Source organism: Lentzea sp. NBRC 102530, assembly GCF_030269365.1.
Lineage (GTDB): Bacteria > Actinomycetota > Actinomycetes > Mycobacteriales > Pseudonocardiaceae > Lentzea.
Genome location: NZ_BSTF01000010.1, coordinates 56,002 through 113,672, shown reverse-complemented (window position 1 = coordinate 113,672; position 57,671 = coordinate 56,002). Strand labels below are relative to the sequence as shown.

General features: G+C 71.1%; 42 protein-coding genes, 2 tRNA genes and 1 pseudogene (2 of these 45 only partly in view). 21 read left to right on the top strand and 24 right to left on the bottom strand.

The genetic code is table 11. From position 1 onward, the window contains the following. Window positions 1-1,515, bottom strand: partial view of an ATP-binding cassette domain-containing protein gene (locus QSK25_RS26035; protein ID WP_285642024.1) — the 5' portion only. 744 nt of this gene lie to the left of the window's left edge; 1,515 of the gene's 2,259 nt are visible here — the first part of the coding sequence; its start codon is at window positions 1,513-1,515; the stop codon falls past the left edge of the window. A gap of 77 nt (window positions 1,516-1,592) precedes the next feature. Between QSK25_RS26035 and QSK25_RS26030 the strand changes: the two genes are divergently transcribed. The 4 genes from QSK25_RS26030 to QSK25_RS26015 all read left to right on the top strand — a co-directional run bounded on the left by QSK25_RS26030 (window position 1,593) and on the right by QSK25_RS26015 (window position 5,484). Continuing rightward, complete coding sequence (locus tag QSK25_RS26030) at window positions 1,593-2,366, top strand: TetR/AcrR family transcriptional regulator (RefSeq protein WP_285642023.1); 774 nt, start codon at window positions 1,593-1,595, stop codon at window positions 2,364-2,366. A gap of 46 nt (window positions 2,367-2,412) precedes the next feature. Next, window positions 2,413-2,775, top strand: a complete 363-nt coding sequence (locus QSK25_RS26025; protein WP_285642021.1) for a hypothetical protein — start codon at window positions 2,413-2,415, stop codon at window positions 2,773-2,775. Window positions 2,776-2,820: 45 nt separating this feature from the next. Beyond that, the gene (locus QSK25_RS26020) at window positions 2,821-3,861 is read left to right on the top strand and encodes an alpha/beta hydrolase (RefSeq protein ID WP_285642019.1); all 1,041 of its coding nucleotides are present in this window, start codon (window positions 2,821-2,823) and stop codon (window positions 3,859-3,861) included. A gap of 75 nt (window positions 3,862-3,936) precedes the next feature. Further along, window positions 3,937-5,484, top strand: coding sequence for an outer membrane protein assembly factor BamB family protein (locus tag QSK25_RS26015; RefSeq protein ID WP_285642017.1), 1,548 nt, complete (start codon window positions 3,937-3,939; stop codon window positions 5,482-5,484). Here the strand turns inward: QSK25_RS26015 and QSK25_RS26010 are convergent. Beyond that, window positions 5,464-8,070 (bottom strand): AfsR/SARP family transcriptional regulator, encoded by a 2,607-nt coding sequence (locus tag QSK25_RS26010; protein WP_285642015.1) that lies wholly within the window; start codon window positions 8,068-8,070, stop codon window positions 5,464-5,466. The genes QSK25_RS26015 and QSK25_RS26010 overlap by 21 nt on opposite strands. A gap of 83 nt (window positions 8,071-8,153) precedes the next feature. Continuing rightward, the gene (locus QSK25_RS26005) at window positions 8,154-9,230 is read right to left on the bottom strand and encodes an epoxide hydrolase family protein (protein WP_285642013.1); all 1,077 of its coding nucleotides are present in this window, start codon (window positions 9,228-9,230) and stop codon (window positions 8,154-8,156) included. A gap of 44 nt (window positions 9,231-9,274) precedes the next feature. Here QSK25_RS26005 and QSK25_RS26000 point away from each other — a divergent pair, with 44 nt between their 5' ends. Next, window positions 9,275-10,213 (top strand): helix-turn-helix transcriptional regulator, encoded by a 939-nt coding sequence (locus tag QSK25_RS26000; protein ID WP_285642011.1) that lies wholly within the window; start codon window positions 9,275-9,277, stop codon window positions 10,211-10,213. Between the two features lie 70 nt (window positions 10,214-10,283). Next, window positions 10,284-10,928: a PP2C family protein-serine/threonine phosphatase gene (locus QSK25_RS25995; protein WP_285642008.1), complete on the top strand. Its 645-nt coding sequence runs from the start codon at window positions 10,284-10,286 to the stop codon at window positions 10,926-10,928. Window positions 10,929-10,938: 10 nt separating this feature from the next. Here the strand turns inward: QSK25_RS25995 and ku are convergent. Continuing rightward, window positions 10,939-11,724, bottom strand: a pseudogene (ku, locus tag QSK25_RS25990) (non-homologous end joining protein Ku); the annotation flags it as partial. A gap of 163 nt (window positions 11,725-11,887) precedes the next feature. Here ku and QSK25_RS25985 point away from each other — a divergent pair. Next, window positions 11,888-12,379 carry a metallophosphoesterase family protein gene (locus tag QSK25_RS25985; protein WP_285642005.1) on the top strand — a complete coding sequence of 164 codons (492 nt, stop codon included), beginning with the start codon at window positions 11,888-11,890 and terminating at the stop codon, window positions 12,377-12,379. Here the strand turns inward: QSK25_RS25985 and QSK25_RS25980 are convergent. From QSK25_RS25980 to QSK25_RS25970, 3 genes are all read right to left on the bottom strand, one after another. Continuing rightward, window positions 12,372-15,245: a discoidin domain-containing protein gene (locus QSK25_RS25980; protein ID WP_285642002.1), complete on the bottom strand. Its 2,874-nt coding sequence runs from the start codon at window positions 15,243-15,245 to the stop codon at window positions 12,372-12,374. The two genes, QSK25_RS25985 and QSK25_RS25980, sit on opposite strands and share 8 nt — an antisense overlap. Then, window positions 15,239-17,788, bottom strand: coding sequence for an NPCBM/NEW2 domain-containing protein (locus QSK25_RS25975; protein ID WP_285642001.1), 2,550 nt, complete (start codon window positions 17,786-17,788; stop codon window positions 15,239-15,241). Before QSK25_RS25975 ends, QSK25_RS25980 begins: the two co-directional genes overlap by 7 nt. A 99-nt stretch (window positions 17,789-17,887) precedes the next feature. Continuing rightward, on the bottom strand, window positions 17,888-18,502 hold the full coding sequence (locus tag QSK25_RS25970; protein WP_285642000.1) for a hypothetical protein: 615 nt from the start codon (window positions 18,500-18,502) through the stop codon (window positions 17,888-17,890). A gap of 19 nt (window positions 18,503-18,521) precedes the next feature. Between QSK25_RS25970 and QSK25_RS25965 the strand changes: the two genes are divergently transcribed. Next, complete coding sequence (locus QSK25_RS25965; RefSeq protein WP_285641999.1) at window positions 18,522-18,680, top strand: hypothetical protein; 159 nt, start codon at window positions 18,522-18,524, stop codon at window positions 18,678-18,680. Between the two features lie 23 nt (window positions 18,681-18,703). Here QSK25_RS25965 and QSK25_RS25960 read toward each other — a convergent pair whose 3' ends face one another. Next, a complete protein-coding gene (locus QSK25_RS25960; protein ID WP_285641998.1) occupies window positions 18,704-19,123 on the bottom strand; it encodes a MarR family winged helix-turn-helix transcriptional regulator in 420 nt (139 codons plus the stop codon). Between the two features lie 58 nt (window positions 19,124-19,181). Here QSK25_RS25960 and QSK25_RS25955 point away from each other — a divergent pair, with 58 nt between their 5' ends. Further along, entirely contained in the window at window positions 19,182-20,009 is an 828-nt protein-coding gene (locus QSK25_RS25955) for an SDR family NAD(P)-dependent oxidoreductase (protein ID WP_285641996.1), read from the top strand. A gap of 16 nt (window positions 20,010-20,025) precedes the next feature. Here QSK25_RS25955 and QSK25_RS25950 read toward each other — a convergent pair whose 3' ends face one another. The 4 genes from QSK25_RS25950 to QSK25_RS25935 form a co-directional block, all read right to left on the bottom strand. Continuing rightward, complete coding sequence (locus QSK25_RS25950) at window positions 20,026-20,388, bottom strand: nuclear transport factor 2 family protein (RefSeq protein WP_285641995.1); 363 nt, start codon at window positions 20,386-20,388, stop codon at window positions 20,026-20,028. A 131-nt stretch (window positions 20,389-20,519) separates the two neighbouring features. After that, a complete protein-coding gene (locus QSK25_RS25945; protein WP_285641994.1) occupies window positions 20,520-21,263 on the bottom strand; it encodes an SDR family oxidoreductase in 744 nt (247 codons plus the stop codon). Between the two features lie 71 nt (window positions 21,264-21,334). Continuing rightward, a complete protein-coding gene (locus QSK25_RS25940; RefSeq protein WP_285641991.1) occupies window positions 21,335-21,922 on the bottom strand; it encodes a TetR/AcrR family transcriptional regulator in 588 nt (195 codons plus the stop codon). A gap of 60 nt (window positions 21,923-21,982) precedes the next feature. Then, entirely contained in the window at window positions 21,983-23,170 is a 1,188-nt protein-coding gene (locus QSK25_RS25935) for an FAD-dependent monooxygenase (protein ID WP_285641989.1), read from the bottom strand. A gap of 56 nt (window positions 23,171-23,226) precedes the next feature. On the opposite strand from QSK25_RS25935, the gene QSK25_RS25930 reads away from it, so the two are divergent. The 6 genes from QSK25_RS25930 to QSK25_RS25905 all read left to right on the top strand — a co-directional run bounded on the left by QSK25_RS25930 (window position 23,227) and on the right by QSK25_RS25905 (window position 28,666). Then, window positions 23,227-23,721, top strand: coding sequence for a MarR family winged helix-turn-helix transcriptional regulator (locus QSK25_RS25930; RefSeq protein ID WP_285641988.1), 495 nt, complete (start codon window positions 23,227-23,229; stop codon window positions 23,719-23,721). A 94-nt stretch (window positions 23,722-23,815) separates the two neighbouring features. Then, a complete protein-coding gene (locus QSK25_RS25925) occupies window positions 23,816-24,013 on the top strand; it encodes a hypothetical protein (RefSeq protein WP_285641986.1) in 198 nt (65 codons plus the stop codon). A gap of 87 nt (window positions 24,014-24,100) precedes the next feature. Then, entirely contained in the window at window positions 24,101-25,618 is a 1,518-nt protein-coding gene (locus tag QSK25_RS25920) for an MFS transporter (RefSeq protein ID WP_502881897.1), read from the top strand. A 3-nt stretch (window positions 25,619-25,621) separates the two neighbouring features. Next, the gene (locus tag QSK25_RS25915; RefSeq protein ID WP_285641983.1) at window positions 25,622-26,206 is read left to right on the top strand and encodes a TetR/AcrR family transcriptional regulator; all 585 of its coding nucleotides are present in this window, start codon (window positions 25,622-25,624) and stop codon (window positions 26,204-26,206) included. A gap of 273 nt (window positions 26,207-26,479) precedes the next feature. Next, on the top strand, window positions 26,480-27,400 hold the full coding sequence (locus tag QSK25_RS25910; RefSeq protein WP_285641982.1) for an ArsR/SmtB family transcription factor: 921 nt from the start codon (window positions 26,480-26,482) through the stop codon (window positions 27,398-27,400). A gap of 12 nt (window positions 27,401-27,412) precedes the next feature. After that, on the top strand, window positions 27,413-28,666 hold the full coding sequence (locus QSK25_RS25905) for a hypothetical protein (protein WP_285641981.1): 1,254 nt from the start codon (window positions 27,413-27,415) through the stop codon (window positions 28,664-28,666). On the opposite strand, the gene QSK25_RS25900 is transcribed toward QSK25_RS25905, so the two are convergent. From QSK25_RS25900 to QSK25_RS25865, 8 genes are all read right to left on the bottom strand, one after another. Beyond that, window positions 28,647-30,452 (bottom strand): YehQ family protein, encoded by a 1,806-nt coding sequence (locus QSK25_RS25900; RefSeq protein WP_285641980.1) that lies wholly within the window; start codon window positions 30,450-30,452, stop codon window positions 28,647-28,649. The genes QSK25_RS25905 and QSK25_RS25900 overlap by 20 nt on opposite strands. Next, entirely contained in the window at window positions 30,449-31,555 is a 1,107-nt protein-coding gene (locus QSK25_RS25895) for a VWA domain-containing protein (protein WP_285641979.1), read from the bottom strand. Before QSK25_RS25895 ends, QSK25_RS25900 begins: the two co-directional genes overlap by 4 nt. Beyond that, window positions 31,552-33,753, bottom strand: a complete 2,202-nt coding sequence (locus QSK25_RS25890; protein ID WP_285641977.1) for a DUF5682 family protein — start codon at window positions 33,751-33,753, stop codon at window positions 31,552-31,554. Before QSK25_RS25890 ends, QSK25_RS25895 begins: the two co-directional genes overlap by 4 nt. Continuing rightward, entirely contained in the window at window positions 33,753-34,823 is a 1,071-nt protein-coding gene (locus QSK25_RS25885; protein ID WP_285641975.1) for an ATP-binding protein, read from the bottom strand. The genes QSK25_RS25890 and QSK25_RS25885 overlap by 1 nt, the downstream gene beginning before the upstream one ends. After that, complete coding sequence (locus QSK25_RS25880; RefSeq protein WP_285641974.1) at window positions 34,820-38,674, bottom strand: WGR and DUF4132 domain-containing protein; 3,855 nt, start codon at window positions 38,672-38,674, stop codon at window positions 34,820-34,822. The genes QSK25_RS25885 and QSK25_RS25880 overlap by 4 nt, the downstream gene beginning before the upstream one ends. Before the next feature lie 101 nt (window positions 38,675-38,775). Beyond that, window positions 38,776-42,552 (bottom strand): DUF4132 domain-containing protein, encoded by a 3,777-nt coding sequence (locus QSK25_RS25875; RefSeq protein WP_285641973.1) that lies wholly within the window; start codon window positions 42,550-42,552, stop codon window positions 38,776-38,778. An 85-nt stretch (window positions 42,553-42,637) separates the two neighbouring features. After that, the gene (locus tag QSK25_RS25870) at window positions 42,638-46,090 is read right to left on the bottom strand and encodes a DUF4132 domain-containing protein (RefSeq protein ID WP_285641972.1); all 3,453 of its coding nucleotides are present in this window, start codon (window positions 46,088-46,090) and stop codon (window positions 42,638-42,640) included. 90 nt (window positions 46,091-46,180) lie between these two features. Further along, complete coding sequence (locus QSK25_RS25865) at window positions 46,181-47,722, bottom strand: glycoside hydrolase family 13 protein (protein ID WP_285642402.1); 1,542 nt, start codon at window positions 47,720-47,722, stop codon at window positions 46,181-46,183. Window positions 47,723-48,030: 308 nt separating this feature from the next. Between QSK25_RS25865 and QSK25_RS25860 the strand changes: the two genes are divergently transcribed. Beyond that, window positions 48,031-48,103, top strand: a tRNA-Gln gene (locus tag QSK25_RS25860). Between the two features lie 79 nt (window positions 48,104-48,182). Then, window positions 48,183-48,254, top strand: a tRNA-Ile gene (locus QSK25_RS25855). Here QSK25_RS25855 and QSK25_RS45450 read toward each other — a convergent pair. Further along, window positions 48,211-48,936: an inositol monophosphatase family protein gene (locus QSK25_RS45450; RefSeq protein ID WP_352236399.1), complete on the bottom strand. Its 726-nt coding sequence runs from the start codon at window positions 48,934-48,936 to the stop codon at window positions 48,211-48,213. The two genes, QSK25_RS25855 and QSK25_RS45450, sit on opposite strands and share 44 nt — an antisense overlap. Window positions 48,937-49,005: 69 nt before the next feature. On the opposite strand from QSK25_RS45450, the gene QSK25_RS25845 reads away from it, so the two are divergent. Both QSK25_RS25845 and QSK25_RS25840 read left to right on the top strand, forming a co-directional pair. Beyond that, complete coding sequence (locus QSK25_RS25845) at window positions 49,006-49,980, top strand: ArsR/SmtB family transcription factor (protein ID WP_285641970.1); 975 nt, start codon at window positions 49,006-49,008, stop codon at window positions 49,978-49,980. Further along, window positions 49,977-50,720, top strand: a complete 744-nt coding sequence (locus tag QSK25_RS25840; protein WP_285641968.1) for a DUF1684 domain-containing protein — start codon at window positions 49,977-49,979, stop codon at window positions 50,718-50,720. Before QSK25_RS25845 ends, QSK25_RS25840 begins: the two co-directional genes overlap by 4 nt. Here the strand turns inward: QSK25_RS25840 and QSK25_RS25835 are convergent. Together QSK25_RS25835 and QSK25_RS25830 are read right to left on the bottom strand one after the other, a co-directional pair. Beyond that, window positions 50,717-51,415, bottom strand: a complete 699-nt coding sequence (locus tag QSK25_RS25835; RefSeq protein WP_285641966.1) for an aminoglycoside 3'-phosphotransferase — start codon at window positions 51,413-51,415, stop codon at window positions 50,717-50,719. The two genes, QSK25_RS25840 and QSK25_RS25835, sit on opposite strands and share 4 nt — an antisense overlap. Beyond that, window positions 51,412-52,311, bottom strand: coding sequence for a hypothetical protein (locus QSK25_RS25830; RefSeq protein WP_285641965.1), 900 nt, complete (start codon window positions 52,309-52,311; stop codon window positions 51,412-51,414). The genes QSK25_RS25835 and QSK25_RS25830 overlap by 4 nt, the downstream gene beginning before the upstream one ends. A 331-nt stretch (window positions 52,312-52,642) precedes the next feature. Here QSK25_RS25830 and QSK25_RS25825 point away from each other — a divergent pair, with 331 nt between their 5' ends. After that, on the top strand, window positions 52,643-53,983 hold the full coding sequence (locus tag QSK25_RS25825) for a pyridoxal phosphate-dependent decarboxylase family protein (protein WP_285641962.1): 1,341 nt from the start codon (window positions 52,643-52,645) through the stop codon (window positions 53,981-53,983). Here QSK25_RS25825 and QSK25_RS25820 read toward each other — a convergent pair. Further along, window positions 53,964-54,980 carry a LacI family DNA-binding transcriptional regulator gene (locus tag QSK25_RS25820; protein WP_285641960.1) on the bottom strand — a complete coding sequence of 339 codons (1,017 nt, stop codon included), beginning with the start codon at window positions 54,978-54,980 and terminating at the stop codon, window positions 53,964-53,966. The genes QSK25_RS25825 and QSK25_RS25820 overlap by 20 nt on opposite strands. Before the next feature lie 157 nt (window positions 54,981-55,137). Between QSK25_RS25820 and QSK25_RS25815 the strand changes: the two genes are divergently transcribed. Beyond that, window positions 55,138-57,671, top strand: the 5' portion of a protein-coding gene (locus QSK25_RS25815) for an AfsR/SARP family transcriptional regulator (protein ID WP_285641958.1). The gene runs 181 nt beyond the window's last position; 2,534 of the gene's 2,715 nt are visible here — the first part of the coding sequence; its start codon is at window positions 55,138-55,140; its stop codon lies off the right edge, out of view.

The following is a 57,671-nucleotide window of genomic DNA, read 5'->3' as shown; positions in this document are numbered from 1 at the left end:
GTCCGGCCGTCCGCGCAGCGAGCCGTGGACGAGCGAGGACTTGCCGGAGCCCGCGACGCCGGTGACGACGGTCAGCACGCCGAGCGGCAGATCGACCGAGACGTCCTTGAGGTTGTTGGTGCGGGCGCCGCTGATCGGCAGGAATCCCTGGGGGGAGCGGAACTCCGACCGCAGCTTGGCCCGGTGGTCGAGGTGGCGGCCGGTGAGCGTGCCGGACGTGCGCAGGCCCGCGACGTCGCCGGAGTAGCAGACGTGGCCGCCGTTGACGCCCGCGCCGGGACCCAGATCGACGACGTGGTCGGCGATCTCGATGGTCTCGGGCTTGTGCTCGACGACGAGCACGGTGTTGCCCTTGTCCCGCAACCGCAGCAGCAGGTTGTTCATGCGCTGGATGTCGTGCGGGTGCAGGCCGACGGTCGGCTCGTCGAAGACGTAGGTGATGTCGGTGAGCGAGGAACCGAGGTGCCGCACCATCTTCACGCGTTGCGACTCGCCGCCGGACAGCGTCGCCGACTCGCGGTCGAGCGACAGGTAGCCGAGGCCGATCTCGACCAGCGAGTCGAGGGTGTTGCGCAACGTCGCCAGCAGCGGGGCGACGGACGGGTCGTCGATGCCGTGCACGAACCGCGCGAGGTCGCTGATCTGCATCGCGCAGCAGTCGGCGATGTTCGCGCCGCGGATCTTCGAGTGGAGCGCGGCCTCGTTCAGGCGGGCGCCGTGGCAGGCGCCGCAGGTGGCGAACGTGACGGCCCGGTCGACGAACGCGCGGACGTGCGGCTGCATCGACTCGCGGTCCTTGGACAGGACCGTGCGCTGGAGCTTCGGGATGAGGCCGTCGTAGGTGACGTTGGTGCCGTTGATGTTCAGCTTCGTCGTGGGCTTGTGCAGGAAGTCGTGCAGCTGCTGTTCGGTGAACGTCGAGATCGGCTGGTCGGCGGGGTAGAGGCCGGAGTTCGCGAGCACCTGCCAGTACCAGGTGCCGACGCCGTAGTTCGGGGCGTCGATCGCGCCGTCGTTCAACGACTTCGACCGGTCGACGATCGCGTCGACGTCGATGGTGGTGACCTTGCCCAGGCCCTCGCACTCGGGGCACATGCCCTCGGGCAGGTTGAAGCTGAACGCGCCGGACGTGCCGACGTGCGGCTCGCCGAGGCGGCTGAAGACGATCCGCAACATGGTGTGCGCGTCGGTCGCGGTGCCGACGGTGGACCGGGAGTTCGCGCCCATGCGCTCCTGGTCGACGATGATCGCCGCGCTCAGGTTGTGCAGCGCGTCCACGTCCGGGCGTCCGATCGAGGGCATGAACGACTGGAGGAACGCGGTGTAGGTCTCGTTGATCATCCGCTGCGACTCGGCCGCGATCGTGCCGAAGACCAGCGAGGACTTGCCGGAGCCGGACACGCCGGTGAAGACGGTCAGCCGGCGTTTGGGGACGTCGAGCGACACGTCCGCGAGGTTGTTCTCCCTGGCCCCGCGGACCTGGATCAGGTCGTGGCTGTCCGCGACAGCGTTCACAGTTCCCCCGGTTTGATTCTTTATGCCGTAAAGTATGCGGCCGTCGAGGTTACTTTACGTTGTAAGGAGTCGCAACCGTGGTCGTCTACGCAGGTCAGGGTGACCCGCGCCGGTCCATCGAGCTGCTCTGGCGTGCGGGTGCGGCGGAGCAACGGCCCGGCCGCAAGCCCGGCCTGAGCGTGGACCTGATCGTCGACGCGGCCATCGAGGTCGCCGACGAGCAGGGCATGGCGTTCTCGATGCGCGCCGTCGGCGAACGCCTGGGCCGCACCGCGATGGCCCTCTACACCTACGTGCCGGGCAAGAACGAGCTGGTCGACCTGATGTACGACCGCGCGATGGCCGAACTGCCCACCTCCTACGGCCTCGACGACGGCTGGCGCGCGGCCGTCACGGCGTGGGCGCAGGACCTGTGGGAGTGCTACGCCCGGCACCCGTGGGTGCTCCAGGTGTCGCAGGCGCGCCCGGTGCTCGGCCCGCACGAGTTCGCGGTGATCGAGGCGCTCGCGGCGATCCTGGTGACCACCGGGCTGCCCGGCCGTCAGCTGCGCGGCATCACCGGTGCCCTCAACTACTTCGTGCGCGGCGCCGCCCAGACCGTCGCCGAGGCTCGTGCGGCGGGTGGCGAGACGGGGGAGGGCGACGAGGAGTGGTGGTACGCGCGGTCGGCCGTGCTGCTGGAGGTCGAGCCCGACCTGGAGAAGAAGTTCCCGATGCTGCACGTCCTGGAGAGCGATCGCGATCCGGTGGATCCATCGTTGCCCTATCTGGAGAACGACGCGCTCGAGAACTTCCGCGGCGGGTTGAAAGTGCTCCTCGACGGCATCGAGGGCGCTGTGGCAAAACCGTGACAAACCCCGGACGTCCCCGGCACATGGGCTCGATGAGATCGTGCCCATGGCGATCGGGAGAGTTGTAGTTGCGGTCGCGTGCGCCTTGGCGCTGACCGCGCCGAGCACGGCGGCCGCCCCCGCTCAGGAAGAATCCCGTCCCGCGACGACGACCATGACGTACGAGATCGGGGACCTCACCGCGGTGGTGCACGCGCCGCGCACGCTCGTCGGCGCGCGGCCGTTGGTGCTCACCAGCGAGATCTCGGCGCAGCGGCTCGTGCGACAGGGAGCTGTGGTGGTGCTCGTGCACGATCGTTCCGCGCTGCCACGGCACCGCGAGCTGTGGCGTGAGCTGAGCGCCGGCACCGGACCGCTGGCGGAACGGTTCGCCGGCTTCGCGCACCACGTCGTTGTGGCAGAACCGTGACAACGTCCTCACATCACGACCACAAGTTCCCGATGGAATCGGCGCATGGCAATCGGAAAAGCCGCGGCCGCCGTTGCGATCGCGATGGTGCTGACCGCCCCGACGACCTCAGCGGCTCCTGACCAGCACGGCTCCGGCGTCGAAAAAGTCGAGTACTCGCTCGGTGATCGGGCATTTCAGGTGCCCGGCTTTCACAGCGCACCAGGCGGACCCGTCGCGGACCTCGAACTCACCGCGGTCGTGCACGCGCCGCGCACGCTCGTCGGCAAGCGCCCGCTGGTGCTGCTCGCGCACGGGTACTGGCAGCCGTGCCGCGACGGCCAGTGGGTCTGGCCGTGCCCCTCGGGTGACGCGTTCCCGAGCTACCGGGGCTACGACTACCTGGCAGAAGAGCTGGCGCGGCAGGGTTTCGTGGTCGTGTCGGTGAGCGTCAACGGCGTCAACGCGGGCGAGACGGGCGAGATCGCGGACGTCGCACGGGCGGCCGTGATGAGCAAGCACCTGGAGCTGTGGCGCGATCTCGACGCCGGCAAGGGTGCGCTCGCGGGGAAGCTGCCGGGCTTCCGGGGGCACGTCGACCTGACGAACGTCGGCACGCTCGGCCATTCGCGCGGCGGCCGGGGCGCGGTCTACCAGGCCTCGGACAAACACGTCGGTGAACTGCCGAAGGGTGTGCGGATCAGGGCCGTGCTGCCGCTCGCGCCCGCCGACTACTACGCGCCGGGCCCGGAGGCGCCGGAGAACCTCGACTACCGGATCACCAAGATCCCGTTCGCGGCCATGACCGGCAGCTGCGACGGCGCGGTCAGCGGCACGACGTTCATCGAGAACGCCCAGGGCCGCAACGTCGTGCCGATCCACGCCGTCACGCCGAAGAACGCCAACCACAACTACTTCAACACCGAATGGTCCTACGAGAACGACAGCACGTGCGCTGACCGGGCGTTGACCCCGCAGCAGCAGCGCAGGATCGCCACGACCTACATCCCGGCGTTCTTCCAGCAGTACCTCAACGGCAGGAAGAACCCGATCGTCGGCAACGGCTTCCCCGGTGTCGACGTCGTGACGCATCAACCGATCGGTTAGGCCTCGTCGAGACCTTCGGGGGACGTCTCCCCCTTCCGCCGCTGCCAGTGTGGAGGGCGGAAGGGGGAAACTTTCATGCTCAGAACCACCGCGCTGCTGACCGCGGCGCTCGTAGTGCTGACCGCGTCACCCGCCACCGCCCACGGCACCGGCGACTGGCCCGGGTGGCAGAAGGACCTCAACGGATCGCGTCACGCCGCGCAGGAGTGGCGCATCAACGCGGGCAACGCCTCGAAGCTCGAGCTGAAGTGGGCGTTCGCCTACCCCAAGGGCGTCTACAACGGCGTGCGCAGCCAGCCCGCCGTCGTGGGCAACACCGTCTACTTCGGGGGCCCCGACGGGAAGTTCTACGCCCGCGACGCGCGCACCGGGCGGGCGAAGTGGGAGTACGCGCTCCCCGCGGCCGACCGGTACGCGTTCAACTCCGACAGTCCGACCGTCGCCGACGGCAAGGTGTTCTTCGGCGACAGCGCCAGCCGGTTCTTCGCGCTCGACCAGCGCACCGGGCGGCTGAAGTGGCAGGTGCGGCTGGACGCCGGCATCGCCTCGATCACCACCAGCTCGCCGATCGTCCACAACGGACTGGTGTACGTCGGCACGTCCAGCTCCGAGAACGTGCTGCCGAACACGCACGACTGCTGCACGTTCCGCGGGCACATCGACGCGTTCGACGCCGACACCGGTGCGTTGGTGTGGCGGCACTACACGGTGCCCGAGCCGGTGCAGGTCGGCACCTGGCCCAACGGCGCCAAGCGTTTCGAGCCGTCCGGCGTCGGGGTGTGGAGCTCGCCGGTGATCGACCGCAGAACCGGCACGCTCTACGTCGGCACCGGCCAGAACTACACCGGCAAGGGCGGCGAGTTCGACTCGCTGCTCGCGCTGAACGCCCGCACCGGTGCCGTGAAGTGGACCAACCAGGTCACCGACGCCGACACGTGGCGGGGCGCGTGCAACGAACCCGACGCCGAGGGCTACTGCCCGGGGCTCAAGGACGGCACGAACCTCGACTACGACATCGGTGCCACACCCAACCTCTTCACCGTCGACGGCCGCCAGCTGGTCGGCGTCGGCCAGAAGTCGGGCGTGTACCACGTGTTCGACGCCACGACGGGGCAGGTCGTGTGGCGCCGTCAGCTCGGCGTGCCGCTGCCCAGCGGTGGCATCTCGGGCATCCAGTGGGGGTCGAGCTACGACGGCAAACGGCTCTACATCGCGACCTACTACGCCGACCCCGGCACGTTGTTCGCGGTGGATCCCGCCACCGGCAGGGTGTTGTGGCAGACGCCGGCCCCCGCCGACGGCTGCACCACGGGTGGCGCTGCCGGACAGCCCGGCTGCTTCCAGGCGCACGGCCTGCCCGTGTCCAGCTCACCCGGAGTGGTGTGGCTGGGCGCGCTCGACGGCAAGTTCCGCGCGTACGACAGCAGGACCGGCAGGATCCTCTGGTCCTACGACACCATCCAGGACGTCCGCGGGGTCAACGGACTGACCGGGCGCGGCGGCACCCTCGCCGGTCCCGGGGCGGGCGCGGTGATCTCGGACGGCATGGTCTACGTGCAGTCCGGCTACTCGTCGGGCTTCACGAACCCGCACGGGCACGTGCTACTGGCCTTCGGCCTGTAGCTTCGCGCGCACCTGGTCGGCCGAAAGTCCCGCTCTCGTGCGGAGTTCGGCCGACCGCTGCCAGGCCTGCCTGGCCAGCTCGGCGTCACCCGCGGCCGCGTGGGTGTCGCCGAGCTGTTCGTACGACCCGGCCTCCAGCGGGATGTCCCCGCCGAGCCGGAACAGCTCCGACGACCGCGTGTACGCCCGCACCGCCTTCGCGTGCTCGCCCAGCCCCAGGTAGCCGGTGCCCAGGTTGTCCCACGCCTCGGCCTGGCCGATCAGGTGGTCCATCTCCTGCCACATCCGCATCGCGCGCTCGGCGTACTCGATCGTCCGCGCGTACTCGCCGAGCTTGCCGTGGCCCCAGGCGAGTCCGGTCAGGGCGTTCGCCTGGCCGTAGGCGTCGCCGACCTCCTCGAACAACGCGAGCCCGCGCCGGGTGTGCTCCAGCGCCTCCTCGATCCGGTCGTCCGGGCACAGCATCGCGATGTTGAGCAGCACCCCGGCCTGACCCGCCGGGTTGCCCTCGTAGACGTCGAGCGCCCGGTGCAGCGCGGCGACGGCCTCGTCCGGCCGGTCCATCCTGGCCAGGCTGCGGCCGAGGTTGATCAGCGACCGGCCCAGGCCGTCCTCGTCGCCGAGCCGCTGCACCGCGGCGACCGCGAGTTGTTGCGACGTCAGGAGATCGCGGTAGCGGCCCTGCCGGTCGAGCGCGTCGGCGAGCGACCAGCCCATCAGCCACGTCTGCTCCGTCGTGCCGTGCGGCATCGCGGCCATCAGCGTCGGGTGCTCGGCCATGAGCCACGCCAGCGCTTCCTCGTGCGAGCCGAACCGCTGCACGATCACGCCGGGCGCGGGTTCGGGGGTGGCCGGGCGGTGCCTGCTCGGCGTGTACGCCACGCCCGCTTCGACGGCGGTGAGCGCGAGGTGGTCGAGCAGCCGGTGCAGCGCGGCTTCCCGTTCGCTGTCCAGGGCGAGTTCGGCCGCGTAGTCGCGCAGCAGGTCGTGGCAGGTGAACCGGCCGGGCTCGGGTTCGTCGATCAGGTTGGCGCGCGCCAGTTCCGCGAGCAGGTCCGCGGTCTCGGTCAGGGTGGTGCCCGCGAGCGACGCGGCGCCGGCGCGGCTGATGTCGGAGCCCGGCATCAGGCCGAACAGCCGGAACAGCCGCAGCGCGGGCGGGCTCAACGCCTTGCAGGAGTGGGAGAACACCGACCGCAGGTCCGCCGTGACGTCATCGTCGTCGGCGAACGCGTCGAGGTCCGCGAGTTCGTCGGCGAGCGCTGCCAGCGGGAACTCCGGCTGCGTCGCGGCCCGGGCCCCGGCGACCGCGAGGGCCAGCGGCAGGCGGGCGCAGCGCCGGACCACGGTGTCGACGGCGTCCGGTTCGGCCCGTGCCCGGTCGTGCCCGATCCGGGCCGTCAGCAGCGCGCGGGCGTCGTCGGGTGGCAGCAGGCCGAGCGGCAACTCCTTGGCGTGCCGGGGTTTGAGCGCGGTGCGGCTGGTGATCACCACGTGGGCGTGCGGGGTGCGCGGCAGCAGAGGTTCGACCTGTTCGGCGTCGGTCGCGTTGTCCAGCAGCAGGAGCACCCGCTTGTCCGCGAGGGCGTCGCGCAGCAACGCCGACTGGCCGGCGAGGTCGTGCGGCACCTGCGCCCGCGGCACGTCGAGCGCGGACAGGAACCGCAGCACCGCGTCGCCGGGGCTGACCGCGGCGCCGCTCGGGCCGAAGCCGTGCAGGTTCACGTACAGCTGGCCGTCGGGGAACCGTTCCGCCGCCCGGTGCGCCCAGTGCACCGCGAGCGAGGTCTTGCCGACGCCGCCCGTTCCGGTGATCACCACGACGCCCGTCGGCACGCTGTCGAGTTCGGCGAGTTCCGACGCCCTGCCGGTGAACGGCTTGGGCGCGGCCGGCAGCTGCCGCGGTGCCGAGGCCGCCTGCAGCCGCCGGTGCAGCGCGGTGAGGTGCCGTGACGGTTCGGCGCCCAGCTCGTTCGCGAGGTTCTCGCGCACGACCTCGAAGTGCCGCAACGCGTCCGGGGCGCGACCGCTGCCGTGCAACGCTTCGATCAGCTGCGCCGCGATCCGTTCGTCCAGCGGGCGTTCGGCGGCGAGGGCCTGCAGTTCCGGCACGAGCGTCGCGTGCCGGCCCGCCGCCAGCCGGGCGTCGACGTGGGCGAGCCGGGCGGCGAGCAGCTCGGTCGCGAAGTCCTCCCGCAGCCGCACCGCCCACGGGGTGTCCAATGTGGACAGCGGCTCGGCCTGGGCCAGCGAAAGCGCGTCCTCCGTGCGGCCGGTGCGCACCAGGTGCCGGAACAGGTGCAGGTCGATCTCCAGCGGATCGACCCGCACGACGTACCCGGCCCCCTCGCGTTCGATCAGGCCGGGCAACGTCTGCCGCAACCGCGTGAGCCACGTCTGCACCAACGCGCGGGCGCGCGGCGGGGGAGCGGCGCCCAGCACCCGTTCCACCAGGTCGTCGGCGCTCACCACCCGGCCTGCCCCGGCGAGCAGCACGCCGAGCAGGGCGCCGGGGCGCGTCGGGCCGAACTCGGTGACGTGACCGTCCACCCGAGCCGTGACGCCGCCGAGGACCGTGAACCGCACGGTGATCACCGTAGCCGCTCCGGAACGCCCTGTTCGGGGTGTCCGCCTTCGCCCGCCGTGAACCTCACACGATCACACTATCCTCACAACAGAAACGCCTCTCGCAGTTCCTGGGCCATCAGGTCCGGAACCTCCAGCGCGGCGAAGTGGCCGCCCCGCGGCATCTCCGTCCACCGCACGACGGCGTGGTTGCGTTCGGCCATCCGCCGGATCGCCACCCCGACGTCGTGCGGGAACACCGCGACCGATGTCGGCGTGTCCGACACCGGCTCCAGCTCGCCCCACGTCTCGTCACCCTCCTGGTAGTAGCGCGCCGACGACCCCGCCGTCCGGGTGAACCAGAAGAGCGAGGCGGTCGTCAGCAGCTTGTCGTCTGGTACCCCGATCTCCGGGTCGCTCCACGTGTGGAACGCCCATTCGATCCACTCCAACTGGGCCAGGGGCGAGTCGGTGAGCGCGTGGGCGACCGACTGCGGCCGCGTGCTCTGCATCGACACGTACCCGAACTGCTCGTACTCGTAGCGGAAAGCTTTTTCCACGGAGAGGCGCTCGGCCTCGACGGTCATGTCCGCGGTCTCCTGCGTGACCCCGGCGGAGAAGATCTGGTTGACGTGGATCGCCTCGACCTCGGGACGCATGCCCAGGTGCCTCGTGAGCTTGGCGCCGAGGTCGTAGCCGTGGGCGAGGTACTTGTCGTAGTCCAGGCGTCGCATGAGCTCGGCGACCACGTCCGCGACCCTCGGGATGGTCCAGCCGAGGGTCGTGGTGGGGCCGGGGAGGCCGAAGCCGGGCACCGACGGGATCACCAGGTGGAAGTCGTCGCTCAGCGGCTCGATCATGTCCTGGAACGCGAAGCACGTCGTGGGCCAGCCGTGCGTGAGCAGCAACGGGCGTGCGTTCGGGTTCTCGCTCCTGATGTGCAGGAAGTGCAGCGGCGTGCCGTCGATCTCGGTGATGAACTGCGGGATCTCGTTGAGCTCGCGTTCCTTCGCGCGCCAGTCGGAGTTCCGCCACTGCTCGACGAGGGCCTTGAGCCGTCGTTGCGGGGTGCCCTGGGCCCAGCCCGCGCCCTCCGGGTCGGCCGGCCAGCGGATCTGGTCGAGGCGGCGGTGCAGGTCGTCGACGTCTTCCTGCGGGATGTTGATCTCGAACGGCTTCATGGTCGCCGACGCTATTGGGCCTGTAGGACAGTTATGGTCCTACAGTGTCGTCTGCCCGGTTGTTGAAGTTGCTCGGTCTGTTGCAGGCGCGTCGTGAATGGTCCGGTGCGGAGCTGGCGGACCGGTTGGGCGTCACCACGCGCACGGTGCGCCGTGACGTGGATCGGTTGCGCTCTCTCGACTATCCCGTGCACGCGTCGATGGGCACCTCTGGTGGCGGGTACCGGCTCGGGTCCGGCGCGCAGCTACCGCCGTTGCTGCTCGACGACGACGAAGCAGTCGCTGTGGCCGTTGGGCTGCGCACGGCCAGTGGCATCGAGAACATCGGTGAGACGGCCGTGCGCGCGTTGCTGAAGGTCGAGCAGGTGCTGCCTTCTGCACTGCGGCACCGCGTCGCGGCGTTGGAGATCTCCACGGTGCCGTTCGTCGGGTCTGGTCCCGTGGTGGACGCGTCGTCGTTGATGGCGGTGGGGACGGCGTGCCGCGATCGGCAACTGCTGCGGTTCTCCTACGTCGGGCACTCGGGGGTGGCGTCGGAGCGGGAGGTCGAACCGCACCGGCTCGTGACGTGGGGGCGGCGGTGGTACCTGGTCGCCTGGGACGTGTCCCGGGCGGACTGGCGCACTTTTCGACTCGATCGGATGAGCGTGCGCACCCCGTTCGGGGCCCGCTTCACCCCGCGTGAGATCCCGGGCGGCGACGCGGGGGCGTTCGTGGCCGCGCGGGTGGCCGATCGGTGGCCGGTGCAGGGAGTGGTGCGACTGAGCGTGCCCGCGTCGCAGGCCTCGGATTGGCGCAGCTACGGCGAGGTTTCGGCTGTGGACGAAACGTCGTGCCACGTGCGCGTCGGAGGCGAGACGATGGACGACGTGGTGTTCATGCTCGCGAGCATCACGGTCGAGTTCTCGGTCGTGTCGCCGCCGGAGCTGTCCGAGGCGCTGGTGCAGGCCGCGGCCCGGTTTCGCCGGGCGGCGAAGTTCTAGAGAATTTCTCAGGGTCCTGACAGCAGACTCCTAGGCGCACGAGGCTTAGTGGAGGTCAGGGAGGTCCGCCATGCTGATCGATCGCACCATGCCACTGGGCGCCGCGCTCACCGTGACCCACGCGTCTGACCGCGGTCCGCGCGCCTTCAACGCCGACGCCTTCGCCGTCGGCCGCCGCACGTTCGTCGTGGCCGACGGGGTGGGGGACTCCGCCGCCGCTGCCGAGGCAGCGTGGGCGGCTGCTCGTGCCGCTGCTCTCGTGGCCGACCCGGTGGCCGCCGTGCTGGCTGCCCGTGACGCCGTGCAGGTCCACGCCGGCGACGCGGTGATCGTCGTCGCGGCGGCTCGGGTCGAGGGCGGGTTCGACGTCGCCTGGGCCGGCGACGCGCGGGCCTACGGGTCGGACGGGTCCGAGCTCGTGCAGCTGACCTCCGACCACACCGTCGCCGAGTACTTCCGTGCGCGGGGGATCGTCGCGGAGGCACGGATGGAGCACGTCGTCACCAACACCGTGCGCCACGCGACTCCGGCGAACATCGGGCGTGCGTTCACCCGCGCGTCTCGCCTCGCTCTGGTGTCTGACGGGGTTTACGGGCCGTTGGGGCACAACGGGATTTCGGCGATCATGTCCGGGCACGCCTCGGCGGAGCGGTTGGTGCGGGCGGCGTTGTACGCGCGCGGCACCGACAACGCGACTGCGCTGGTCGTCAGCTGACCTTCTTGCCGCGCTTCTTCTTGCTCGCCTCCACGCTGCGCTGCAACGCTTCCATGAGGTCGACGACGTCGGTGGACTCCCGCGGTTCCGCCTCGGGCCTGACCTTGCGGCCCTTCTGCTTCGCCTTGATCAGCTTGTTGACCTTCTCGGTGTAGGTGTCGCGGTAGTCCTTCGGACGCCAGTCGTCCGCCATGGACTCCACGAGGCTGACCGCCATGTCCAGCTCCTTGCCCCTCGGAGCCTGCTTGGGCGGGACCACGTCCAGCACGTCCTTCGGGTCGCGGATCTCGTCGGCGAAGAACAGCGTGTGGACGGCCAGGACGCCCTTGTCCTCCTTGAGGGCGGTCAGGTACTGCTTGCCGCGCATGACGAACATGGCGATGCCGGCCCGGTTGGTCTTCTTCATGGCCTGGGCCAGGAGTTTGTACGGGCGGGCGAAGTCCTCCTTCGCCGGGCCCAGCCAGTAGGTCTTCTGGAAGTGGACGGGGTCGATCTCGTCCAGGTCGACGAAGGCCTCGATGTCCAGGGTGCGGCTGCGGCCAGGGGCGATCTCGTCCAGTTCCTCCGGCTCCAGGATCACGTAGTCGCCCGACTTGGTCTCGTGGCCCTTGACGATCTTGTCGTAGGGGACCTCTTTGCCGGTTCGCTCGTTCACCCGCTTGTAGCGGATGCGGTCCGAGGTGCCGCGTTGGAACTGGTTGAAGTGCACGGTGTGGTCTTCGGTGGCGCTGTACAGCTCCACCGGGATGCTCACCAGGCCGAAGCTGATGGACCCGCTCCAGATCGCCCTCGCCATGCCGGGGTGGGTACCCGGGTTCGTCGGTGTTCTAACGTCACCTTTCGGCGGTGGCCGGGTTCGGAGCAGGCCTGGACGAGTTCTGGTGTGCCCCGGGGTGGACCAGCCGGTCGTGCCGGTCCGCCGGGCCTCGGTGAGGAACTCCTTTGCTACCGTCGCGGATGTGCGAGTCGTCGTGCTGTCCGACACCCACGGGCCGCGGTTCTGGAAGCGCTGCCCGGCGGCCGTCGCGGACCACCTGAGGTCCGCGGACCTGATCCTGCACGGCGGCGACGTCTGCGTGGCACCCGTGCTGGACGAACTGGCGCAGTACGCGCCCGTCACGGTGGTGCGCGGCAACAACGACGGCGAGGACGTGGCGGCCTGGGGCGCGCCGGACGTGGTCGAGGGCGAGATCGCCGGGCTGCCGTTCGCGATGATCCACGACAGCGGTCAGAAGACCGGCCGCACGGCCCGGATGCGCCGGATGTTCCCCGCCGCCAGACTGATCGTCTTCGGGCACTCGCACATCCCGTGGGACGAGCAGGAAGCCGGCGTGCGGGTGTTCAACCCCGGCTCGCCCACGGAGAAACGGCGGCAGCCGCACGGCACGCTCGGCCTGCTGGACATCGAGGACGGCGAGTTGCTCGACGCCCGGATCGTCGAGGTCAGCTGACGCCGGACGGCCTCACCACAACGCTGCGCAACGACGCGTGGCCCGGCCGCCAGTTCGTCGAGACGGCCACGTACCGGGCGGACGGTGTGGTGCCGTACGTCCTGCCGTCCACGCTGTAGGTGACGGTGTGCGGCGGCGGCCGTCCGGGTGTCCACTCCAGACTGACGGCGACGTCGTGCACAGCCCCGAGGTCGACCACCATGCGGCCGTCGCGTCCCGGCGTCCACGCGGTCCGGCCGGACCCGTCGACCGCGGCCGCCGGATCGCTCATGCCGTTCGGCAGCACCGAGTTCGGGAACGTGACACGGCCGAGCGCCAGGTCGTCGAACGGAAACGCCTGCGCGCCGGGCATGACCACCGTGCGAGCGGAGCGGCCCAGCACGACCGGGAGCGACCGGCCGTCGCGGTGGGTCAGCACGAACATCGCCGGGCCGCCCCGGAACGTCACGCTCCGGCCGTCGTGCACGGTCGCGGTGATGCCGGCGGGGAGGTTCCGGGCGGTGAACCACGGCGCCTCGACCCGTGCGGTCGCGGCGGGCAGGGTGAGCGCGTACTCGGTGCCGTCGCGGGTGGTGACCTGGTCGCCGCGGTAGAGGCGGGTGCCGCGCAGCCGCACGGTCCCGGTGACGTCGGCGTCCGTCAGGTTGAACAGGCTCAGGAACCCGTCGGCGGTGCTGGCCGCGATCCCGGCGGGGCAGACCGGTGCCGGCTGCGCGGCGATCTCGCGGAGGTCGCCGCGGACGTACCCCTCGACCAGGCCGGCGGGAACGGTGATCGTGTCGCCGTTGACGACGAACGGCGTGGTGGAGCGCGCGACGAACCCCGCTTTGCCGTCCACGTCAAGCCAGCCCGGTGTGCTGAGGTCGGGGCTCGGGTACTGCGCGACCGTCGTCCACTCGGTGCCGTTCAGCGAGGTCTCGATCCGGTAGGCGACGGCGGCGGCCGTCTCCCAGCGAAGCCGCACTTTCTGCACGGTCGTGGGGGTGCCGAGGTCGACGGCGAGCCAGCTGTCGGCGCGGCCGCGTTCGGCACGGGCGACCGCCCAGCGCGTGGCCGGGTTGCCGTCGGTCGCCCTGGTGGGTTCGTAGCCGGGGTCGAACGACGACGCGGTGGTCGCAACCGCTTGCCCCGCCTCGAAGTCGAAGAGCGAGTAGCCGTAGGTCGGGTAGGGCGTCACGCCGATCATCCGGACGTGCCGGGCTGTCGTCGGCGCGAACGTCAGTTCGTCGACCCGGAAACCCTCGCGCGCGGCGACCGTGACGCGGCCTGCCGAACCCGTGTAGGTGCGGGAGCCGCTGAGGATCCCGGCCAGCGCGAGGTTGTGCACGTCGACGCGGCCGGGGCGGGGGAGTGCGCACACGATCGTGCCGGTCGGCAGGGTGGCGGTGCCGGCGAACCCGTCCGCGAACCGCAGCAGGGCCGCGGTCGCGTCGAAGCCGTCCCGCACCCGCTGGTACGCAACGGTGGTGCGCCGGGTGACGGCCTGCGGGGGCAGCAGCATCGGGGTCGCGCCGCTGATCTTGAACAGCCAGTCGTCGTGCGACGGCTGCCAGGCGAGTTTCGTGAAGCCCGGCTTGGTCACCGTGCCCGCCCACGCCGACGCCGACTGGTGCGTGAGCAGGCCGGGGTCGGCGCCGTGGTCGATCGTGATCGCCGCACGGGAGAAGAACTCCAGCTCCGGCACCGGTGTCGCGGGCGGGCGGAGTTCGTGCAGCAGGTAGCTGATCGCGAGTTCCGCGCGGGCCTCCGGTTCGTACTTGGCTTCGCCGGAGAACTTCGCCAGCCGGTGCACGGGCGGGTGGGCCTGGTAGGCGAGGAGCTTGGACGCGAGCGCTGCCTCGGCGCGGGCGGCCATCGGGTCGCGCAGCACGGTGGAGCGGAAGGCGAGCGGGATGACGTCACGGCCGTAGAGGTGCTCGCGGTCGTTGACCATCGGCATCAACGGCTCACCGGCGTCGCTCATCGTGGCGAGGATCGTGCGCCACAACAGTTCGCCGTTCGGCTGCTTGGTCAGCACCTCGGGCAGCGGTCGTCCGGCGAGCAGGAAGTGCACGGCGTTGCGCCCGGACGTGCGCCAGAGCTCCTCCTGGTAGTGCGGGCCGAACGAGCCGTGGTTCTCGACGATGAACGTGTCGTGCAGGTTCGTCGCGGTGTTGGCGCTGATGGGCGTGCCGTCCACAACGGACGGATTGGCGAGGTCCGCGGCGGGCAGCCCCGCCTCGTTGCGGCTCCAGCGGCCGAACGCCTCGCGCCAGCCCGGCCCGTCGCCGTGCCAGGCCAGCCCGGGCGCAAGCGCTTGGGCGTAGACGCCCATCTCCTCCAGCTTGGTGTCGCCCCGGTGGCCTCCGGTCAGGCCGTTCGGCGTCCAACTGCCGGAGCGCGGGTCGTTCGCGGTGCCGAGCGACGTCGTGTAGTCGGCCTGGCCGCGCGCGATCGTCTCCACGTTCGCGCGGGTCTGCGCGTCGAGGTCGGGCCAGAGCAGCCGGGCGGCCAGCACGAAGTACGACTGGAACGTGGTGTCCCAGAACAGGGTCTTGCCCCACTCGGTGCCGCCCGCCAGCACGTTGCTCGCCGCGAAGTGCTTGATCGTGGCGAGGGTGTGCTCGCGCAGGACGTCCTTCTCGACGCCCGCGAGGCCGGCGTCGTAGGTGCCGCGCGTGAGCAGGACGGCGTTGCCGAGGACGACCGCGAACCCGAAGTCGGTGCGCCGGTACCGCCCGGCCGTCGCGTCGTACTGCGTCTCGGCCCACCTGGTGTGCCGGAGCAGCACCTCGTAGTAGGTGTCTTTCAGTTGGGCGAGCGAGACTTTCGGCGCGAGCGCGAGCACGCCGGTGCCGTAGAGGAACGTCCTGCGGTTGATCAGCATGTCAGGGCTGCCTCCGCCCAGTCGGCGTGGTCGAAGTTGCGGCCGTCGCCGCCGTCGGTGACGCGGAGGCTGAGCATCCGGACGTTCGCGACGTCGACGTCGATCGGGACCGCCGCGCCCTTCGCCCGGACGGTTCCGCTGTCGTACAAGGGTTTGTCGTCGCCGAACACCTGGAACGCGACCGAGCCCGTCTCGGTGGTCTCGTCGTCGAGGCCGATCAGGGCGGTGAGGCGGGTGCAGCCGCGGCCGAGGTAGACCGAGACCTCGGACGGCGCGTGCGTGCCGAGTCCCTTGGCGTGGGTGACGCCGCCGATGGACAACGGATTGCCGTCGCCACCGGTGTTCTCGCCGTTGGACCTGTCCCGCTCGACCGGGCCCCAGCCGTTCGTCTCGCTCAGGAACGGCAGGTCGCTCACCTGCGAGCCGTTCGCCGGCACCGGTGGCGGCACGAACGCCTTGACCGCCTGCTCGACGTGGACGTCGCCGAAGGTGACGACGACCGGCACGTCGATCGGACCGGTCTGCCCGCCCGCCGCGAGCTGCCAGCGGCCGGTGATCGACTCGCCGGGGGCGAGCCTGCGCCGCTCGATCGCGGGACCGGTGACCGTCCAGCCCCGAGGTGCGGTCGCGGTGAGCCTGACGTCGCGGATCTCCTGGTCGCCGTTGGTGAACGTGCCGGTGACCTCGATCGTCGAGCCTGCCGGGACGTCGGTCTGGCCGGCCGGCGTGACGGTCAGCGTGGTCCTCGGGACCTGCCGGATCGGCTGGTCGCACGTCTGCAACCCCGGCCGGTAGCGGCAGATCACCGCGGCGAACCCGCCGTTGCGCTTGGTGGGCATGGTGAGGGTGTCGGTGCCGCGCATGATCCTGGTGTCGCGGACGACGTCGGCGCGGACCTCCGGGTCGCGGACGGTCTCGACCAGCCACCGGCCGCCGCCGAGGAACCCCAGCGGCGCCTGGAGCGTGCGGTCCTGAGTGGCGATGCCGCCGACGAACCACCGGTCGCCGTTGCGGCGTGCGACCACGGCGTGCGAGTCCGGGTCGCCGTCGAGCAGGCGGGTCTCGGTCCAGGTCGTCGGGAGCTGGTCGAGGTAGCGCAACGCCTGCGGGTGCCGTTCGTACGCCTCGGGTTTGTCGGCGAAGTGCGTCCACCCCGACTCGTAGACGACCGGCAGCGCCACCTCGTGCCCGATCGACGCCTCCTTCGTGCCGACCTCGAGCGACACCGGCGTGTAGTCCATCGACCCGGCGACGTTGCGGGTGAAGAACTGCACGGGGTTGTCGGCCGCGGGCGGGTGGTTCTCGGCGCCGCGCACGGCCTCCATCGTGAGCACGTGCGGCCAGGTCCGGGCGAGGCCGTGCGGGATGGTGGAACCGTGGAAGTTGACCATCAGCTTCAGCTCGGCCGTCTTCTGCAGCACCGCGTCGTACCAGCGGTAACGGTCCTGCGAGTCGGACTCCATGAAGTCGAGCTTCACGCCCTTCGCACCCCACTGCTTGATCCGAGGCAGCACGGTGTCGCGTTCCTGCTCGGTGTCGAGATCGCTCCAGCGCAGCCACAGCAGGATCTCGACGCCCCGCGCGCGGGCGTACCGGATGAGCTCCGGCACCCACGCGGCGCTCCAGCCCTCGTCGACCAGCGCGTACTCCCAGCCGTGGCGGGCGGCGAAGTCCACGTACTGCTTCTGCCGCGCGAAGTCGCTCGGGCTGGAGTGCTCGCTCAGCCACGACCACGCGACCTTGCCGGGCCTGATCCAGCTCGTGTCGGCGTACCTCGCGGGGCTCGCCAGGTCGTCCACGAGGGTGGAGGTGCTGACGGTGGCCAGGTCGCCGACGATCGCGGTGCGCCACGGGGTCGTGCCGGTCGAGGCCACCTGCGGGTCGGCCAGCACGACCCGGAAACCGCTGCCCTCCTTGCGGAGCCTGCTGCCCGCGTACCGGCCGTCCACGTCGGACTCGGTGAGCAGCGCGAAGTCCGGACCGGTCTGGAAGAGCGACGGGTACCCGAAGTCGCCGGTGGCCTCACCCGCGGTCGTGCGCACGCGATTGGCCTCGTACCAGGCGTTGTAGGGCAGCAGCCACGCCTTGGCGTCGGCGGGCGGGGCGAAGCTCGACGCCTCGGAGGTGATCGTCGCGGCGCCGGGCAGGACGTACCGGTAGGCGATGCCGTCCGCCGACGCGCGCACCACCAGGGAGAAGCTGCCCTGGCCGTTGCGGAAGCCCAGCCGTGTCTCGGTCATGCGCGTGTCGCGCTGCAACCGCTTGCCGGTCGGCATCGAGTACCGCTCGGTGACAACGCGGTCAGACCGTCCCGTGAACGTCAGGTCCTGCGTGAGGTCCGCGGTCGTCGTGGTGAGCCCGACGGACGCCGGCTGCACCACGGTTCTGCCCTGGTTGCGGATCGAGAACGTGAGGTCGCCGCTGGTCAGGGTGACCTGCGCGGTGACGCGGCCCGGCCCGGTGACGGTCCAGCCGGACGGCGCGGCGACGGCGGGTGCGGCGGGCAACAGCAGGGCGAGCACGAGGACGAGCAGTCGTGACATCGTTGTCAGCTCCCGGGGTGAGACCGCTCCCATCGTTGGGACCGGATCTCTTCCCGGTCAAGGGGCTGATGGTTATCAGTCCTCTTGCGGACAGGCTTTTCACATGACGACGATCTCGATCTCCCGGCCGAGCTTCGCGCCGCCGAGCAGGTCCAGGTCGTCACCGCTCCAGAAGCGGCCGGGGTCGTACCAGTTGGGCCGGCGCTTCGGCAGCAGCCCCATCTCCTCGTACGTCACGGCCACGACCTCCGCGCAGAACGCGCTCTCGATCGTCGCGTCCGCCTTGGGCCCCAGCGGAACCCGGCCGCGCAGCCACCGCGACGCGAGCTTCGCCGTCGACGGGAACGGCGTGCCGTCGAGCCGGGCCACCGTGCGCAGCGCCGCGTCCTCCATCTCGCGCGTCACCTCGACGTCGAGCTGCCGCAGCCACGCACGTTGCCCGTACTTGTCGTGCCACGTCACCACGGCGTCGCGCAGGTCGTGCAGCTGGGCGCCGCGCTGGTGCGTGCCGGACCACATGTCCTTGAGCGACTTGCCGAGCTCGGCGTGCCACATCAACGGCGGCAGGTCGTCGAGCACGATCGCCATGCCCACGTGGTTGACCGGGCTGTTGGTCATGGCCTGGATCGCGCGGTCCGCCGGGCTGCGCCCGCGGAACACCCACACGTCACCGGTGCGGGTCATCTCGACGGCTTCGTCCAGGGAGGTCGGCATAGCCCCGTACCCTATTCACATGAAGCTCTGGAAGCTGCTCGGCATCGCCGGACTGGCGGGTGTCGCGGCGAGCGGCGTGGTCGTGGCCCGCAACCAGCGCCGCCGCGCCGCGTACACGCCCGACCAGATCAGGGAGCGCCTGCACGAACGGCTGGCCGAGGCGTCCCGTCCGGAGTGAGCCGGTAGGCGTCGTGCCGGGGTTCAGGCGCGGTTCAGCACGTCCAGCACCTCGTCCAGCGCCCTGAGCTGGTCGGGGCTCAGTCGCTCGAAGATCGACTTCAACACCTCGCGGCCCGACTGTTCGCCGGTGGTGAGGGCGAGCGCGCCCCGTTCGGTCACGGCGACCACCTTCGCCCGCTTGTCGGCGGGGTCGGGGGAGCGTTCGACCAGGCCGTCCCGTTCCATGGCCTCGACGGCCTGGGTGATCGACCGCGGCGCCATGCCCAGTTCCTCGGCCAGTCGCGTCTGCTTGACGGGGCCCAGTTCGGCGAGCACCTGCAGGACCTTCGTCCTGGCCAGGGAAACGCCGCCGGCCATGTGCTCGTCGACTTTCCTGCGGATCTTCGCGGACGTGGTGAGGTAGCGCAGCCCTGTCTCGCCGGCGTCCGTGCGGGGTTTCATTTCGTGAGGTACCTCAGTGTTGTGACAGTATTGAGGTACCTCACGATATAGGAGAGTCATGACCACCGCTGTCATCACCGGCGCGACGCACGGCCTGGGCAGGCTCGTCGCGCTCGACCTGGCCCGCCGGGGCGTCGACCTGGGGGTGGTCGCCCGCAACGCCGCCAAGGTGGACGAGCTGCGCGCCGCGATCGGGCCGGGCGTGACCGTCACCGCGTTCGTCGCCGACCTGTCCTCGCTGCGGGAGGTCCGCCGCGCCGCCGATGCCGTGGACGCGCACTACGACCGCGTCGACGTGCTCATCAACAACGCCGGGATCCACGCGTTCAGCCCGCGCCTCACCGCGGACGGCCTGCCCGAGATGACCGCGGTGAACTACCTGGCGCCCTGGGTGCTGACGAACGCGTTGCGGGCCAAGCTGATCGCTTCGTCCGCGCGTGTCGTCACCGTCGCGTCCGAGGCGGCGCGGCAGGCCCGCGGCATCGATCCGGCGACCGCGCTGACGTCGGCCTCCCACTACGGCCGCACCAAGTTGATGGACATCATGTTCAGCCAGGAGCTCGCGCGCCGGCTGGCCGGCACCGGGGTCACGTCGAACTGCTGCGACCCCGGCTTCAACACCACCGGGCTGGGACGGGAACTGCCGTTCGCGGGCGTGCTGGAGAAGGTGCTGCACGCGGTGCGGGTCGGCGACCCGGCCAGGGGCGCCTCGATCATCACCCGCCTCGCGACCGACCCCGTCTTCGACGGCGTCACCGGCGGCTACTTCTCGGTCAGGGACGCCAGGCCGTTGCGGTGCCCGGCGCCCGGTCGGGACGAGGCGGTGCAGCGTGCGCTGTGGGAAGCCACCGAGGACCTCCTGGCGGGACCGGGTGTCGCCGGGTGAGGGGCGACCGCCCGGTTCAGACCATGTCGTTCCCGCTCGCGGTCTGCTCGGCCGGCACGTAGGGCTGGACCACGTCCCAGTGCTCGACGATGCGGCCGTCCTCGAAGCGGAAGATGTCGACGATCGCCGCGTCGCCCTCGGGCAGCCAGCCGCTGACCCTGCTGTGCGCGATCACGAAGTCGCCGTCCTCGAAGATCCGTTCGGGCCGCCAGCGGAACCCTGCGAGCGACGGCACCGCGGCGCGCAGCCCGTCGAGTCCGTTGGGCAGGTTCGGGCTGTGCTGGACGTAGGGCTCCGCCCAGTACCGGTCGAGCGCGGTGACGTCCTTCTCCTCGAAGAGCTCGCGCATCGCGGTGCGGAGGACTTCCTTGTTCGACATGGCCGGACTCCTCGTGGTGCTGCGTGGTGTTGGTGAGGACCATCGTCGGCGCGTCGGCCCGCGCGCAGTGCCCGTCAGATGACCGTGGTCATGACGGTCACCGCGACGCGCCGACGACGGTCGGGAAGGGGTCAGAGCGTGTAGCCACCGTCGGCGGTCAGGCTCGCGCCGGTGATGTACCGGGAGTCGTCGCCGGCGAGGAACGCGATGAGGCCCGCGATCTCGGCGGTGCTGCCGACCCGGCGCAGTGGGCTGCCCGCCGCGAGCTGGTCGAGCGCCCCGGCGTTGAGGTCGGTGTCGATCGGGCCGGGCTGGACGTTGTTCACCGTGATCCCGCGGGGCGCGAGGTCCAGCGCCACGCCCTTGACCATGCCCGCCACCGCGGTCTTGGTGAGCTGGTAGACGCTGGCGCCGGGGGTGCCGGTGCGGATCGCGACGTTGCTGCCGATCGTGATGACGCGGGCGCCGTCCACCAGGTGCGGCACGGTGGCCTGGATCGCGAGGAACACGCCGCGGACGTTCACGGCCAGCATGAGGTCGAGGTCTTCCAGGGTGACGGTGTCGATGGTGCCGGTGCGCAGGACACCGGCGTTGACCACGACGACCCCCAGCTCACCGAAGTGCTCGACGGCCTGGTCGACCGCCGCGCGCAGGGCCGCGGGATCGGCGCTGTCGGCCTGCACGGCGAACGCGCGGCCGCCGTCGCGTTCGACCGCTTCGACCAGGTCCTGCGCTTTGCCGGGGCTCGTGTTGTAGGTGAACGTCACCGCGTGGCCCTCGGCGGCCAGCCGGGTGACCGCCGCGGCCCCGATCCCGCGGGACCCGCCGAAGACGAGGGCGGCCGGACGGCGGGACCGGGAGGTGGTGCTGCTCATGGGAAATCCCTTTCTGGACAGATCAGTCAATAATTGGGGTACGACAAACGCGCCGTCGTGCCCGGGAAGTGTCAGGAGCGGGCCGCGAGGCGGTCGACCACGAAGTCGGCCTGGCGGCGCATGGACGCCACGTCGGCGCCGGCGCGGGCCGACACCTGCAGGCCGGTCATCGTGAGCAGCACGAACCCGGTGGCGTCCGCGACGTCGACCGACTCGTCGATCTCGCCGAGGGCCTGGGCCGCCCGGATCCTGGTCGAGACCTCCTCGCCCAGGATCCGGTTGGTCCGGTCCCGCAGGCGCGCGAGTTCCGGGTCCGCGGGGCCGAACTCGCTGACCGACCCGACGCCGAGGCAGCCCAGGGATCGCAGTTCGTCGTCTTCGGGGGCGATTCCGGCGAGGAGTTGCCGGATGCCTTCCAAGGGGGACTCGGGGTCGGTCAGGCGTCGCACGTGGCCGGCGACCGTGGCGTCCTGATAGGACTCCAGCGCCTCGAGGTAGAGCTTTCGCTTGTCCCCGAAGGCGTTGTAGAGGCTCTGCCGACCGATGTTCATCTCCTTGAGGAGGTGGTCGGTGGACGTGGCCGCGTAACCCTTGTCCCAGAAGACCTTGGTGGCCTTCTGCAACGCCTCTGCCCGGTCGAACTCACGCGGTCGCGCCATGTCCTGAACCGTAGGAGGTTATGGATCGATCTGTCAATAACCTCGGGGTGCGGCCGAGGCTCAGCCGGCGCGCACCGACTCCACCGGCGGCAGCGCCCGTTCGCTCGACGCGACCTGGGTCATCTTCGCCGTCAGCGGTGCCAGCAGGCGTGACGTGAACACCCGGTCGGCCAGCCGCCGCAGCCGCAGCCCGAACCGCGTGCGCGGGTAGGCGAACCGCAGGAGCCACCCCGGGAAGTTCTGCACGTCGTCGACCAGCGGCCGCATCCAGTCCTCGTACGCCGCGAGCCCGTCCTCGAGCCGTCCCGGCGCGGCCGTCGCGGCGGCCAGGACGTAGCCGCTGATGAGGGCCAGCGACGCGCCACCCCCGCCCATCGGCGTGACGCACCACGCGGCGTCGCCCGCGAGGCACACCCGGCCGCGGTGCCACGCAGGCATCCGGATCTGGGTGAGCTGGTCGACGTACACGTCCTCGGAGTCGTCGAACCCGTCGAGCACGCGGCGGGTCTCCCAGCCCGCGCCGGCGTAGCGGTCGCGGAACCGGCTCAGGGCGTCGGCGCGGCCGAGCCCGCCGAAGTCTCCCGTGCAGGCGAGCATCGCGCGGGTCGTGCCGTGGTTGTCCGGCCGCAGGTGGACCTGCCGTCCGCCGGTGGTCGTGTACCAGCGCCAGCGGGTGTCGTCGCTCGCCGTGCGGGGGATCGTGCCGAACACCATGGCGACGCCGAGGTCGCGGCGTTCGACGAGGTCGCCGAAGAGCAGGTCGCGGGTGGCGGAGCGGACGCCCTCGGCGATCACGAGGAGGTCGGCGCGCAGGTGGCGGCCCGCGGCGGTGCTCACCGTGACGTGCTCGGGACCGTCCTCGACGCCGGACACCGTGTCGCCGTAGACGATCTCGACCCCGTCCGGCAGGTTGTGCAGGATCGTGGCGGCGAAGTCGCCACGCAGGACCTCCAGTTCGGCCGTCGCGCCGTCCGGGCCCGCGTCGGGCAGTTCCGCGAGCACCCGGCCCGAGGAGTCGACGAACACCGTGCCCGTCTCGGTGGTGTTCTGGTCCTTGACCGCGTCGAAGAGTCCCATCCTGGTGAGGACCTCGCGGGCGGTGCCGCGGACGTCGACGTTCTGCCCGCCGTCGCGGAACGCCTCCGCCCGCTCCAGCACGGTCACCTCCCAGCCGGTGCGCCGCAGCCAGAACGCGGCCGAGAGCCCGGCGATGCTCGCGCCGGAGATCGCCGCGTGCCGTGTCGTCATGTGCCACTCCCCTTGATAGCTTTGCAGCAAAGCTACTTCGCCGTGAAGGAGGCTGCATGACAGGCACGGACCCGCTGGCGGAGAGCTGGTCAGCGGCCCAGGTCGAGGTGATGCACGGCCTGCGCGACTGGACTTTGGCGTTCACCGCGCTCAACCAGCACCTCGCCGCGTGGACACGGCTGCCCGCCTCCGACACGAACGCGCTCGGGCAGATCATCTGGGCGGCCGAGGCGGGCACACCTCTCTCGCCCGTGCGGCTGGCCCGTCAGATCGGCATGACGACCGGCGCCACCACGATCCTGCTCAACCGGCTCGAGGCCGCCGGGCACCTCGTCCGCAGCCGGGAGAGCGCTGACCGCCGCCGCGTCACGCTGAGGCCCGCCCCGGCCGCACGCGAGCACGCCCGCCGCTTCCTCGCCGTCGCCGGCGCCGAGATCGCGGACGTCCTGCGCACGACGCCATCGGCCGAACTCCGCCTGGTCACCGCGTTCCTGGGCAGGATCACCGCGGCGGCGAACGAGGCGTGCGGGCGGCTCGACGCGCGCCCTTGATCGACTGGTCCGATCAGGTGGCCCGGGGTTTGCCGGCGCGCCGGGGCGAGAACCAGGGCGGAGAACCGAACCGACGATCGGAAGTGATGTGCGGATGAAGAAGCCCGGTCGCCGCAAACGCGTTCTCGTCGTGCTCGCCCTCCTGCTCCTGGGAGCGCTGGCGGGCGTGGCCGGGTCCTACGTCCAGCACCTGACCGGTCAGACCTGGACGCGGTACCTGCCGCTGTTCGTGGTGTCCGTGCTGGCCCCGATCGTGCTGTTCCGCGCTGGGGTGATCTCGCCGAAGAAGTGACCCGCGGGGTGGTCGGCCCCGTCACGTGCTGAGCTTATTGCACCGTCCAGCCGGTACAATAACCAGGTGACTCCTGGTGACGCCCGTATGGCGACGAAGGTGCCGGCACCCTACAAGCGCAGGTGGGCGGCGCTGGTGGTGCTGGTCGGTTCGATGCTGCTGCTGGCCATCGACGGCACGGTGCTCTACCTGGCCGTGCCGTCGCTGACCGCCGACCTGGCGCCGAGTTCGACGCAGATCCTGTGGATCGGGGACATCTACGCCCTGGCCCTGGCGGGCCTGCTGGTGACCACGGGCACGCTCGCCGACCGGCTCGGACGCAAGCGCGTGTTGCTGGCGGGCACGGCGGCGTTCGGTGCGGCGTCGGCGCTGGCCGCGTTCGCGCCGAACGCGGAGATGCTGATCGCGGCACGGCTGCTGCTCGGCGTGGCCGGGGCGACCATCATGCCGTCCACGCTGTCGATCATCCGCAACATGTTCCCCGAGCAGGGCGAACGCACCAGGGCGATCGCGATCTGGTCAGCGGCCTCGGCCGGCGGCATGGCGCTCGGGCCGCTGGTCGGGGGACTGCTGCTGGAGCACTTCTGGTGGGGCTCGGTGTTCCTGATCAACGTGCCGGTGGTCCTGGTGTTCCTGGTGGCGGGTGCGGTCCTGCTGCCGGAGTCGCGCAACCCCCGGCCCGGCCGGTTCGACCTGATCTCGGCGGCGATGTCGATGGCGGCCGTCGTTCCGCTGGTCTACGCGGTCAAGCACACCATCGGCACCGGTGTGGACCTCCGGTCGGTGCTCGCGACGGTGGTCGGCGTGACGGCGGGTGTGCTGTTCGTCCGCCGCCAGCGCCGGCTGAAGACGCCGCTGATCGACGTGGAGTTGTTCGCCGACAAGGCGTTCAGCGGAGCGGTGCTGGCCAACTTCGTCGCGATCTTCGCGCTGATGGGGGTGCTGTTCTTCTTCTCCCAGTACCTGCAGCTCGTGCGCGGCCTGCGGCCGCTGGCCGCGGGGCTGGTGGAGTTGCCCACTACGGTGGCGTCCATCCTGGCCGTCGCCGTGGTCGGGCTGCTCGTGGCACGGCTGGGCACCGGCCGTGCCGTGGGGGTGGGCCTGCTGCTCGCCGCACTCGGCCTGGTGCTCGTCGCCGCCGCCGAGAACACCGGCGACGTCCTGTGGCTGGCGGCGGCCCTGCTGCCGCTGGGACTGGGCATCGGCGTGGCGATGACGCTCACCACGGACGCCGTGATCTCCGCCGTGCCGTCCGAACGTGCCGGCGCCGCCTCGGCCATCTCCGAGATGGCGTTCGAACTCGGCGGGGCCCTCGGCATCGCGTTGCTCGGCTCGACGGTGACCCTGGTCTACCGGGCGTCCCTGGACCTGCCCGCCGACCTGTCCGGTGCCACCCGCACCGCCGTGGAGGACTCGCTGGCCACCGCGGTCAACACCGCCCGCGACTCGGGCGTGGTCGAGGCCGCGCGGGAGGCGTTCACGACCGCCATGCAGGTCACCTCGGTCGTCGCCGCCGCGATCACCGTGATCGCCGCCCTCATCGCCTGGCGCACCATCCCCTCCGGTAGGAAGAGCGGCACCACCACGACCCCGATCGAGGAGTAGTCCATGCCGCGGGTAGCCGGGCGCACCCCTGAGGACACCCGCCGTGCGCTGCTGGACGCCGCAGGTGCCTGCATCCGCACCCGCGGCACCTCGGCCACCCTCGACCACATCGCCAAGGAGGCGGGGGTGTCCAAGGGTGGTCTTCTGCACCACTTCGCCACCAAGGACGACCTGGTGCGGGCACTCGCCCAGGACCTGTTCGACCGGTTCCGCGCCGACGTCCTCGCCGCGGTGGACCCCGCGGACACCGCGGCGGGGCGCCTCACCCGCGCCTACGTCCGGGTCAGCGCGGCGTTCTCGCGCGACCCCGGCAACTTCCGCGACCTGGTCCCCGTGCTCAGCCACCTGGCGACCGTCCCGGAGATCACCGACCTCGCCCGCGAGGACACGCTGCGCTGGTACGACGACCTCGCCGCCGACGGTCTCCCGCCCCACATCACCGCACTGATCACGGCCGCGGCTGACGGCATCAGCGCCATACCCGGCTGGCATCACCACCCGGACCGGCAGCCGCCGATCGACCTGGAAGCCCTCCTGGTCAGCCTCACCGCGCCCGGCCCCGCCTGGGACCACCTCGCCCCTCGGTGAGGCGGCGAACGGCCTGCCGCGACCACTTCCGCACCCGGGCGGCCTCGGTTCCCGTGCACTCGATGGGGTGACGCCGGCCGATCCGCCGCGGTGCGGGCCTGGAGTTCGACGGGACCGCGCCCGCATCCGTGACCTGCTGCTCGAGCGCACCGAACAGGCCCGGCCGCTCGTCTGGGAGTTTGTCCACCGAACGTTGTCAAGTGGAACGGCGCTGACACCGGACAACGAATTCTGCGTACCTTCGGAAGTGGGTGGCACTCCGGGGGGAAGCTCATGCCGATCGTGATGTCGGAAGCCGTGCCCAAAGGGCGTGGACTGACGATTCTGTTCGAACTCGAAGACCTGGCGCGCACGCGGTTCGCGCCGGCACCACTGCCCATGTACGAGCTGGTGTTCTCGGTGCACAGCGGCAACTGGGACCGCCTGCTGCTGCCGCACATCCGCCCGCTCGCCGAACTCATCAGGCCCGGCCGGTTCATCCCGGACTTCTTCAACTCCGCGCGCCCCGACTTCGACGAGGCCGTCCGCCAGGTGCTCGACGTCCCGTCCACACGGGTGCGCGACCAGATCGCGAGCATGCTCGGCACCACGTCGCCGTGGCTGCGCTCGTTCGCGGCCGGTACGCCGACCTCGCGCCAGGACCTGCGGTCCGCGTTCTCGGCCGGTTTCCGCGACCTGCTCGGCCCGCACTGGTCGCAGACCCGCCAGGCGTTCGACGCCGAGGTCCGGCTGCGGTCCTCGCAGGCCGTGTCGCGCGGTTTGGGCGACCTGCTCGGGCACCTGCACCCGTCGATCTCCTGGACCTCGCCCGCGCTGCACGTGGAACTCGGCTGGGACACCGAGATCTCGTTGCGCGGCACCGGGATGCTGCTCGTGCCGGTGCTCAACGGCCTCACCCGCCCGGCCGTGTCGATGTTCGCCGAACCGCAGCCGCTGCTCTTCTACCCGGTCACCGCACCCCAGCCGAGCGGCGCCAGCCTCGAACTCGCGCTGGGCCGCACCCGCACGCTCGTCCTGCGCGCGCTCACCTGCGAACGCACCACCACCGAACTCGCCAAGCACGTGGGCATCAGCCTGCCCACGGCGTCGCAGCACGCGACCGCCCTGCGCACCGCGGGCTTCGTCTCCACCCACCGCAACGGCAGATCGGTCCGCCACCGCCTCACCCGCCGAGGCTGGGAACTGCTGAACTGAAGGGAGACCGGCATGACCGCGATGCCGCGGTACCGCACCGACCCGAGTCCCCAGGCGCTGGCCACCCGCCTGCGCGCGTTGCGCAAAGCCGGAGTTCCGGTGGCGTGCGGCGTCTACGCCGGTCTCTCCACGCCCGTCGCCTCGTCGGCGTTGCACGCCCGCATCACCCACGCCGCGGCGCAGGCGTTCGTGACGAGCCGGGCGGCGGAGGTGCCCCGCTTCGAAGCTCCGCCGTCAGCCCAGTTGCGCCTGCTCACGGCCGCGAGCTGGGGTCGTCTGGACGCCGTCGGCCCGGACACGACCACGTTCCCGGTCGACCTGGCCTCCGAACTCTGGTGGCGCGTGCACGCCCGGATCCAGGGCACGCTGCGCCCGCACGACCAGCGGGTGGCCTGCGACCTGTTGCTGCGCCTGGGATATCCGCACTCCGCGGCCGCGGTGATCGGCCTGACCGTGATCGACCCGCGCAAGCAGGTCCTCTCACCGGACTTCGCCCTCGAACAGCTGGCCGTCCTGCGTTGCCACCTCCCGTCCTCCGCCGTCGAGGCGATGGCGTTGCGCGGAGCCCGGTCCGGCCTGCCGGCCGAGACCCGCCGCGACCTCGCCCTGTTCGTCGTCTTCCGCAACGCCGCCCGCGGCGCCGACTCGACGTCGTTGCAGGCTGCCGCCGCCCTGGCGACCAAGGCCTCCTCCGAACTCCCGCACCACGGCTTCGCCGCCGCACTGCACCGGGCCCGCCTGCACCGCGCGCTGGCCGCGGTGCCGTTCGTGCGCCGCGACATCGCCGAGACCCACCGCCTGCTCGGCCGGGCGCTGGAGTCCCTGACCGCCATCAAGCCCGCCGCCGACCAGACCGGCCTGGACCGGCTGGCGTGGGCCGACGAGGCGTACGCCCTGCACTCGTTCCTCGCGCGCACCCACCTCACCGTGGGCCTGAGCCAGCGAGCCCTCGGCCACACCGACGAACTCATCGCGCTCAGCCCGGGCGACGACAGGACGTGGGCGTCGCGCGGAGACGCCCTGGCCGCGTGCGGACAGTTCGAAGCCGCCCTCGACGCCTACGGCCGCGGGATCGCGCTCGGTGGCTGGGGTGCCGCCCGCGCCGCGTACCTGCGCGGGTTCGTGCTGGAACGGCTCGGGCGCGTGGCCGAGGCCGCCGAGGACTACGTGCTCTCCCAGCGGATCGACCCCACCTCGTCCGTCGTGGCGGGGCCGATCGCACCGGAAGGGGTCGGGCGAGGTCTCGTCAGCGCGCGTCGGCCGTGACCAGCAATCGCAGGTGAGCCCGCAGCCAGGTGGCCGCGGCCGGACCGTCGGCGAACGCCGTCACGTGCGCCGCCGAGGTCTTGAGGCCCGCCCCCTGCAGGTGGGCGCCGGCCTCCCGGACGCGGCTGAGCAGGCTGTCCGTCAGGTGGTCGAGGCCCCGGTGCGCCACCTCGGCCAGCACCGCCAGGGCGCTGTCCACCGCGGCGCTCAACGGATCCGCCGTGGTGAGGCCCGGCGCCAGCGGTTGCGGTGTCGTGTCCTTCGCCAGGTCCAGCACGACCACGCCGGTCCCGGTCCGGACGGCCAGCGGATCGACGACGAGCGTGCCCCGGTGGCGGCGGACACTGCCGGTGATCGTGGTCGGTCCGGCGCGCAGAGCCGTGGTCAGCGCGTCGAGGGCGTGCGGGGCGACGGCCCGGTGGGTCGCCACCAGCGCGCACGTCCTGCCCGTGGGGGAGTGGAGCGTGGCGGTGAGGCGCTGGGCGGCCGGGTCGTAGGCCAGGTCGGTCACCTCGGCCACCCGGACCGCGCGGACCAGTTCCGCCTCGACCCGCGCGCGGACCTGACGTGGTGGCAGGTGGGCCAGGTGGGCGGCGGCCTCGTCGTAGTCGTCGACCACCAGGGCCTGGGGGAGGTGGTCCCAGGCCGTGCCGACCGGGGTGATCGAGGTCTTGGCGACCCTGCTGGTCTTCAGCGTCACCGCCCGGCTCGCGCTGCGGCTCGCGGACTCCGACACCACGTTCGCCGCCGCCAGCTTCTGGCCGGTGCGCAGGGGCGTGTCGCGCTGGACCAGCACGACGTCGCCCGAGGCGAAGTAGACGTCGGCTGTGTTCTCGGTGCGCAGGCGGGCGCCCAGAGCGGTGAGGCGGACCCGTTTCAGCGGGGTCTCCGCCGGTTCGTCCGGGCCGAGGACCTCGGCCCGGGGACCGGTGGCCGTGGTCCTGGCGTGGAGTTCGGACAGCAGGGCCGCGAACTGCTCGGCCTCGTAGTCGGCGCTCCGGGCGCGGTAGGCGGCCAGCTGGGCCAGCAGGTCGGTGATCACGGCGGCCGGCCAGTGCAGGCGTTGCGCGGTGAGGTCGCGGTGCAGGCGTTGCCACGCCACGTCGAGCACCTCGCTCGCGTTCGTGGCGCCGTCGAGCAGGAGCTGGTCCAGCAGGTCGGTCACCGCGGTGAGGTCCGACGCCGTGGTGGGAGAACCACCGACGTCGACCGTGTCGGTGCCCTGCGCGTCCGCTTCCTGGAACGCCCACACGGCCAGTGCGGTGGCCTCGTCCTTGTTGATCGCGTCCGTGTGGACGTAGGCGAGATCGCCGGGCACCAGGAACGTGACGGTGCAGGTGGGCAGTTCCGCCTGCGCGGTCTGGTCCTCCTGGGTCGGGCGGCGCAGTTTTGCCCGGTAGCCCGCCTGGAAGGCCCGGCGGGCGCGGCGCAGGGTGCGTTCGCCCATCAACGCGGCCAGGTCGGCGTCGGTCACCGCACCCGGCGACCACAGTTCTGTCGGCGCGCTTGATTCTCCGGTGCGTTGGTAGGCGAGGACCACGGCAATGCGGTGACGGCACACTCCGGTGGCGCCGCAACTGCACTGGGCCGCGTCCAGCGCGGTGGCCGGGGGCAAGGTCGTGGTGGTGCCGTCGGGGAACTTGCCCTGGACCGCACCGGACGGGTCGGTGTCGAGCGCCGGGACGACGCCCGCGTCCAGTTCCTTGACGGCGCGTTTCACCAGGCCCCGGTTGGCGAGCGCCGCCAGCGCGTCCGGGGTCAGTGCCAGCAGATCGGGTCTGGTCACCTGAGCTTCTCCGCAACGAATTCCGCCAGCTGTCCCGGGGTCATCGCGCCCACGTGGGCGCCGACGTTCGCGAGCCGCTGGCCCAGTGCCCGGTCGTAGTCCGGGTTCGCCTCGTCGTCGAGCGCCGCGAGGCACAGCACGTGGGTTCCCTGTTCGCACAGGTTCTTCACGGTGCGCACCAGGTTCGCCTCGCTGCCGCCCTCGTAGAAGTCGCTGATGAGCGCGACGATCGAGCGACGCGGGCTGTCGACGAGGTTCGCGCCGTACGCGACGGCCTTCGCGATGTCGGTGCCGCCGCCCAGCTGCACCTTCATCAGCAGCTCGACCGGGTCCGTCACGTCCGAGGTCAGGTCGACCACGTTGGTGTCGAACGCGACCAGGTGCGTCTTCAGGCCCGGCAGGCCCCACAGGCAGGCCGCCGTGACCGCGGAATGGATCACCGAGCTGGTCATCGAGCCCGACTGGTCCACCAGCAGGATCACCTGCCACTGCTCGAGGTGCCGCTTGGTGCGCGACACGAACTTCGGGTGCTCGATCGCGAGCCTGCGCTGCTCCGGTTGGTAGCGCTGGAGGTTCGCCTTGATCGTCGAGCGGAAGTCGAAGTTGCGCGAGTTCTTGTGGATGCTCGGGCGCCTCGACTTCGTGCCGCTGAACGCCGTGCGCACCTCCGTCTTCAGCTTCTCCATCAGCTGCTTCACGACCGCTTCGACGATCTTGCGCGCCAGTGCGAGCACGGCCGGGTTCATCAGGTGCTTGGTCCGCAGCACCGCGCGCAGCAGGGCCGGGTTCGGCTCGATCCGTTGCAGCACTTCGGGATCGGTGACGACGTCGGTGATCTCGTAGCGTTCGACGGCGTCGCGCTCCAGGCGTTCGATCGTCTCGCGCGGGAAGAGCCGGTGCACCTCGTCGAGCCAGTCGACGGTCTGCAGCACCGAGTCCTCGGTGCCGCCGCTCTTGCGCACACCGCGTTCGGCCAGCTCGGGATCACGCCCGTAGAGCCACTCCAGCGCGGAGTCCCGCCGGGCGGCCTCGCCCTGCAGGCCGCCGGTGCAGCGCGACGCGGGTTCGCCGAGGATCAGCCGCCAGCGTTCCAGGTCCGTCATGCCAGGCCGCCCTTCACCAGCAACGCGTCCACGCGCTTCTCGATCGCCATCGCCTCCGCCACGACCACCGGGTCGACGTTCAGCCGGGTGACGCCCCGCGCGCTGCCCTCCACGCCGCGGTGGGCGAGGACGGTGGACGCGATCGTCTCCCTTTCCCTGGGCGGGAAGTAGCTGAACGCGAGCCGCAACGCCGGGAGCGCCACCAGGAACTCGTCCTCGTTCATCGCGCTGACGAGTTCGTCCAGCACCCCGACCAGGTCGGGGCTCGCCAGCACCTCCTCGCGCGCCACCGCGAACAACCCGGCGAGCCAGTCGCCGAGCGCGTCGACCGCCCGCACCTTGCGCACGTCCGGCTGACTGCCGAGCGTCCAGGCCAGCCCGAGCGCCGCGCCCCGCAGGTCCGGTGGTGCCTGCGCGTCATCGCTCACCCTCGTCGCGACGCCCGTGACGTCCACGACGTCCAGCGACAGCGCCGATCTCGCGTGCAGCACGGCGTCCCTGGTCGCGGCCATCGCCTTGAGCCGGTGCGGATCGGCCGGTGCCGGACCGCCGTGCAGGCCCTCGACCAGCCACAGCACGCGTGCCGTGCCCGCGTCGATCACCGAGCCCAGCAACGGGTCCCGCCTCGTGCCGAACAGCCTGTCGTGCCGCCACAACCCGAGCACACCGCTGAGCACGTGGCCCAGCGCCGCCAGGTCACCGGTCGCGCGGACGCCCTCGTTGAGCGACTGCTGGACCTTGCCGGACAACGCGGAGATCCCGCACAGCACCGCGTCGAACAGGATCGCGGCGAGCTGTTCCAGGTGCGCGTCGCGCGACCGGCGTTCCAGCACCGCCCCGGCCGCCTCCTCCAGCGTGGCACCGTTCTCGGCGGCCTCGATCAACGCCGCGAGCCGTTCCTCCACCGGGCGCAGCGTCCACTGCTCGTCCAGCTTCAGCTCGGTGCCCTCGGACGGCCCGCTCGTGCGCTCGAAGCCCGGGATCCCCAGCACCCGCAGGCGGTGCAGGATCCGGCTGCGTTCCAGCTGCCCCGCGTCGGTGAGGTCGAGCGCGACCTTGCCCTCCTGGTCGAGCCCGTGCGTGCGCAGCAACTCCTGCACGGCGTTGACCAGCGGCGGCGCCGGGGTGCTCGCGTGCAGCCGCCCGACCTTGTCGCCCCGCAACGCCCCGATCATCTCGAGCAACGCCGGGTGCGCGCCCGGCTGGAGCGTGCCGCGCCGCGTCCACGGCGGCGGCTGCGTCAGGTCCTCGGAGATCAACGCGCTGGTCAGCCCGTCGAGCACGTCGGTGCGCGCCGGGACCTCGTGCCCGCGCAACCGCGCCAGCGCCCCGGCCTGCGTGTGCGCGGCGATCAGGTCCGCCGTCGACACCGGCTGCTTGCGCCCGCGCAGCCTCGTCGCGACCGACTCGACGAGCCAGTCAGCCGCGCGCTGCGCCCCGTTCTCCCAGACCTGCTGGTAGTAACCGGGGGACGGCATGCCCGACTGGTAGCCGGTGAAGGCGTCCAGCCGTGCGTGCGAGTACGGCACGAGGTAGCTCGCGCCCCGTTCGCGTTCCGGCACCTCTGGCCACTCGGTGCCGCCGTCGAGCTGGGCCTTGAGCGCGGCGGTGTGGAAGCCGCCGGTGATCACGACGACGGGCCGGTCGCCCGCGTCCGCGACCGCCGCCCGCACCCAGCGCGCCATGTACTCCTCGCGCGCCGAGTCGCCCTCGTCCGCCTGCGCGGTGCCGCGCAGCAGGTCGAAGTACTCGGCCATGCCCCTGGGCGCGGCCTCGGACTCGAAGAGGTGGTCCCACAGCACGTCGACGTTGTCGACCGCGAACTCCGCGCACAGCCGGTCGACGACCTCGGTGTAGCGCAGCTCGGCGTCGGCGTACCTGTTGCTGACGTCGCGGAACGCCTCGTGCCACGCGGGCAGGTCGATGAACCTGACCTCGGCGCCGACCCGGCGTGCCTCGGTGATCGCCACCCACTCCGGCGAGTAGTCGCAGAACGGCGACCACGACGCGTGCTGGTCGGAGTAGCTGAACAACGCGACGGGCAGCTCGTGCCCCAGCAGCAGCTCGTCGATGCGCTCGTTGAAGTCGGCGGGACCCTCGACGAGCACGTACGCCGGCCGCTGCTCGTCGATCGTGGCGGCGACCAGCCGGGCACAGGCGGGACTGTGGTGCCGGACGCCGACGAACACGGCCCCCATCAGCCGGGCAGCAGGTGCCGGGCGCGGTGCAGCTCCTGCCACTGCTTGCCCTTGCGCCGCGACGCGTGCTGCTCCAGATAGCGGCGCAACCGCGCCAGGTCCTCCGCGTTGTCCTTCGCCGCCGTGCCCGCGAGGCACTCCACGACGTCCGCCGCCGAGCCCACCTCACCGCGCAGGAACCAGCCGCGCAGCCCGACCGCGTGCGCGACCGACACCGCCTCGGCCGTGCTCATCACCGTGGTGAGCCGGTCGCCGCCCTCGCGCAGGTCGCGGAACGTGCGCACCAGCACCTCCAGCACGTCCCGCTTCGGCGCGAGCTCCACCCCGGACTTCGCCAGCAGCTTCGCCGCCTCCTGCTCGACCAGCGCCAGTTCGGTGTCGAAGTCGGCGATCGGGAAGACCGTCTCGAAGTTGAACCGCCGCTTGAGCGCGGCGCTCATCTCGTTGACGCCCCGGTCGCGCGTGTTCGCCGTGGCGATCACGTTGAACCCGTCCTGCGCGAACACCATGCCGTCCGGGCCGTTGAGCTCACCGATCGCCATCACCCGGTCCGACAGCATCGACAGCATGCAGTCCTGGACCTCGAGCGGGCAGCGGGTGATCTCCTCGAACCGCACGATCTTGCCCTCGGCCATGCCCCGCAGCATCGGCGCCGGCACGAGCGAGCGCGGTGACGGCCCCTCGGCCACCAGCAGCGCGTAGTTCCACGAGTACTTGATCTGGTCCTCGGTCGTGGCCGCGCCGCCCTGGATCGTCAGCGTCGACTCGCCGCACACCGCCGCCGCGATCAGCTCGGACAGCAACGACTTCGCCGTGCCCGGCTCGCCGACCAGCATCAGGCCGCGGCTGGTCGCGAGCGTCACCAGCGCCCGGTCCACCAGGGACGGATCGCCCACGAACTTCTTGCTGATCCCGGCTTTCTCGTCCCCCACCACGAACTTGCGCGCGGCTTCGAGGCTCAACGCCCAGCCCGGCGGCCTGGGTGCCTTGTCACGCTCGCGCAGGCGCGCGAGCTCGTCGGCGTAGCGGACCTCGGCGGGAGGGCGCTGCATCGTCTGCGTGCTGGTCATGACTGCAAGGACTCCAGTTCGGAGAGGAGCTCGGAGAGGGTGATCGGGTCGACCGGGAGGGAGTCCGGCGCGTCCTTGGGCGCGGACCACGTGCCGTACCCGTTGGGGGAGAACCACATGTCGCTGAACCCGACCTCGGGGAACACGTCCATGGCGCCCACCGCGATGCCGGGTTCCAGCGACGCGACGAGCGCGCCACCGGCCGGGAACGGCCGGGTCATCCAGCACTCGACGCCCGCGTCCTGCGGGGCGCCGCGCACCCAGCCCCGTTTGGTGAGGCCGAGGAGCTTGCCGATCGGGTACGGGGTGCCGCAGGACTTCTTCAGCAGCGGCAGCAGCGCCTCCTCCTCGGGCACCAGGTGGACCGGGCGGCCGAGCTGGGGGAACGGCTGCAGGATCTCGTAGTCCGCGAACACCTCGCCCCACGCCGCGGCGGTGCCGTCGCCGTGCAGGTCGACCGCGTGGGCGACGCGGACCGTCGCACTTTCTGGCAGCGTGAACTCATCGTCGTTCGCGTCGGCGAGCGTGCGGTCCTCGGCCAGGCGGAACGAACCGCCTCCGTCCGTGATCCACACCAGCCGCCGAACCAGGTGCCACAGCAGCGGGTGCGCGGCGAGGACCGTCTGGAACTCCTCCGCCGACCACGTGCGCTGGTCGACCATGGCCCGTTCGAGGCGCTGGATCTGGTCGGCCGCGACCGTCCGGACGTCCTTCTTGAGCGCGGCGAAGCGCTTGTGCTCCAGCGGTGCCTGGTCCGCGTCGTCCTTCACGCCCGGCTTCGGCAGGTCCTTGCGGCGCTTGCCGTCCGCGTCCAGCACGAAGGGCTTGAGCTGCTCGTCGAACCCGACGGTGAACCGGCGCGGGCCGTAGTCGATCACCAGCGTCGCCGCGTCGTCGAGGCCGAGGCGCGGGACGAGCCGGTCGGAGAGCTGGTCGCGGGACAGCCCGAGCTCGGCCGCGATCTGCGCGACCTTCTCCTGCGCCCTGGTCTTGAGGCCCTTGAACGGCACCTTCTCGGCGATGCTGTTGAGGTGCGACAGCGCCACCTCGGTGCCGATCTCGGCGAGCACGTCGAGCCCCGAGACGGCCCTCGCGTGCTGGCTCTCACCGGGCCAGTTGCGGATCAGCGGTGAGAGCCTGCGGACGGTCTCGTCGTCGCCGAACCAGCCGAGCGCGGCGAGCGCCCAGTTCTCCTTCGACGGCGCGCCACCCTGCTCCCACGCCTTGAACGCGGCCCACGCGAACTCGGCGAGACTCGCGGGGTCGAGCGCCTCGCGGACGATCGGCAACCCGGCGTAGAGCTCACCGGGCTTGGACAACGCGGCGGTCATCAGCAGGTGGCTCGTCGCCTCCGCCGGCAACGCGTGCCTGCGGTCCGCGAGGAGGACCTGCGGCAGCAGCCGGGTGTCCGCCCACTCACCGATCACCGGCAGCTTCGCGGGCAGCAGGTCGACCGGGTCGACCGACAGCACCACGTCGATCGCTGCCTCGGCGCCGCACTGTCTCGCGACGGCCGCCACGTCGACCCCGACGTTGTTGTGCAGGTGCCGCAGCGCAGCCTCGGCGTTGCGGCGCGCAACGCCCGCCTTGCCCGACGCGGCGGGGATCAGCAGCCGCGCGGCCTGCTCGCGGTGCCGGGCGAGCCACTCGACACCCCAGCGACGCGCCTGCTTGGTGCGGGCGAACCAGTCGGCCATCTGCGTGGCGACCTCGCCCGTGACGAACGGCATCAGCACCCCACCGCTGCCCGCGGGCGCGCCCTGCACGTGCTTGACGAGCGCCGGCGCGGCGTCGGCACCGAACCGGGCGGCGATGTTCCTGCCCCAGTCCTCGACGCCGTAGCTGTAGTTGGGCGTCCAGTCCCGCACCAGGTGCCACACCTCGTCGTCCGGCGCGAGCAGGAACAGGTCGTTGTCGTAGTAGCCGATCGTGCCGGCCTCGTACTCCTTGAGGAGCTTGCGCCAGTCGTGGTGGTCCTGCAGCCACTCCGCACCGGCCTTGAGCCACTCCTCCCGCTCACCCGGCAGCCACGACACCGCGTCCTCCGGCATCGGGACGTCCGGCAGCACCACGGGCTTCACCGGCTTCTTGCGGTGCAACCACGGCGGTGTGGCGAGCAGGGGCGGGACCTGCTCGGGAGACGCCTCCGGCAGCACCGCCGGGCCGGACGCGGCGATCAGCTCGGCCACGTCTGCCGGCACCTCGAGGTGAGGGTTCGACGTGAGGTGCGCCTGGAGCAACGTGCGGACGTCCTTGTCCTGCACCCTTGCCGCCATCAGCCGCGCCGCCCGCCGCGGGAACGCCGCCATCGCCTGGATGACCGCGGGCCGCACGAACTTCCCGTCCAGCCGGTCGAGCAGGATCGTGAACGCCTCGTCGGTCGGCAGCGCCGCCAGCACCTTCAACGCCTGCTTGCGCCCGTCCACGCGCTGGTAGTACCTGTCGCCGTCGAGCTCCGCCGCGAGCATCGGCGCGACGGCCGGACCCAGCACGTACACCGCCGTGTACAGCAGGCCCGCCGACATCGTGATGGACTCGCCGGCCTTCTCGAAGTCCTCGACGCTGCGCGCGCTGCTCGGCAGCATCCACCACCGGCTGGGCGAGTAGTTCTGCTTGCGGTACTGCGTGAACCAGTCGGCGCGCTCGGGCATCAGGTACGCCCGCAGCTCCTTCTCCTGCTTCGACCCGTCGAGCTCCTCCAGCGCGGCCTCGGCGGCCTTGCGCTCGGCCTCCTCCGCTGTCGCGATCGCGTACCGGACAGCCGTCAGCAGCTGGCCCTCCGGGTCGGACAGCGACGTGCGGAAGCCGTCGGTCTCGTACTGCAGGCAGACGCCGGTCCACTTGCCGCGCTTCTGGTTCCACTGCTCGGAGAACGTGAGACCCATGAGCTGCACCGCCGCGGTCGCTGCGAACGGCAGGCCGTGGTCGGCGATCCAGGCGTGGACGGCCGGTGCGCCGGGCTTGATCACGGCGGCGATGGCGGCGGCGCCCAGCGGGTTGGGCTCCGAGTCGAGGTGCGCGCGGGCGGCGGCGACCAGTTCGGGCTTGGAGCCCTTGACGGTGAGGGCTCGCTCGATGGTCTCGGCCTGGTCGGCGATCTGCCGGCGGGCCTGGGCGGCCTTGGCGGGGTCGACCTCGAACTCGGGGGCCGGGGTGAAGCCGCGCTGGCGGACGACGTCGCGCAGCCAGGCCTTCGGCATGGTCCAGGTGTCCTCGTCGAGGACGGGAGCCGGGGTGGGCGCTGCTGCGGAGGAGGGGGAGAGGGAGGTGGTGGGGCCTGAGATGGCTGTTGCGCTGGCGCCGGACGAGCCAGCTGCTGCTGACGAGGTGGCGGTGGGGCCGGAGGTGGTGAGGCCGGAGGTGGCTGCTGCGCCGGCGCCGGACGAGTCAGCGGCGGCTGCTGCTGCAGGCGAGAAGGCGGCGGGCGAGGTGGCGGCGGGCGAGGTGGCGGCGGGGCCGGAGGTGGCGGCTGCGGCTGCGGCGGCGGTGGTGGCGGTGGCTGGGTCAGAAGGGGCGGCAGGCGTGATGCCTGCGGGCGTGGCGGCGGAGGCCAGGCCGATCGAGGCAGCGCTGGACGAGGCAGCGCTGGACGAGGCAGCGCTGGACGAGGCAGCGCTGGTCGAGGTGGCGGGCGTCGCGGGGGTGCCCGTCTGCGGTCTGTAGCCCTTCTTCTCCTTTTCCACCACCAGTTTGGCCACGTGGGCGCCGGCCGCCTCGGCCGAGGTCAGCTCCTTCGTCTGGGTCTGACCGGAAGCGCCCAGCCGTCCGAACCGGACGGTCACCGTCGTGCCGTCCTGCTCGATCTCCCAGAACTTCGCGGAGCCGCCCGCGACGAGTTCCCACCTGCGCACTGCTGTACCTCCTGGGGCCACACAAGGGAGTTGGTGTTGTGCACTGGACGTTACCCAGGGGGTCTGACAATTCTTCAGGGTCAGACCCCCTGAGTCGCCCGCTACTGCTGGAGTGATTCCAGTTCGGACAGGACTTCCGAGGCCGTGATGGCGTCGGCGGTGACGGCGGTGGGCTTGTCGCCGCGGACGGAGCTCCAGTAGCCGTGGCCCGTGCTGGAGAACCAGAGCTCGGTGAACTTCACCTCCGGGAAGACGTCGATCGCGCCCACCGCGATGCCGGGGTCGAGGGAGGCGACCAGGGCGCCTCCCGCCGGCAGGGGGCGGGTGATCCAGCACTCGACGCCGCCGTCCTGCGGTTCGCCGCGGACCCAGCCCTTCTTGGTGAGGCTGAGGATCTTGCCGATCGGGTGGTCGACGTCGCAGTACTTCTTCAGATGGGTCAGCAGGTCCTCGTCCTGGGGGACGAGGTGGAGCGGGCGGCCCAGTTGCGGGAACGGCTGGAGGACCTCGTAGTCGGCGAAGACCTCACCCCACGTCTCCAGGTCTGCCTGGAGGTCGACCGGGTGGGCCACGCGGACCGTCGTGTCGGCGGGGAGGGTGTACTCGTCGTCGTTCGCGTCGGCGAGCGTGCGGTCTTCGGCCAAGCGGAAGGTGCCGCCCTCGGCGGTGATCCAGACCAGGCGGCGGACGATGTGCCAGAGCAGCGGGTGTCCGGCCAGGACGGTGTGGAACTCCTCAGTGGTCCAGGTGCGCTGGTCGACCATGGCGCGTTCGAGGCGGTGGATCTGGTCCGCCGCCACGGCTCGGACGTCCTTCTTGAGGGCGGCGAAGCGCTTGTGCTCCTGCGGGGCCCGGTCCTGGTCGTCCTTGGCGCCCGGCTTCGGGAGGTCCTTGCGGCGCTTGCCGTCCGGGTCCTGGACGTAGGGCTTGAGCTGTTCGTCGAAGCCGACGGTGAACTGGCGGGGACCGTAGTCGATGACCAGGGTGGCGGCGTCGTCGAGGCCCAGGCGGGGGACCAGGCGGTCGGCGAGCTGGTCGCGGGAGAGGCCGAGTTCGTCGGCGATCTGGGTGACCTTCTCCTGGGCCTTCGTCTTGAGGCCCTTGAACTTCACCTTCTCCGCGATGCTGTTCAGGTGCGCCAGCGCGACCTCGGTGCCGATGTCGGCCAGGACGTCGAGGCCCGTCACGGCCCTGGTGTGCTGGCTCTCGCCGGGCCAGTTGCGGATCAGCGGCGAGAGCCTGCGGACGGTCTCGTCGTCGCCGAACCAACCGAGGGCGCTGAGCGCCCAGCCTTCCTTCGACGGGGCGCCGACCTCCTGCCAGCGCTGGAACAACGCCCACGCGAACTCGGCGAGGGAGTCGGGGTCCAGTGCCTCGCGGGCGGTGGTCAGCCCGGCGTAGACGTCGCCGGGCTTGGACAGCGCGGCCGTCATGACGAGGCTGCGGGTGGCATCCGCCGGCAGGGCCTGCTTGCGGTCGCGCAACAGGACCTGGGGCAGGTGGCGGGTGTCCGTCCAGTCGCCGAGGACCGGCATCCTGGCGGGCAGCACGTCCACCGGGTCGATGGCGAGGAAGGCGCGCACGGCGTCTGCGGCGGCCTTGCTGGGAGCTGCCGCCACCACGTCGACACCGAGGGCCTGCAGGTGGCGGAGCGCGGTCTCGGCGTTGCGGCGGGCGGCACCCGGCTTGCCCACCGCGGCGGGGACGAGCAGGCGCGCCGCCTGTTCGCGGTGGCGGCCGAGCCAGCCGATCGCGATCTTGCGGACCTGCTTGAGGCGCACCAGCCAGTCGGCCATCAGCGCGGCCACCTCGGGCGTCGCGTACGGCGCCACGACGACGGCGGCGGCCGAGTTACGTTCCACGATCTTGAGCAGCGGCGGCAACGCGTCGAACCCGAACTTCGACGACAGGCGCTTGCCGACGGTCTCGGCGCTCCAGCCCAGGTTGGGCGTCCAGTCCGCGAGCAGGTGCCGCACCTCCTCCTCGGGCGCGCCGATGAGCAGGTCCGCCATGCGGTAGCCGATCCGGCCGACCTTGAACTCCGCCAGCCAGTGCTGCCACGTCTTGTAGGGGTGCGTGTCCCAGTGGCCGTCCTTCAGCCACTCCTCGCGCTCACCCGGCAGCCACGTGATCGACGCGGCGGGCACGGGCACGTCCGGCACCACCACCGGCTTGGGCTGCGGCTTGCGGTCCACCCACGGCGGCGAGGCCAGCACCTGCGGCAGTGCCTCCCGCGGCGCGTCCGGCACGGTGACCGTCTCGACCGCGACGAAGCCCTCAGGAGCTTCGAGGTGCGGGAACGTCTTCAGGTGCACGGTGAGCAGCCGGCGCAGTTCGGCGTTGGTCGCGCGTTCGCCGAGGAGCCGCGCCGCACGGGCCGGGAAGGCCGCCATCATGGTCAGCAACGCGGGCCGCACGTACTTGCCGTCGAGCCGGTCGAGCACGATCGTGAACGCCTCGTCGGTCGGCAATGCCGCGAGCACCTTCAGCGCTTGCTTGCGGCTGTCCGCCAGTTGGTGCTGCCCGTCGAGTTCGGCGGCGAGCAACGGCGCGATCGACGGGCCCAGCACGTAGAGCGCCGTGTGGAGGATCGCCGTGCTGTGGGCCAGCGAGGCGCCGGACGTCTCGAACTCCTCGTAGGTGCTGGCGCTCAGCGGAAGCATCCACCAGCGCGTGCCCGTGTGTGGTGTCGGGCACGCGTCCTGGAACCAGCCGGGCCTGCCGGGCAACAGGTAGGCGCGCACCAGCTTCGCGTTCTGCTCGTCGAGGTCGCCGAGCCTCGCCAGGACGGCCTCGGCGGCGTCGCGCTCGTCGTCGGGGGCGAGGGCGAGGGCGTACCGGACGGTCTTGAGCATCTTGGCTTCCACATCCCCCTGGATGATGTGGAAGTAGCCGCCGCGCCACGTCAGACGCTCGGGGCCGTGCGTGCTCTGCTTCGGAAGCCAGGTCGGGCCGGACAGCAGCCGCATGTACTCGACGGTGGCCTCCGTCGCGAAGACCAGGCCGTGGTCGGCGATCCAGGCGTGCACGGACTGCTCGCCGGTGCCGATCATGGCGGCGACGGCTGCTGCGCCCTGCGGGTTCGGCGAGCCCGCCAGGTGGGCGCGGGTGGCGTCGACGATGTCGGCGTCGGACTCCGGTTCGGACAGGATCCGCTCGATGGTCGTGTCCTGCTGCTTGCCTTGGCGGCGGCGGGCTTCCTCGGCCAGGTCCGGGTCGACGGCGAACTCGGGGGCGGGGTGGAAGCCGCGTTGGCGGGTGACGTCGCGGAGCCACGCCTTGGGCATGGTCCAGGTGTCTTCGTCGGGGGACGGGGTGGCGGCGGGTCCGGTGGAGGCGAGGGTGGAGGGCTGCTCGGTGGTGGGCCCTGTGGGCTGCGCGGCGGCGGGACCAGCGGCGGCCGGTGCGGAGGCGGGACCGGCGGTGGGGAGGTTGGTGGGCTGCTCGGGGGTGGAGAGGCCGGCGGCGGGGAGCTCAGCGGCGGCGGGACCGGTGGTGGGAACGCCTGCGGCGGCCGGCTCGGAGGTGGGACCGGCTGTGACGAGACCCGCGGTGGGGCCGGTGGAGGGACTGGCGGTGAGGAGAACGGCGGTGGGACTGGCTGCGGGGTCGGCGGTGGCCTGGGAGGCGGGGCCGGCGGCAGAGTCGGGAACGGTGGTGGGGTGCGTCGGGGACGCTACCGGCGTGTAGCCCTTCTTCTCCTTTTCCGCCACCAGTTTCGCGACGTGCGCCTGGGCTGCCTCGGGGGTGGCCAGGTCCTTGGTCTGGGTCTGGCCGGCCGTGTTCAGCCGTCCGAAGCGGACGGTGACCGTCGTGCCGTCCTGGTCGATCTCCCAGAACTTCGCCGCGTTGCCCGAGACGAGCTCCCACCTGCGCACTGACTGCTCCCTGCTTCCGGTCCGGGTGTGGCTTCGGCGATGCCGAGCCGGTCTGACGTTGGAGGTCGATCAACCGTTCCCGCGGTCACGCGTGCAGCGATTCGAGTTCTGCGAGGAGTTCGGAGGCGGTCACCTCGTCCACCTCGAACGTGCTGGGCGTGCCTTCTCGCGGGGCGCCCCAGGCGCCTTCGCCGGTGGCGGAGTACCAGAGCTCGCTGAACTTCTGCTCCGGGAACATGTCGACCACGCCCACGGTGATGCCGGGGTCCAGCGTGGCCACCAGGGCGCCGCCGGAGGGCAATGGGCGGGTCATCCACGGTTCGGTGCCGTTGTCCTGGGGCTGGCAGCGCAGCCAGCCTCGTTGGGTGAGGCCCAGGACCCTGCCGACCGGGGCGTCACGGTTGAGGTACGCGTCCAGTTGCGGGAGGACGTCGCCCGGTGCGAACGCGTGGGTGGGGCGGCCCAGTTGGGGGAACGGCTGGAGGAGTTCGTAGTCCGCGAAGAGCCGGCCCCAGGTCTCGAGCGAGCCGTTCAGGTGGACGGGGTGGGCCAGGCGGACGGTGGCGGCCTGCGGGAGGGTGAACTCGTCGTCGTTCTCGTCGGCGAGGGTGGTGTCCTCGGCCAGGCGGAAGGACGTGCCCTCGTCGGTGATCCACACCAGGCGGCGGACCAGGTGGGAGAGCAGCGGGTGTCCGGCCAGGACGGTGTGGAACTCCTCGGCGGTCCACGTGCGCTGGTCGACCATCGACCGTTCGAGGCGGTGGATCTGGTCCGCGGCGATGGAGCGGACGTCCTTCTTGAGCGTCGCGAACCGCTTGTGCTCGGCCGGGGCCAGGGCCTGGTCGTCCTTGACGCCTGGTTTGGGGAGGTCCTTGCGGCGCTTGCCGTCCGGGTCCTGGACGTAGGGCTTGAGCTGTTCGTCGAAGCCGACGGTGAACTGGCGGGGTCCGTAGTCGATGACGAGGGTCGCCGCCTCGTCGAGGCCGAAGCGGGGGACCAGGCGGTCGGAGAGCTGATCGCGGGACAGGCCCAGGGCGGCGGCGATGTCCGTGACCTTCTCCCGGGCCTTCGTCCTGAGGCCCTTGAACTTCACGCGCTCCGCGATGCTGTTGAGCGCGGTCAGCGCCGACTCGCTGCCGATCTGGGCGAGCACGTCGAGGGCCGCCACCGCGCGGGCGTGCTGGGCCTCGCCCGGCCAGAGGCGGATGAGCGGGGTCAGACGGCGCACCGTCTCGTCGTCGCCGAACCAGCCGAGCGCGGCCAGCACCCAGCTGTCCTTCGACGGCGCGTGCACGTCGAGCCAGCGGCCGAACAGCGCCCACGCGAACTCCGCCAGCGACGCTCGGTCGCATCCTTCGACGGCGAGCGGCAGCCCGGGGTAGACAGCGTCCTGTTTGGACAGTGCGGCTGTCGTCAGGAGGTGGTGCGCTGCGGACGCCGGCAGCGCGCCGGAGCCGTCGGCCAGCAGCACCTGCGGCAGTGCTGAGACGTCGGCCCAGGCGGCGATCGGCGGCAGCTTCGCCGGGAGGACGTCGAGGGGGTCGACCTCGATCAGGGTCCGGATCGCCGCGCCCGCCTCGGGGCTGTGCGCGGTGGCGAGGGCGACGACGTCGACGCCGGTCTCCAAATGCAGGTGGCGCAGGGCGGACTCGGCGTTGCGCCGGGCAGGACCGGCCGGACCGAGGGCGGCCGGCAGGAGGAGGTGCGCGGCCCGGTCGCGGTGCCGGGCGAGCCACGAGACGGCGAACGCGCGGGCGGTCTTGAGGCGCACGAGCCAGTCCGCCATCAGAGCCGCTACCTCGGCCGTGGCGTACGGGAGCAGCACCACGCCGGAGACGTGCGGGTTGCTCGCGGCCAGGCGCAGCATGGGTGGCAGGGCGTCCAGTTCGAAGCGGGCCGTGATGCGCCTGCCCCAGCCCTCGCTGCCCCACGTGTCGGCGGGCGTCCAGTCGGCCAGCAGCGGGCGCGCCAGCTCTTCCGGCGCGCTCTCGAACAGACTGTGGTCGTCGCGGGCCGGATAACGGCCCTCGCGCATCTTCGCGGCCAGGGGTTCCCAGTTGCCGTGGCGGGCGGTCCACCACCCCTTCAGCGCGAGCCACTCGTCGCGCTCGCCCGGGAGCCAGGCGAGGGCGGGATCGGGGAGCGGGAGGCCTTGCAGCACAACGGGTTTCGGCTGCGGGCGGCGGTGCAGCCACGGGGGTGCGCTGAGCACCCGGGGCAGTGCGTCGGCCGGTGCGTCCGGGACTCTCGCGGGGATGAGGTCGGCGAGGAGTTCGAGACCGGGGTGGGTGGCGCCGGTGCGGAGTTCGAAGCCGGGGCGGGTGAGCACGTGCGTGCGGAGCAGGTTGCGGACGTCGGCGTCCGCGGCCGCTCGCGGTGCCATCAGGCGCAGGGCCCTGGCGGGGAAGCGTTCGATCGCCGAGACCAGGGCCGGGCGCGCGTTTCGTTCGTGCAGGCGGCTCAACAGCATCAGGAACGCTTCGTCGGTGGGGAGGGCGGACAGCACCTCCAGGGCCAGGCGGCGGTTGTCGCCGCTCCACTCGGCCTTCGCGCGCAGTTCGGCGTCGAGCACTCCGGCCACGTCGGGTCCCAGGACGTACAGCGCCGTGCAGACGCTCGCCGCCGACCAGAGGAGATGACCGTCGGTGAAGTTCCGGAAGTCGTCGAGGGTGGTCGCCGACGCGTGGATCAGCCAGTACGGGCCGCGCGTGGTGTTGGCCTCCGCGAACCAGTCACCGCGGGACGGGGCCAGGAAGGCCCTGGAGGCGTGGACGAACCAGTTCGTGTCCAGCTTCTCCAGTGCTGCCAAGGCTTCCGCGAACGCCGCGTCGTCGGCGGCGGCCAGTGCGGTGCGGAGGTCGATCAGTGCTCTGCCGTCGGGCGAGTCGCTCGAGAGGGAGTGCGGGAGGTACACCATCAGGCCCTGATGGGTGTTGCTCACGGTGCCCAGGTGCACGGTCGCCTCGGTGGCGAACGTGAGGCCGTGGTCCTCGATCCACCAGTGCACCGGGGAGAGCTCGTACGGCCGGCCGATGAGCGAGAGCTGGGTTGCGGCGCCCAGCGGATCGGGGGTGCCCTCGTGGTGCTTTCGCAGGGCCCGCACCAGTTCTGACTCGTGCTTGCCCGACGTCAGGGCTTCTTCGACCTTCGCGGTGTTCGCCGCAGCGTGGTCGCGCATCCGTTGTGCCTGGACCGAGTCGACGGTGAACTCCGGCCGGGGGCGGACGTCGCGTCTGCGGTAGACCTGGGCCAGCCACTCGGCCGGCATGATCCACGTGTCCTCGTCGGGGGGTGACGGGGGACCGGCGGGTGAGGCTGTGGGGACCGCGGAGGCTGTGACGGCCTGGTAGCCCTTCTTCTCCTTCTCGGCCACCAGTTTCGCGACGTGCGCGGTCGCGGCTGCCTCAGAGACCAGCTCCTTGGTCTGGGTCTGGCCGGCGGTGCCCAACCGTCCGAAGCGGACGGTCACCGAGCCGGCGCTCCGGGTCACTTCCCAGAACTTGGCCGAGCCACCCGAGACCAGCTCCCACCTGCCCACCGCGAGACCCCCTGAGTTCGATCCGGAACCGATGTCCAGGACCGTACCCAGGGGGTCTGACAGTTTTGGTCGATCAAGTGAAGTCGCTGGTCAGAGCTTCCACCACAGGGCGGTGTCCGGGGGCAGGAGGAGCAGGCCGTCGCGGACGCCGTAGTAGGACGAGGCGAGCAGCACCGAGCCGGGGTCGGGGAGCTCGACGACCGCACCGGACAGGTTCACCGCGCAGGCCACGCCGTCGCGTTCGAACCACAGCACGTCGGCCGGGCCGTCCACCCAGTGCAGGTCGGTGCCCGTGGCCGGGTTCTCGCGGCGCACCCGCAAGGCGTTGCGGTAGAAGGACAACATCGAGTCCTGGTCGCCCGCCTGGGATTCCACGCTGAGCTTGGCCCAGTCGGCGGGCTGCGGCAGCCACGAGCCGCCCGTGCCGAAGCCCAGCGACGGGCCGGTGGCCGACCACGGGAGCGGGACGCGGCAGCCGTCGCGGCCCCGTTCGGTGTGACCGGACCGCTCCCACATCGGGTCCTGGAGCACCTCGTCGGGGAGGTCCAGGACCTCGGGCAGGCCCAGTTCCTCGCCCTGGTACAGGTAGACCGAACCCGGCAGCGCGAGCATCAGGGCCAGCGCGGCGCGGGCACGGCGCACGCCCGTTTCGCCGCCGCCGTACCGCGTCACGTGGCGTTGCACGTCGTGGTTCGAGAGCACCCAGGTCGTCGGCGCGCCAACGGGTTCGACGGCGGCCAGCGACGAGTCGATGACCGAGCGCAACGCCTCGGACGTCCACTCCGCGGTCAGGTAGTGGAAGTTGAACGCCTGGTGCATCTCGTCGGGACGCAGGTACATGGCGGTGCGTTCGGCCGACGGCGTCCATGCCTCCGCAACGAGCACACGGTCGCCCTCGTACGAGTCGATGACCTCACGCCACTCGCGGTGGATCTCGTGCACGCCGTCCTGGTCGAAGAACGGCAACGGTTCCGTGCCCAGCAGCTTGAGCTGGTCCGCGTGGCCGATGTCGGGCAGCCCCGGCGCCTTGATCATCCCGTGCGCCACGTCGACCCGGAAGCCGTCGACGCCCAGGTCCAGCCAGAACCGCAGCACGTCGCGGAACTCCGCGCGCACCTCGGGCAGTTCCCAGTTCAGGTCGGGCTGCTCGGGCGCGAACAGGTGCAGGTACCAGGATCCGTCGGCCACGCGCGTCCACGCGGGCCCGCCGAACACCGACTCCCAGTCGTTCGGCGGCTGGTCGCCGACACCGTCGCGGAACATGTAGCGCTCACGGCCGTGTCCGGCCAACGCCTCCTGGAACCACTTGTGCTGATCGGAACTGTGGTTCGGCACGATGTCGACGATGACCCTGATGCCGAGCGTGTGTGCGTCGTCGACCAACGCGCGCACGTCGTCCAGCCCGCCGAACTGCGGGTCAACGGCGCGATAGTCCGCCACGTCGTACCCGCCGTCGGCCATCGGCGACGCGTAGAACGGCGTGATCCAGACCGCGTCGACGCCCAGGTCGCGCAGGTAGGGCAGGCGTGAGCGGATGCCGGGCAGGTCACCGACGCCGTCGCCGTCGGAGTCGGCGAAGCTGCGCACGTAGACCTGGTAGATGACGGCGTGTCGCCACCAGTTCTGGGACATGTCCATGCCTTCCGATGGGGTGTGTCAGCGGTCCAGGAAAGACGTTGCAAAAGTTTTCCGCAAGTCGGCTTGAGGATTGCTTGAACAGATCGAATATTCCTGCAAACTTTTGCACCCCCGTTTAATGCGTTGCGACCCTCCGCCGTCATCCGTCAGAGTGATCTCGACGAACCGGAGGAAAGGGGCCAGCCGTGATGCAGCAACACATGCGCCATCAGCACGACTGGTGCTCCTCGGCATGAGCTGAACCCTCATGACACCCCGGGGAGCCGTCCCGTCGCACCGCAGCGACGAGGCGGCTTTTTTGATGCCCGTTGGTCCAATCGGCACGGACGCCGCGCTCTGGACGCGGAGATCGAGGTTCGAGTCCTCGACGGGCAGCTGTGACCGAAGCCGAAGCAGTCGAGGCGCCAGGTCGTGGTCCTGGTCGAAGCCGGTGCGAGTCCGGTCGGTCACCCCACGCGCGGGATCCGGCGATCACCCAGGCCTCATGAGCCCGGGGTGCCTGGTTCGACACCAGGACGCGCGACCACGAGGTCGAGGAAGGCGTCGTGCAGCAGGCCGTTGGTGGCCAGCACGACGTCCTCCTCGACCACGGTCACCCGGCCGCCCGCCTCCTCGACGAGCACCGGCAGGCACGCCAGGTCGAACTCGTCCAGCCCGGCTCCCGCCGCGATCACCGCATCGACCTCGCCGGTGATCAGCTGCAACACCGATGTGGAGTTGTCCACCACCACGCACTCCTCCAGCGTCGGTTTCTTCTTGCCGTGCAAGCACACGCGCGCGCCGCGAACCATGTCCCGTGTGGACACACGAGCGACTTCTTCTTGTTCGCCGCGGAAGATCCGGCAACCCATGCCCCTTCCCGCCGCCATGGTCAGCCCCAGCGACGGCATCGCCGAGACCGCCAGGGCGTTCTCCAGCGCCAGGTCCACCGAGTACGTCGGCCGTCCGGCCACGAAGTCGGCGGTGCCGCTGATCGGGTCCACCAGCCACCGCCGTCCCGAAGTGCCGTGCCGCTCAGGACGTTCCTCGCCCACGACGCCGTCGTCCGGCACCGCCTCCGCGAGCAATGCGCGCACCAGGTCCTCGACCTCGAGGTCGACCGAGGTCACCACGCTGCCGTCGTCCTTGCGCCGCACCTCGTGTCCGCCCCCGAACGCCTGCTGCGCCACCTGTGCCGCCCGGTAGGCGATCCGCAACGCCAACCACATGTCGTTCCACATGAGGCGCAAGCCTGGAGCCGAGGTGGGAGAGGCTGAACTGATGTAGCGTCGTGCTACATGATCGAGTTCGTGCTCGGCGAGTCCGACCTGGTGGACGTGCGGTTCGCCGTCTCGCCGCTCAGCGAACTGACGCTCAGCCTGCGCGTGCTCAAGGAGCCGGCGAAGTACCCGTTGCACCTTTCCTGGCTGCGCCGGATGGGCGACGTCGACACCGAGGTCCTGCTCGCGCTGAGCACCGGACGGGGCTGGACGCCGGACTTCCTGAGCCCGCGCCCGAGCACCCCGCTCGCCCGGTTCGAGGACGAGTTCGCGGCGGTGAGCGAACTCCCCGCCCGCACCGTGCGCCGTGACTTCCGCGCCCTGTTCGGCGAGGTGCCCGCCGTGCTGACCGACCGGCGCCGGGTGCTCGCCGCGCTGGAGACCTACTGGCACGTCGCGCTGGAACCGCGGTGGGACCGGATGCGCGCGGTGCTCGAAGCCGACATCGCGCACCGGGGCCGCGAGATGGCCCAGCACGGCCTGGGGACGATGCTGTCCGGCATCTCCGACCGGATCACCTTCGCCCCACCCGTCGTGGGCGTGCGGATCGTCGGGGCCGATCCCCGGCGGGTCGACGCCGGCGGCCACGGACTCACGTTGGTGCCCAGCGTGTTCGCCCGGCGGACGGCGGTGCCCGTCGACCCAGGTGCGCCATCGTTGCTGATCTACGCAGCCCGGGGTGCCGGCGTCGTGTGGGAGACAGGACGCGTGCGCGGCCCACGGGCACTCGCGGGTGTTCTCGGACAGGTGCGTGCGGATCTGCTGGCCGAACTGGCGGAACCCTCCTCCTCCACGGGCATCGCACGACGCACGGGCGTGACGGTGTCCGCGGTGAACCAGCACCTACGGGCGTTGCGCGACGCAGGACTGCTGGCCTCGCAGCGGCACGGACGGAGCGTTGTGTACGCCCGCACGGAACTCGGCGACGCCCTCGTTTCCCACTCAGTGGAACGGGGAAGTGCGGCGCCGAGTCCTTCGTTCGCAAGGACATGAGCGCCTTCGCGGAGGACTGGCAGACCTGGAAGACGGAGCGGGAGAAGACCCTCGCCGACCCCTACGGGTGGTTGGCGCTGGTCTCCCTGGATTGGCTGGACACGACCCCACGCGCCTATGACGGCCTACCGGGCGAGTGGTGGCAGGACGACGACGCGGCGTACTGGCGTGACGGCGGGGAGACCAAGCGGTTCGAACTCGTCCAGAGCGGCGCCGGTACACGGGTGGTGGCCGGGGACGTCGAGATCGAGATCGCCCGGCGCGGCGGGTACCTGATCCGCGTGCACGACCCGAAAGCCGAAGTGCTGCGGCAGTTCAAGGGTGTTCCGGCGTACGAACCCCAAGAGCAGTGGGTGGTGGAGGGAGCGTACGAGCCGTTCGACGAGCCCGTTCCCACGACCGTTGGTGCGGTCGTTGAGGGTCTTAGTCACGTGTACGAGGCACCGGGCCGTGTGCGGTTCACGTTCAACGGCACCGAGCACACACTGACGGCGTTCAACGGACGCAACGGCGGTCTGAGCATCCTGTTCACCGACGAGACCAGCGGCGTCACGACCTACGCGGCGAACCGGCAGCTCGCGGCCACCCCGGACGACGGCAGGGTCGTGCTCGACTTCAACCGCGCGACGAACCTGCCGTGCGCGTTCACCGACTTCGCCACCTGCCCGTTGCCGCCCGAGGGCAACCACCTGGCGTTCGGCGTCGAGGCGGGGGAGAAGACGCCGTACGAGCGCGGTTAGAAGAACTCGTCCAGCAACCGGTACCAGGCCAGCACCTCGGGGCGGGGGGTGAGGCCGTAGGCGCGGTCGAACGCGGCTACGGCCTCTTCGCCCAGTTCCCGATGTGCCAGCGCGAGGTCGCGGTGCCGGTCGGACACCCCCAGCCTGGCCACGTCGATCAGCACCGTCGTGCCGTCGGCGCGCAGCAGCACGTTCGGCGGGCAGAAGTCGCCGTGCGCCACCACGAGGTCCTCGTGCTGCGGAGCGGTGGCCACGAGCCGTTCGAACAGTTCCTCCGGCGTGGCACCGAGGTTGTCGTCGTCGAAGTCGTCCGCGTCGACCAGGCCCGCGGCGACGTTGCGCCGGGCTTGCTCCAGCACAACGGGAATCGTCGCGTCGAACGGGCACGAGGTGACGGGCAACGCGTGCAGGTCGCGCAGCACGTGGCCCAGGACGGTCGCGGCGTGGACCGGGTCCGCTGACGCCAGCGAGGGAGCGCCCACGTCGGCCAGCACGAGCCAGCCGTCGGTGAACGCCCTGATCTCCGGCACCTCGAAGTGCTCGCCCAGCCATCGCAGGCGGTCGTGCTCGTCGGCGCCCGCGCGCTTCACGTAGCTGGAGCCGACGTGCCACACGTCGCCGGAGAGTCCTTCGTGGTCGGCGGACCAGACGGCGTCGGGGCCGACGGCGTGCAGCACTGCCTCGGGGATGGTCATTCGCAGCCGGTGCCGTCCTTGTCGTGGTCCAGTCCGTAGATGTCGGTGCCGATGACCTGGACGGGGCCGCTCACGTAGGCCGGACCGTTGCCGCTGCCGCCCGCGCAGTCCACGTCCGATGCGATCGGCACGCACCCACTGTAGTTCGGGTCGCAGGACGGCTTGGGCGCCGGCTGCGGCTGGGGCTGCGGCTGCGGCTGGGGGTTCGGTTGCGGATTGGGCTTCGGCTGGGGCTGCGGGTTCGGCTGGGGCTGGGGCTGGGGCGCTGCCGGGGGAGTGGTGGTCGTTGTCGTGGTGGTGGTCGGCTGCGTTGTGGTCGTGCTGGTCGTTGTGGTCGTGCTGGTCGTCGTGGTGGTGGGGGCGGCCGTGGTGGTGGAGAGACCGGCCGCCTTGTTCACGTCACGCGGCCCCTCGGCGATCACGCCGACGACACCGATCGCGAAGAAGAACGCGAGCAGACTGGCCGCGCCGATCGCCACCGGCGCCACCCACGACCTGCGCCCCGCCGGCACCGGCACGACGGCGCCCCGCGGCACGTCGCGCGGCATCCGCAGCGAGATCTGCAGCAGTCCGCCGGGGGCGCGGTGCACGTACGCCGCGCAGCCCGTCGCCCCGCCGCCGGACTCCACGTGCATCAGCACGGGCGCATACCGTTGCGACATCAGGAAAGTCAGCTCGCCCACCCGGTACCCGTCGAGCCGCACCTCGATGCCGCGCTGACCCCGGTACTTGCCGGCCGCGATCATGCACCACGTCAGGTTCACGGCGACGTGCCGCGTCACGCCCTCCGGGACGGCGTAGCGGGACAGCACGTCCTGGTGGTGCTGCTCGCCGGTGACGGTCACCGTCACCTCGCCGGGGACCATCACCAGGCCGGCAGCCGAGTTCTCGATCACTGTCGCAACTCCCTCGGGGGTGGGTTCGTACGGCCTGACCATCGAAGGCCCACTCCAGGTGTTACTGACCGTGCTGCGAGGTTGCGCCGAACGAGTGAATATCAGCCGAAGTCGTCACGGACGGTCGATCATCGCCGATGTAAATCCTTTCCACGCCGTCCCGGGTTGAGACGCGACTCGTGCGGGAGAGCGCTTCCACGCTACGTTGGGCCAAAGGGCGCAACACCTTCACCCACAGGAGATCCGATGGCGCTGGACACGCCGTGGCGGGCGTAGTGCGAACCGCACGACCCGCGAGCAAGCGGACGGCCGAAATTCGTACCGTGTGCTCATGTTGCAGCCGGACCGCGAGACCAGGGCCGAGTGGACGAAGACCGTGACCGCCTTCGTCGAGGATTTCATCGAAGGACTGGAGGCCGCGCCCGCTTCGTCGCCGGGCACGGCCTTCCTCTCTCCGCCACCGGCGGAAACGCCCGGCGAACTCGGTGAGCTGCTCGCGACGTTCGCAGAGGCGGCGAGCCAGGCGGTCGAGACGGCGGGCCCGCGCTACCTCGCGTACTTCCCGTCCGGCGGCCTGTACAGCTCGGTGCTCGCCGAGTTCCTCGCGCAGACCACCAACCGCTACACCGGCGTCGCCTCGACCGCTCCGGCGCTGGTCGCGTTGGAACACAGCGTGATCCGCTGGATGTGCGACCTGTTCGACCTCCCCGACGGCTCCGGTGGCATCTTCACCACGGGCGCGTCCTTGGCCACTCTCTCGGCACTGCACACGGCCAGACAGGACCGCCTGGGCGCCCACGACCCCAGCGGCACGATCTACGTCACCGCGCAGACGCACCACTGCGTCGCGAAGGCCGCGCACATCACCGGGTTCGCCCCCGAACGCATCCGCGTCGTGCCCACGGACGCAAACCTGCGCATGGACGTCGGAGAGGCCGAAGCGATGATCACCGAGGACCGTGCGAACGGCCTTCAGCCGTTCCTGATCATCGGCACGGCGGGAGCCACCAGCACCGGCATCGTCGACCCGCTGGACGACATCGCCACCCTCGCCGGCCGTGAAGGCCTGTGGTTCCACGCCGATGGCGCGTACGGCGGCGCCTTCCGGCTCACCGAACGCGGACGCGCGGTCCTCGACGGCATCACCAGGGCCGACTCGATCACCTGGGACCCGCACAAGAGCCTGTTCCTCCCGTACGGCACGGGCGTCCTGCTGGTCCGCGACGAGGCGAAGCTGCGCGCCGCGCACGTGGCCGACGGCGACTACCTCCAGGACCTCGACCACGGCACCGGCCTGCCCGACTACGCCGACCTCGGCCCCGAACTCACCCGCGAGTACCGCGGCCTGCGCGTGTGGCTCCCGCTGCACCTGCACGGCGTCGCCGCGTTCCGCGAGGCCCTGGACGAGAAGCTGGACCTGGCCCGCCACCTCCGCGCCGAGTTGGCGGCGATCGACGGCATCGAGGTGCTCCCGTCCGGCCTCACGGTCGTGGTGTTCCGCAGTGCCGACAGCGAACGGCTGCTCAAGGACATCAACGGTTCCGGCCGGTTCTTCGTGTCCAGCACGAGGCTTGACGGGAGGGTCACCCTGCGGATGTGCGTGCTGAGCCACCGCACCCACCGCGAGCACGTGGACGAGGTGATCGACCTGGTCAGGCGCTGGCGCGTTTGATCAGCGACGTCGGCAGCAGCAGGGACGGCGGGAGACCGGTCTCTCCCGCCAGTTCCGCGAGCAGCCGCCACGTCATCGTGCGACCGAGCTCCTCGACGTCCTGCCGGATCGTGGTGAGCGGTGGCGTCGCGGTCGTCGCGAACACCGAGTCGTCGAACCCGACCACCGCGACGTCCTCCGGCACGCGCTTGCCCCGCGCGTGCAGCACCTGCAACGCGCCGAGCGCCATGATGTCGGCGGCCACGAAGACGGCGTCGAGGTCGGGGTCCTTGCGCAGCAACGATTCCATGGCCCGCGCGCCGCTCTCCGGCGTGAAGTCGCCGTGCGCGACCAGGCCGGCCGGGAGCTTCGCCTCGCTCAGGCCCCGCTTGAACCCGCTCAGCCGATCCGCCCCCACGGCCATGTCCTCGGGGCCGGCGACGGTCGCGATCCGCTTGCGGCCCAACGACGTCAGGTGCCGGGCGGCCTCCAGTGCGCCGGTGAAGTTGTCGGCGTCCACGAACGGGACGGTCGTGCCGAGCGGCCTTCCGCCGGACACCACGGGCAACCCGATGCCGGCCAGCATCGGCACCAGCGGGTCCTCGCCGTGCAGGGACACCAGCAGTGCGCCGTCCACGTGCCCGCTGCTCAGGTACGCCACCAGGTCGCCCACGTCGGCGGGTTGCGACATCATCAGCAGCAGCTGGATGTGCCGCCCGGCGAGTTCGGCGTGGACTCCACGCAGGACGCCCGCGAAGAACGGGTCGGACAGGACGCGGCCGGTGGGTTCGGAGACGACCAGGGCGATGGCGTTGGCGCGGTTGCCGGCCAACGCGCGGGCGGCCTGGTTGGGTGAGTAGCCGAGCTCCGCGATGGCGGCGTGCACGGCCTCGCGGGCCTTCGCGCTCACGTACTGCTCGTCGTTGATGACGCGCGAAACGGTCGACTTCGACACCCCGGCGACCCGCGCGACCTCTTCGATCCGGGGGCCGGGACGTCGCTTCGCCGTCTCGGTCATGCGGTCATCTTAGGCTGCCTGGCCGGACCATGATCTGTTCAGGGCCATGTGTGTTCTCCCTCCTCGCGGCGGGGCCGCGCCGAGTGTGCAAGATCGTGTGCACAAATCGCGCACAGCGCGTCCCGGTTCTGGCACCATGCGTCCCCGAGGAGGGTCAGTGCGGTATCGGCTTCTTGGGCCGCTGCAGATCTGGCGTGGGGGCGTGGAACTGCGGCTGGGCGGGCCCCGGCAAAGGGCTCTGCTGGCGGCGTTGGCACTGCACGCCAACGAGACGGTCAGCTTTGAACACCTGAGCGAAGCGGTGTGGGAATCTCCACCCGCCGCTCCTGAATCCAACATCCGGACGTACGTCGCGGCCTTGCGCAAGCTCGTGCTGGACGACCTCGTCACCGTTCCGGGCGGCTACCGGCTCAAGGTGCCGGACGCCGAAGTGGACGTCGAGGTCTTCCAACGCGAGTGCGCGGCCGGGGACGAAGCGCTCAAACAGGGCGAACACGCCCAGGCGGTCACTCACTACGGCGAGGCGCTGGCACTGTGGCGCGGGCCCGCGCTCGACGGGCTCACCGTCGGGCCGAGGCTCGAAGCCGAACTCACGCTGCTGCAGGAGCGCCGGCTCACCGTCGCCGAGCAGCACGCGCGGCTCGCGATCGAACTGGGCCAGGGCGAACGGCTGATCGCCGAGCTGCGCCGGCTCACCAAGCAGTTCCCGCTGCGCGAGCAGCTGTGGTTGCAGCTCATGCACGCGCTGCACCGCGCGAACCGGCCGGCCGAGGCGCTGCGGGCGTTCGAGGACGTCCGGGTGCTGCTCGCCGACCAGCTCGGCACCGATCCCGGCAGCGAGCTGCGCGAACTGCACGCGAAGCTGCTCAGGGGCGACGAACCGAGGCCCGCGCTCAACACGCTGCCCCGCGACGTCGCCGACTTCACCGGCCGCACCGCCGAGATCGAACGGCTGACCAGGGCCGTCACCGGCAAGGCCGCGGTCGTGATCTCCGCGATCGACGGCATGCCGGGCGTCGGGAAGACCACCCTGGCCGTCCACTTAGCACACCGGCTGGAATACCCGGACGGTCAGCTGTTCGTGGACCTGCACGCACACACGGCAGGTCGTGCGCCCGTGGAACCGACAGACGCGCTCGACGTGCTGTTGCGCGCGCTCGGCCTGGAGGAGATCCCGGTCGGCCTGGACGAACGCGCCGCCATGTGGCGAGGTGAGCTGTCCAGACGTCGGTTGCTCGTCGTGCTCGACAACGCGGTGAGCGCAGACCAGGTGCGTCCGCTGCTGCCGGGCGTCCCGGGCTCGCTGGTGCTCGTCACGTCCCGTGCGCGCCTCACGGAACTGGAAGGCACGTCAACGCTCACGCTCGACGTGCTGTCCGAAGAAGAAGCACTGCAACTCTTCGCCACGATCGTGGGCGACGAACGCGGCACCGACGACGCGGCCCGCCAGGTCGTGGAACTCTGCGGACGCCTGCCGCTCGCCGTCCGGCTGGCCGCCGGGCGTCTGCGCAGCCGTCCCACGTGGACGACCGCCCACCTCGCGACGCGGCTGCGCGAGGGACGATTATCCGAACTGGACGCGGTCTTCGCGTTGTCGTTCGGCCAGCTCCCCGCGGCGCACCAGCGGTTGTTCTGCCTGCTGGGCCTGCACCACGGCACGGACCTCGACGTCCACCAGGCCGCGGCGCTCGGCGACCTCGGCGTGCTGGAGTGCGACGGCATGCTCGAGGACCTCGTCGACGTGCACCTGCTCGAAGCCACCACGGTCGGCCGCTACCGGATGCACGACCTGCTCCGGCAGTACGCGCAGTCCAAGGTGCACACCACGCGCGAGCCGCTGACCAGGCTGCTCGACCACTTCCTGGACACGGCGAACCAGGCGACCAGGCTGATGTCACCCGCCGCGCGCAAGTACGAGGTCGACATCACCTACCGGCCCGAGGAACGGCTGGTGCTGCGCGACTACGACCACGCCGTCGAGTGGCTGGAGACCGAACGCCAAACGCTCGTCGCCGCCGTAGCGCTCTCATTGGACGGTGACTGGCGTACGCACACGTGGCAGCTCGCGCGCGCGTTGACGTTCTTCTGCATGGTGCGCGGTCACACGCGTGACTGGGCCACGATCAACGAACTCGCGTTGGAAGCGGCGAAGGACGAGCCGGGCGCGCTCGCGATCACCACCAAGAACTACGCGATGGTGTTCTGGCAGACCGCGCAGTACCCGAAGGCGATCCACTACAACGAGCGCGCGATCGAGATGCTCCGCGACCTCGGCGACCTGCAGGGCGTCGCGGGCACGCTGAACAACCTGTCGCTGGTCTACCGCACCCTGCAACGCCACACCGAGGCCGCCGAACTGCTGGAACAGGCCATCACGGTGGCGCGGCAGCTCGGCGACCGGCACCTCGAGTCGCAGGCGATGAGCAACGTCAGCAACATCTACAGCGCGCTCGGCCGCTACGACGAGGCGTTGCAGGCGTGCACGTCGGCGCTCGCGCTCATGCGCGAGATGGGCAGTCGCCGCGACGAGGCCGACACCCAGAGCGCCCTGGGCATGATCCTGCACGCGATGGGACGGCACGGCGAGGCGTTGGAGGCGCTGGAGTCCGCGCTCAGCGCCGTGCGCGCGATCGGCGACGTCACGACGGAGACGGTGGTGCTCAACTACCTCGGCGAGGTGCTGACCGCCGC

Coding starts and splice junctions, on each gene's coding strand:
- QSK25_RS26025 (WP_285642021.1), top strand. CDS start 2,413: ATGGCGATCGGGAGAGTTGTAGTTGCGGTCGCGTGCGCCTTGGCGCTG.
- QSK25_RS26020 (WP_285642019.1), top strand. CDS start 2,821: ATGGCAATCGGAAAAGCCGCGGCCGCCGTTGCGATCGCGATGGTGCTG.
- QSK25_RS26015 (WP_285642017.1), top strand. CDS start 3,937: ATGCTCAGAACCACCGCGCTGCTGACCGCGGCGCTCGTAGTGCTGACC.
- QSK25_RS26005 (WP_285642013.1), bottom strand. CDS start 9,230: ATGAAGCCGTTCGAGATCAACATCCCGCAGGAAGACGTCGACGACCTG.
- QSK25_RS25995 (WP_285642008.1), top strand. CDS start 10,284: ATGCTGATCGATCGCACCATGCCACTGGGCGCCGCGCTCACCGTGACC.
- QSK25_RS25980 (WP_285642002.1), bottom strand. CDS start 15,245: ATGCTGATCAACCGCAGGACGTTCCTCTACGGCACCGGCGTGCTCGCG.
- QSK25_RS25975 (WP_285642001.1), bottom strand. CDS start 17,788: ATGTCACGACTGCTCGTCCTCGTGCTCGCCCTGCTGTTGCCCGCCGCA.
- QSK25_RS25970 (WP_285642000.1), bottom strand. CDS start 18,502: ATGCCGACCTCCCTGGACGAAGCCGTCGAGATGACCCGCACCGGTGAC.
- QSK25_RS25965 (WP_285641999.1), top strand. CDS start 18,522: ATGAAGCTCTGGAAGCTGCTCGGCATCGCCGGACTGGCGGGTGTCGCG.
- QSK25_RS25960 (WP_285641998.1), bottom strand. CDS start 19,123: ATGAAACCCCGCACGGACGCCGGCGAGACAGGGCTGCGCTACCTCACC.
- QSK25_RS25955 (WP_285641996.1), top strand. CDS start 19,182: ATGACCACCGCTGTCATCACCGGCGCGACGCACGGCCTGGGCAGGCTC.
- QSK25_RS25950 (WP_285641995.1), bottom strand. CDS start 20,388: ATGTCGAACAAGGAAGTCCTCCGCACCGCGATGCGCGAGCTCTTCGAG.
- QSK25_RS25945 (WP_285641994.1), bottom strand. CDS start 21,263: ATGAGCAGCACCACCTCCCGGTCCCGCCGTCCGGCCGCCCTCGTCTTC.
- QSK25_RS25940 (WP_285641991.1), bottom strand. CDS start 21,922: ATGGCGCGACCGCGTGAGTTCGACCGGGCAGAGGCGTTGCAGAAGGCC.
- QSK25_RS25935 (WP_285641989.1), bottom strand. CDS start 23,170: ATGACGACACGGCACGCGGCGATCTCCGGCGCGAGCATCGCCGGGCTC.
- QSK25_RS25930 (WP_285641988.1), top strand. CDS start 23,227: ATGACAGGCACGGACCCGCTGGCGGAGAGCTGGTCAGCGGCCCAGGTC.
- QSK25_RS25925 (WP_285641986.1), top strand. CDS start 23,816: ATGAAGAAGCCCGGTCGCCGCAAACGCGTTCTCGTCGTGCTCGCCCTC.
- QSK25_RS25920 (WP_502881897.1), top strand. CDS start 24,101: ATGGCGACGAAGGTGCCGGCACCCTACAAGCGCAGGTGGGCGGCGCTG.
- QSK25_RS25915 (WP_285641983.1), top strand. CDS start 25,622: ATGCCGCGGGTAGCCGGGCGCACCCCTGAGGACACCCGCCGTGCGCTG.
- QSK25_RS25910 (WP_285641982.1), top strand. CDS start 26,480: ATGCCGATCGTGATGTCGGAAGCCGTGCCCAAAGGGCGTGGACTGACG.
- QSK25_RS25905 (WP_285641981.1), top strand. CDS start 27,413: ATGACCGCGATGCCGCGGTACCGCACCGACCCGAGTCCCCAGGCGCTG.
- QSK25_RS25895 (WP_285641979.1), bottom strand. CDS start 31,555: ATGACGGACCTGGAACGCTGGCGGCTGATCCTCGGCGAACCCGCGTCG.
- QSK25_RS25890 (WP_285641977.1), bottom strand. CDS start 33,753: ATGGGGGCCGTGTTCGTCGGCGTCCGGCACCACAGTCCCGCCTGTGCC.
- QSK25_RS25885 (WP_285641975.1), bottom strand. CDS start 34,823: ATGACCAGCACGCAGACGATGCAGCGCCCTCCCGCCGAGGTCCGCTAC.
- QSK25_RS25865 (WP_285642402.1), bottom strand. CDS start 47,722: ATGTCCCAGAACTGGTGGCGACACGCCGTCATCTACCAGGTCTACGTG.
- QSK25_RS45450 (WP_352236399.1), bottom strand. CDS start 48,936: ATGTGGTTGGCGTTGCGGATCGCCTACCGGGCGGCACAGGTGGCGCAG.
- QSK25_RS25845 (WP_285641970.1), top strand. CDS start 49,006: ATGATCGAGTTCGTGCTCGGCGAGTCCGACCTGGTGGACGTGCGGTTC.
- QSK25_RS25840 (WP_285641968.1), top strand. CDS start 49,977: ATGAGCGCCTTCGCGGAGGACTGGCAGACCTGGAAGACGGAGCGGGAG.
- QSK25_RS25835 (WP_285641966.1), bottom strand. CDS start 51,415: ATGACCATCCCCGAGGCAGTGCTGCACGCCGTCGGCCCCGACGCCGTC.
- QSK25_RS25825 (WP_285641962.1), top strand. CDS start 52,643: ATGTTGCAGCCGGACCGCGAGACCAGGGCCGAGTGGACGAAGACCGTG.
- QSK25_RS25820 (WP_285641960.1), bottom strand. CDS start 54,980: ATGACCGAGACGGCGAAGCGACGTCCCGGCCCCCGGATCGAAGAGGTC.